Raw genomic sequence first — 52,504 nt, forward strand, 5'->3', positions numbered from 1 at the left:
CGCCGACACCGCGGGCACCGGCACCTCGAGCTGCGCCAGCACGACGGCGGCGCCGGAGACCGCGGCGACCGCATCCTCCGTCGACAGCTCCGCGTTCGCGCCGGCCGCGACGATGATGCTGTTGTCGCCGCCCTCCAGCGCCAGCACGTGCGCGACCCCGGTCGGGGCGGTATCCGAGCGGCGCAGGGCCGAGGTGACCCCGGCGTCGACGAGCGTGCGCTCCAGCAGCCCGGCGCCCTCGTCCGTCCCGACCACACCGCAGAACCGCGTCGGCGCGCCGCTGCGGGCCGCGGCGACCGCCTGGTTCAGACCCTTGCCGCCCGCGAAACGGCCGCCGGCGCGGCCCAGCAGTGTCTCGCCGATGCGCGGGGGGCGCGACACCTCGACCACCAGATCGAGGTTCGCGCTCCCCACGACAGCGACGCCGGACAGCTCGTCAGACACGCGCCATCGACCGGCGGTACGTCGAACCCACGTGCGACTCGGCCAGGGCGGGCGTCGGGGTTCCCATCAGCCGCTCGCGCAGCGACTGCGGCTCGTCGGACGGCTCGGCGATCGCGCCGCGCTCCTTCAGGATCGGCAGCACATGCTCGATGAAGTCCTTCGTGGACGCCGGCGGGATGACCGGGGCGAACAGGAAGCCGTCGAGGTCGGCACCGTCGGCGAGCGCGATCATCCGGTCGGCCACCTGCTCCGGGGTGCCGACGAGCGGGCGGGCGCCGACGCCGTGCGCGTGCCAGTCGCCCAGCACGTCGCCCACGGTCTTGTCGGCGAAGCGCGCGACCTGGGTCTGCGACAGCTCCGTGCTCAGCTCCGACATGGGCGTGCTCGGGTCGTACGACGACAGGTCGAGGCCGGTGAACCAGGCGTAGGAGGCGACCGTGACCTCGGGGTTCTGGGCGTCGGCGACCTCGGCGTACGTGCGACGAGCCTCCTCCTCGGTGCTGCCGACGACGGCGGCGAACGCGGACATGATCTTGACCTCGTGCGCGGCGCGGCCGTTCTTCACGGCCTCCTCGCGGATCGCGGTCGCGTGGCCGCGGAGCTGCTCGACCGAGCCGCTGCCGACGAAGATCGCCTCGCCGTGCTTGCCGCCGAACTCGCGGCCGGCCGGAGACGCGCCCGCCTGGAACAGCACCGGGGTGCCCTGCGGCGAGCGCTGCGTGTTGCCGTAGCCGTGCGAGCGGAAGTACGGGCCGTCGTGCGCGATGCGGTGCACCTTGGCCGGGTCGGCGAAGCGGCCGGACTTGTCGCGCTCGAGCGCCCCCTCCTCCCACGCCTGCTCCCACAGCTTGTACACGACCTGCATGAAGTCGTCGGCCATCAGGTAGCGCTCGTCGTGCCCGACCATCGGCACCCCGAAGCCCTGCACGGCGGTGTCGGCGGTGCCGGTCGTGACGACGTTCCAGCCGATGCGCCCGCCGGACAGGATGTCGAGGCTGGCCATGCGCCGCGCGAACGCGTAGGGCGGCTCCAGCAGCGTCGACCCGGTGGCGACGAGTCCGAGGCGCGTGGTCTGCGGAATGAGAGCCGCGAGGAGCACGGCGGGGTCGAGTCGCGGCAGGTCGAGGCCTTCGATCGAGCAGATGTCGGGACGCTCGCCCGCGACGTCGGCCCACCCCCACGCGTCGGCGAGGAACAGGAAATCGAAGCCCGCGTCCTCCGCCATGCGCGCGGTGTCGCGCCAGTAGTCGAGTCGGTCGAAGAGGTAGCGCCCGTTGTCCGGGTGGCGCCAGGTCGCAGTGCCGGAGTCGTTCGCCTGCGCGTTCTCGAAGAGGCCGAGGCGCAGCTGCTTCACGGGGTGATCGGTCATGGCGGGTGCCTTCCTTGTGGGTGGGTGGTGTCGTCGTGGGGTGTCCGGGCACGCCGGGGGAACCCCGGGGGCGGGGGCGCACCCCCGGGGCGGGTGGGGCCGGGTCAGCCCTTGGCGGTGACCTCGCCGTCGCTCCACCACAGGACGCGCTTGCGCACGACCGCGAGGAGCACGATCAGGAGCACGCCGAGCAGGCAGAGCAGCGCGATGCTGGCCCAGGTGACGGGGAGGTTCGCCTGTGCGGCGGAGGTGGTGACGAGCGAGCCGAGGCCGGCCTGCTGCCCGGCGGCGACGAACTCCGCGACCGCGGCTCCGACCACGGCCAGCGGCAGGGCGATCCGCAGCCCGGCGAAGACGTAGGGCATGCTGCCCGGGAATCGCAGTTCGCGGAAGATCTCCCACCGCGAGGCGTGCAGGGTCTTGAACACGTCGAGCGCCTTCTGGTCGACGTCGCGGAGTCCGGCGAGCGAGTTGACCAGCATCGGGAAGAACACCACCAGCCCGGTCACGATGAACTTCGGCACCATGCCGAAGCCGAACGCGACGACCAGCGCGGGGGCGATCGCGACGATCGGCGTGACCATCACGATGATCACGAGCGGCATGACGGCCCGTTCGATGATCTGGAACTCGGCCATCACCACCGCCAGCAGGAACCCGGCGAGGATGCCGGCCGAGGCGCCGACCACCACTTCGAGCAGCGTCACCAGGAAGTTCGACCAGTACATGCCCGCGTCGTCGACGAGGCTTCCTCCGATCGCCTCCAGCGTGGGCAGCACATAGGGGTTGGTCCATGCGACGATCTGCCACAGCAGCGCCGCGATCACGAAGGTGATGAGGGTGGGCAGCCACGATCCCCAGCGCAGCCACGACGGGACGCCGCGGCGGGGGGTCTCGCGCAGGCGCGCGGTGGCGAGGGTGGCGGTGGTGTCTCTCATGGTCAGCTCAGACATGGGCCTTCTCCGTCTGCGCGCGCAGCGCACCGCGCACGACTGCTTCCAGGTCGCGGAACTCGTCGGTGGCGTACGCCTCCTCGGTGCGGGGCCGCGGCAGGTTCACGTCGATCACCTCGGCGATGCGCCCGGGGTGGGCGGCCATCACCACGATCCGGTCCGAGAGCATGATGGCCTCGGGCACGGAGTGCGTGACGAACATGACGGCCTTGCGGTTGGACTGCCAGAAGTCCAGCAGGGCGATGCGCTGCAGATCGCGGTTCATCTCGTCGAGGGCCGAGAACGGTTCGTCCATCAGCATGATCGCCGGGTCGAACACGAAGGCCCTGGCGATCGCGGCGCGCTGCTGCATGCCGCCGGACAGCTGCCCGGGGTACTTCTTCAGGGCATGCCCGAGGCCGAAGGTCGACAGCAGGTCCGCGGGGTCGCGGAGGGCGCGGTCGCCGTTCGCCCCGCGGTTGATCCGCACGGGGAGCTCGACGTTCTCGCGCACGGTCTTCCACGGAAGCAGGGCGGGCGACTGCGGCACGAGGCCGATCTTCTTGTCGCGGGATGCCGCGGTGACGCTCTCGCCGTCGATGGTCACGGTGCCCGAGTCGGCGTCGAGGAGCCCGGCGACGACCTTGAGCAGCGTCGACTTGCCGCAGCCGCTCGGGCCGATCACCGACACGAACTCGCCCATGCCGATCGTGAGGCTCACGTCGTCGAGCACGGTGACCTTGGCTCCGTCGACCCCGAACGACTTCGAGACGTTGCGCACTTCGACGCCGGCGCCCGTGGCCGCGGTCATCACTTCGCCGTCCAGATGAGCTCGTCGCCGTCGTAGAGGTCGGCCACCAGGTCGGGGTCCATCATGTCGGCGATCGCGGGCAGGTTCTTCACGTCGCCGTACTCCTGCACGATCTCGTACTCGGGCTCCCACATGGCCTCGGTCTGCACGCCGGGGTTGCCGCCCGCGCTCTCACGCACCCAGGCCGACTCGACTTCCCACGTGCGGGCGAGCTGGTCGCGCGGGAACGCGGCGCCCTGGCCGTTCTCCTCCGCCAGCTCGGCGAGCATGTCGATGCACTCGTCGGACTCGTCGAGGCAGAACTGCAGTGCCTTGAGGCTCGCGCGCAGGAAGTCGGCGGCGACCTCGCGGTGCTCGTCGAGGAAACGCGAGTTCACCTCCATCACGTTGTAGGTGCCCTCGACGCCGAGGTCGGACGGCAGGAACTCGCTGAACGGGAGGTCCTGCGCCTTGAGGGTCTGCGGCTGGTTGGAGGCGTAGCCGACGATCGCGTCGACCTGCTCGCGCACGACCACGGTGGGGTCGTAGTTGGTCATCTTCACCATCTCGACCTTCGACACGTCGACGCCGGCCTCGTCGAGCATGGCCGAGGCGATGGGCGTGAGGTTGATGAAGTAGCCGAGCGAGCCGCCCTCGAGGTCGGTGAGGTCCTCGAGCTTCTCGTTGCCGAAGATCGAGAACGGCGGGGTCGTGCCGTAGGTCGCGACGGCCGTGAGGTTCTTGCTGTTGGCGGCGGCGAGCATCACGTCGGACGCGGAGCCGAGGGCGGTGAACTGCGCCTGACCGGAGGCGACGAGCTGCTGTCCGTTCGCGCCGGAGGCGTTGATCTCGACATCGAGGCAGAGGTCGTCGAAGTAGCCGAGCTCCTTCGCGAGGAACACGTCGAGCTGCCCGGCGCTGGCGGAGTAGCCGTAGCCGGAGATGTAGGTGATGGTGCCGGCGTCCTGGTTGCGCTGGCAGGCGTCGGATCCGTCTGCGCTCGTGGGGGCGGTATCGCCGCCCGGCGTCTGCGCGGAGCATGCTCCGAGCGTCAGCGTGGCGGCGAGAACGCACGTCAGGGTGGCAGTGGTGCGGAATCGGGTTTCCGCAGAGGAAGTAGCCATGAGGGTCCCTTCTCGGCCGTTCGTCATTGATGGCTCGATGAAAGTAACATAGTCAATCTTGACTAAGCAAGATCAAACTAAGTTCGCCCTGCACGATCGGGCGACGGGCGCACGACTCTCCCGACCGTCGCGTCGTGCACGCGGAACACCGTCGTGCATACGGGGCACGAACGGGCGGAGGTGGGGCCGGGGTCGGGCGGGGTCAGGCAGGGAGGGAGCGGAGCGGCCAGGCGGGCCACCAGCCGTCGTCGAGCCCGCGCAGCAGGGCGGCCGCGCGCTCTCGCGCCTCGGCGGGCATCTCCGGCGCAGGACCGGAGCTGCTCTCCCGCCGCTCGCCGTCCGGCGACCGGATCTCCGTGTACAGCCACGCACGGCGACCCACGGGGTACTTCTCCCGGAAGCCCCCGGCGGCGACCGACAGGACGATCCGCTCCAGTTCGTCCGCCGCGGTCTCGGCGGTCTCGTCGCAGGCATCGCAGATGCACGACGGCACGATCGCGTGGAAGTGGGCACCCGCATCGATGCGGACGGAGGGAACGCCCGGCGTGATCGTGATCTGCGCACCGCGCGCCGGTTCGAGCACGACGTGCTCGGTTCCGCCCTCCCCCCTTTCTCGCCGCACCTCGACCTCGTACTCGCGACGGAGGTGCTCGATGAGCGCGTCGACCACGAGGGACAGCGGTGCGAAGCGCTCCGGGTGGGATTCCCGGGAGTACGACTCCTCCGGCGCGATGCCGTCGGGCCAGCGGTGCCCGTAGGGGGTTCCCTCGCCGCGGTCGTCGTGGAAGGTCAGGATCGGGAGAGCAGGCCGGACATACGCGCGCGCCGGGACGACGACGACCGCGGGAGCCGAATCCTCCGCGGACAGCGCCCTCATCTCCGCATCATCGATGTCGTCCTGCTCCCACGGAGCGAGCATCTGCAGGAACGCATCCCGCTGGCCGGGCTGCTGCACCATCCCCTGCACGAGACCGGCGACCGGGATCGAGAGGGTGTTGGTCCCGATCTCCGGCTCACTCGTCATCCGCCATGTCGCGGCCGGGTGCACGACCGCGATGACGTTCCCCACGAACCGCGCCGCCCCCGCGGCCAGCGTCTCGCTCTCGAGGACCTCAGGATGACCGGCGACGAAGTCCCACGTCGCCCCGAGATCGACGGCGAGCAGCGCGGGGTCGACCTCGTGGCCCCGCGCGAACTCGGCGAAAGGCTCGAAGCCGTCGACGAACCGGACCGGCCCCGGAGCATCCGCCTGCGGGGGCATCCACAGGACCGCGGCGGCACCCGCCTCGGGCATCGGGCCGAGGGGACCGGGGAAGACAGCACTGCTCATCGACCGAGCGTACCGAGCGGGGTCACCGCGGCGCGTGGGCCTCCAGGAACTCGTACACGTCGGTGGTGTCCACGCCGGGGAAGGCGCCGGTGGGAAGGGTCGCCAGCAGCGTGCGCGGGGTCTTCACGTTGGGCCACGACTGTTCGCGCCACCGCTCCTCCAGCTCCGCGGGGGCACGGCGGCAGCACACCTCGACCGAGTGCTTCGAGACGCCGCGGTGCGGGGTGTCGCGGCCCACGAACCACTTCGTGTCGTCGAACCGCACCCCCACGCTCACGGAGTGCAGCCCCTCGCTCGACGCCTCGACCCGGGCCGTGCACCAATAGGTCCCGTTGCCCGTGTCCGTGTACTGGTAGTACGGGTTGAAGCGGTCGTCCTCGTCGAACACGACCCGCGAGGTCCACCGTCGACAGCACAACTGTCCCTCGATCGCGCCCAGCCGATCGGTCGGGAAGTTCACGTCGTCGTTCTCGTACGCCTTGGTGATGGTGCCCGACTCGTGCACCTTGAGGAAGTGCACCGGGATGTCGAGGTGCCGTGTCGCGAGGTTGGTGAAGCGGTGCGCGGCCGTCTCGTACGACACGGAGTAGGCGTCGCGGAGGTCCTCGATCGAAATCGCGCGCCGCTGCTTCGCGTCCTTGAGCGTCGGCACGACGTGAGCCTCCGGGATGAGGAGGGCGCCCGTGAGGTAGTTCGTCTCGACGCGCTGCCGCAGGAACTCGGCGTAGCTGCGCGGCTCGGCGTGCCCGAGGATCCGGCTCGAGAGCGCCTGCAGCACCGCCGTCCGCGCATCACCCTTGGCCGGGACGCTGCTCGACAGGTAGAGCCGTCCGTGGGCGAGATCGGCGACGCTGCGGGTGGTCTGCGGCAGGTCGGGGGCGTAGTGCAGCGTGAAGCCGAGGTAGGCGGCGATCTCCGAGGCCGTCCGCTGCGTGAGGGGTCCGCCCGGGTGCCCCACCGCGGCGAGGATCTCCGACGCCTTGGCCTCCAGGTCGGCGAAGTGGTTGTCCTGCCTCCGCATCAGGTGCCGCAGCTCCACGTTCGCCCGCCGCGCCTCCTCCGGCGTGGCCGCCCGCTCGTCCCGCAGCCGGTCGATCTCGCCGTGGAGCGCGAGCATCGCCTTCAGCGCGTCGGTCGGCACGGTCTTCGCGATGCGGAACGGATCGATGCCGAGCGCCCGGAACGTCTGGCCCTTCATCGCCCGCTCCAGCGCGACCTCCAGGCTGCTGCGCTCGTCGAGCGGCTCGCCCTCCAGCAGCGCGTCGATCGTGACCCCGAGCGCTCGCGCGATCGCCTGGAGCTGCGAGAGCTTGGGCTCGCGCTTGCCGGTCTCGATCATCGACAGCTGGCTGGGAGCGCGGTCCACCGCCGTCGCGAGCTCTTCGAGGGTCATCCCCTGAGCGGTGCGCAGCTGACGGATCCGTCGCCCGATCGTGAGGGCGTCGGTGTCTTCTGCGGCCTCGGTGCTGGTCATGGCGGGGATTCTGTCACGAAAACAGAAAGAAGGGCAAATTTCTCCTTCGATCGGCCGAGAAGAGCGCCGAAGTTCACACAGAGTGGAACCACGCCACCGGCACCGACGCCGGTTCCATCCGAGGAGACACCATGACGAACACCGCATCGAACCCCACCCCGCGCCCCGCCGGCCTGCGCGCCGGCGACCAGGTTCAGACGGCAGCGGAGCTCCAGGAGATCTGGGACACCGACCCTCGCTGGGACGGCGTCGAGCGCACCTACTCCGCCGACGACGTCATCCGCATCCGCGGCTCGGTCCGCGAGGACGCCACCCTCGCGCACCGCGGCGCCGAGAACCTGTGGAACCTCCTGCACACCGAGGACTACGTCCGCGCGCTCGGCGCCTACACCGGCGGGCAGGCCGTGCAGCAGGTGCGGGCCGGGCTCAAGGCCATCTACCTCTCCGGGTGGCAGGTCGCCGCCGACGGCAACCTCGCCGGGCAGACCTACCCCGACCAGTCGCTCTACCCCGCCAACTCGGTGCCCGCCGTGGTCCGCCGCATCAACAACGCGCTGCTCCGGCAGGACCAGCTCGAGCACGCCGAGGGCGAGATCACGCAGGACTGGCTCGCCCCGATCGTCGCCGACGCGGAGGCCGGATTCGGTGGGCCTCTCAACGCCTACGAGCTCGCGCAGTCGCTCATCCAGGCCGGCGCCGCCGCGATCCACTGGGAGGACCAGCTCGCGAGCGAGAAGAAGTGCGGTCACCTGGGCGGCAAGGTGCTCGTCCCCACGCAGCAGCACATCCGCACGCTGAACGCGGCGCGACTCGCGGCCGACGTCGCCGGGGTGCCGACCGTGATCATCGCCCGCACCGACGCCCTGGCCGCCGACCTGCTCACGAGCGACGTCGACGAGCGCGACCGGGAGTTCACCACCGGCGAGCGCACGACCGAGGGGTTCTACCGCATCCGTCCCGGCATCGAATCGGTCATCAGCCGTGGGCTCGCCTTCGCGCCCTACGCCGACCTGCTGTGGGTCGAGACCGGTGAGCCCGACATCGAGCTCGCCCGGGAGTTCGCCGCGGCGATCCACGCCGAGTTCCCCGGCAAGCTCCTGGCCTACAACTGCTCCCCGAGCTTCAACTGGAAGCGCCACCTGTCGGACGCCGAGATCGCGACGTTCCAGCAGGAGCTGGCCGACCTGGGCTACAAGTTCCAGTTCATCACGCTGGCGGGCTTCCACGCCCTGAACCACTCCATGTTCGACCTCGCCCGCGGCTACGCCGAGCGCGCCATGAGCGCCTACGTCGAGCTGCAGGAGGCCGAGTTCGCCGCCGAGGCCGACGGCTACACCGCCACCAAGCACCAGCGCGAGGCGGGCACCGGCTACTTCGACGTGATCTCCACCGCGCTCAACCCCGACAGCGCGACCCTGGCCCTCGCCGGCTCCACCGAGGCCGCCCAGTTCCACTGATCCCCACCTCTGCAAAGGATCCGCATCATGACCACTCCCACCGCTCCCCCGACCACCGCCCCGATCCCGACGACCCGGCAGGGACCTGCGATCGAGGTCACCGGACCGATCCGCGACCGCTACGACGAGATCCTCACCCCCGCGGCGATCGCCTTCCTCACCGAGCTGCACCACCGCTTCGCCTCTCGCCGCCACGACCGCCTGGCCGACCGCCTGCGCCGCCGCTTCGAGATCGGCAACGGCCACGACCCGCGCTTCCGCGACGACACCGCGCACATCCGCGCCGACGCCGACTGGCGCGTCGCGGGTGCCGGGCCCGGGCTGGAGGACCGCCGCGTCGAGATCACCGGGCCCACCGACCCGAAGATGACCATCAACGCCCTCAACTCTGGCGCCCGCGTCTGGCTCGCCGACCAGGAGGACGCCACGAGCCCCACCTGGAAGAACGTGATCGAGGGGCAGCTGTCGCTGCGCGACGCCATCCGCGGCGAGCTGTCCTTCACCTCCCCCGAGGGCAAGGAGTACCGCGTCACCGCCGAGCGCACGCCCACGATCGTGATGCGCCCGCGCGGCTGGCACCTGCCCGAGAAGCACATCGGGTTCATCGACCGCGCCGGCCGCCGCACCTCGGCCTCCGGCTCGCTGGTCGACTTCGGCCTCTACTTCCTGCACAACGCGCAGGCGCTGATCGACGGCGGCCGCGGGCCGTACTTCTACCTCGCCAAGCTCGAGTCCAGCGAGGAGGCGAAGCTGTGGGACGACGTGTTCTCCTTCAGTGAGGAGTACGTCGGGATCCCGCACGGCACCATCCGCGCGACCGTGCTGATCGAGACGCTGCCCGCCGCGTTCGAGATGGACGAGATCCTGTACGAGCTGCGCGACCATTGCGCGGGCCTCAACGCCGGTCGCTGGGACTACATCTTCTCCATCATCAAGAACTACCGCGGGCGCGGAGCCCGGTTCGTGTTGCCGGACCGCAGCGAGGTGACGATGACGGTCCCGTTCATGCGGGCGTACACCGAGCTGCTGGTGCAGACGTGCCACAAGCGCGGGGCCTTCGCGATCGGCGGCATGAGCGCCTTCATCCCCAACCGCCGCGATCCCGAGGTCACGGCGCGCGCGGTGGAGAAGGTGTCGGCCGACAAGAAGCGCGAGGCCGGCGACGGCTTCGACGGCACCTGGGTCGCCCACCCCGACCTCATCCCCACGGCGCAGGCCGAGTTCGACGCGGTGCTCGGCGACCGTCCGAACCAGGTCGACCGGCAGCGCCCCGAGGTGCACGTCACTCCCGAGGACCTGCTCGACCTGCACATCGGGCGGCCGATCACCGCACAGGGCGTGCGCGACAACGTGTCGGTCGCGATCCGCTACCTGGAGGCGTGGCTGCGCGGGCTCGGAGCGGTGGCGATCGACAACCTCATGGAAGACGCGGCGACCGCCGAGATCAGCCGGTCGCAGGTGTGGCAGTGGATCCACCAGGACCGCACGACGCAGGACGGCACCCCGATCACGGCCGAGTACGTGAAGGGGCTGATCGCGGAGGTGCTGGACGGGGTGGACCGCCGCGACGGGGACCGCTTCGACGACGCGGCCGAGGTCTTCCGCGAGGTCGCCCTGCAGGAGGAGTTCCCCGCGTTCCTCACCCTCGGCGCGTACAGCCGCTTCCTGATCGACGAGGACTGAGCGCGGGACACGGGTGCCGCGGGTCGAGAGGCCCGCGGCACCGGTGCGTCCGCCGCGGCCCCGGGCGTCCGGTGCGGGCGTAGCCTGGACCCATGAGCGACGTGTGGACCGGCATCGCCGAGGAGTTCCTGCACCTGTATCCGCGCGGCCGCCGGCTGTTCGCGGTCGCGGGAGCCGATACCGAGCGGTCGCGCCTCGCCGCCGATGCGCTCGCCACCGCGCTCACCGCCGCGGACCAGACGGTGGAGCGCGTGCACCTCACCGCGGTGGACGAGACGGCGCTGCGTGCCCTCATCATCACACCGTTCCGCACCGGCAGTGCGGACGGCACCATCCTGCTCGTCTCCGGTCCGGCCGCGGTGGTGTCGCCCACGGCGCGTGGCCTGTGGAACTCCGTGCTCTGGCAGCTCGCCGGGGAGGAGCCGCCGCACACGGCCGCGAACGCCCTGGTCGACCTCACGGATCCCGCGCACCCCGCCCGCCGCTTCGCGGACTACTGCGCGGTGCCGTCGTCCTTCGAGACCTGAGTCCCCGGTTCGTACGGCGGGGATCAGACTTCGCCGGGTTCCGCGTCGAGGCGTCACACCGTTCGAGGCACTCGTGCTGGGCTACGGCAACCTCGACGACGCACTGGTGGAGGAGGCCGCAGCACGGCTCGCCCTGGTCCTCCGCTCCGTGCGCTCCTGACCCCCGATCAGTGGAACGGCGCGGCCACGGAGTTGCGGTGGTAGTCGAACACGATGCTCGTGCGGGTCGAGGCGACGCTGCTCTGCGCCGACAGGTGCTCCAGGACGAACTCGCGCATCTCCGACGAGTCCGCGACCGCGATGTGCAGCAGGAAGTCGTCGTCGCCGCCCAGGAAGAACACCTGGATCACCTGCGGCAGGGCGCGCACCCGGTCGGCGAACTCCATGATGCTCTCGCGCCGGGCGCTCGGGCGCAGGCTCACGCCGATGATCGCCTGGAGTCCCGCGCCCAGCTGCCGCTCGTCGACGCTGGCGTGGAAGCCGGTGATCACGCCGCGGTCGACGAGGGCGCGCAACCGGGCGTGCGCGGTGGAGGGCGCGACGCCGAGGCGCGCCGCGAGCTCGGCGTTGGTCATGCGGCCGTCGACGGTGAGCAGCTGCACGATGCGGGCATCGGTCTGGTCGAGCGCCGGTGCCCGAACGCTGTTCGGCTCGGGGGCGGAAGACGTGGTGGCCATACGAAGCATTATTCAGGATTCTCGCGATGGCCGAATTGCCTTCATCAAATCTGTCCCTTCCTCGACGTTTCTGCGATTCTGGTCTGCGCCTACGCACCCCGAGACCAGGAGGATCGATGAAGATCGGCGTCCCGACCGAGATCAAGAACAACGAGAACCGCGTCGCCCTCACTCCCGCGGGCGCGGATCGCCTGGTGCACGAGGGCCACCGCGTGCTCGTGCAGTCGGGGGCCGGCATCGGCTCCAGCATCGCCGACGACGACTACCGCGCGGCGGGCGCCGAGATCGTCGACTCCGCCGAAGAGGCCTGGGGCGAGGCCGACCTGCTCATCAAGGTCAAGGAACCCGTCGCCGCGGAGTACGGCTTCCTGCGCGACGATCTCACCCTGTTCACCTACCTGCACCTGGCCGCCGACCGCCCGCTCACCGACGCCCTCGTGGCCGCGGGGACCACGGCCGTCGCGTACGAGACGGTGCAGCTGCCCGACCGATCGCTTCCCCTCCTCGTCCCCATGAGCGAGATCGCCGGACGCCTCTCGGTCACCATGGGCTCGTACTCGCTGCTGCGGTCGCAGGGCGGCCGCGGCATGCTGCTGGGCGGGATCGCCGGGACACCGCGCGCCAAGACGGTCGTCATCGGCGGCGGCGTGGCCGGAGAGCACGCGGCAGCCAACGCGCTCGGCCTCGGCTCGAAGGTCACGGTGGTCGACATCTCCCTGCCGCGCCTGCGCGAGCTCGAGCACCGGTACGGCGGCGCGCTCGAGACCCGCGCGTCGAGCCGCTACGACATCGCCGAGGAGCTCGCCACGGCCGACCTCGTGATCGGCTCGGTGCTGATCCCCGGGGCGGCCGCGCCGAAGCTCGTGACCGACGACATGGTCGCCGGGATGAAGAAGGGCTCGGTGCTGGTCGACATCGCGATCGACCAGGGCGGCTGCTTCGAGGGCTCGCGGCCCACCACGCACGACGACCCCACCTTCGCGGTGCACGACTCCATCTACTACTGCGTCGCGAACATGCCGGGAGCGGTTCCCACGACGGCGACCCGCTCCCTCACCAACGCCACGCTGCCCTACGTGTCCGCGATCGCGGGCAAGGGCTGGGAGCGCGCGGCCGCCGAGGACGCGGCGCTGGCGAAGGGGCTCAACGTCCAGGGCGGACGCATCACGCTCGAGGCCGTCGCCCGCGCCCACGGCCTCGCGGACTGACCTTCCCGACCCGAAAGAACCGCGGATCTTGGCCGGTCTCCACATGTCGACCGCCGTGGCGACGCGAGTACGCTCGTAACCGTGACCGAACGCGCTCCTCTCTCCCGCAAACTGTCCGCCATCGCCGAGTCCGCGACGCTCAAGGTCGATGCCAAGGCGAAGGCCCTCAAGGCCGAGGGCAAGCCCGTCATCTCGTATGCGGCGGGCGAGCCCGACTTCGCGACGCCGCAGTTCATCGTCGACGCCGCCGCCGAGGCCCTCGCCGACCCGGCCAGCTACCGCTACACCCCGGCCCCCGGACTGCCCGCACTGCGCGAGGCCATCGCCGCCAAGACGCTCCGCGACTCGGGACTCGAGGTGTCGCCCAGCCAGGTCATCGTCACCAACGGTGGCAAGCAGTCGGTGTACCAGGCCTTCCAGGCCGTCGTGAACCCGGGCGACGAGGTGCTGCTGCCCGCCCCGTACTGGACCACGTACCCCGAGGCCATCCGACTCGCTGACGGCACGCCGGTCGAGGTGTTCGCGGGCGCCGACCAGGAGTACAAGGTCACGGTCGAGCAGCTGGAGGCGGCGCGCACCGAGCGCACCACCGTGCTCGTGTTCGTGTCGCCGTCGAACCCCACCGGCTCGGTGTACACGGCCGAGGAGACGAAGGCCATCGGCGAGTGGGCCGTCGAGCACGGCATCTGGATCATCAGCGACGAGATCTACCAGAACCTCACCTACGAGGGCGTGAAGGCCACGTCGATCGTGGAGGCCGTGCCCGAGGCCGCGAACCAGACGATCCTCGTCAACGGCGTCGCCAAGACGTACGCCATGACCGGGTGGCGGGTCGGCTGGATGGTGGGCCCGGCCGACGCGATCAAGATCGCCGGCAACCTGCAGTCGCACCTCACCAGCAACGTGAACAACGTGGCGCAGAAGGCGGCGATCGCGGCGCTCAACGGCCCGCAGACCGAGGCCGAGCAGTTCCGCGAGGCGTTCGACCGGCGTCGTCGCCTCATCGTGTCGGAGCTGTCGAAGATCGACGGCCTCGTGGTGCCCAACCCGCTCGGCGCGTTCTACGTGTACCCCGATGTGCAGGGCCTGCTCGGTCGCACGTGGGGCGGGGTGACCCCGACCACGTCGCTGGAGCTCGCCGACCTCATCCTCGACCAGGCCGAGGTCGCCGTGGTGCCCGGCGAGGCGTTCGGCCCGTCCGGCTACATCCGCATGTCGTACGCGCTCGGCGACGAGCAGCTCCTCGAGGGCGTGCAGCGCCTGCAGCGACTGTTCTCCTGACCGACACCCCGAGACCCGCCCCGCCGCCCCCGGCCGGGCGGGTCTCGTCGTCTGTCCCGGTGCTGCGGGCGGGTCAGTCCTCGGGGTGGAAGCCGATGAGCCAACGGATGCCGTAGCGGTCGACGAGCGTTCCGTCGTGGTCGCCCCACGGCCGCCGCTGCAGCGCATCGATCACGCGCCCGCCGGCGGCGAGCTCACCGAACCAGCGCGTCAGGGTCGCCGCATCCGCCGTTCCGAGGAGCGACAGGAACATGCCGCTCATCTGCACCGCGTCGTCGTCGGCGCCCGCATCCGCTCCGGCGAGCTCGACCGGGCCGCCGCTGAGCTGCCCGTGCGCGACGGCGTCACCAGGACCGTCGTGGCGACCGGCCTGCGCGTAGTCCATCAGCTGCAACTCACCCCCGAACACGTCGCGGTAGTGGCCGAGAGCTTCGGCGGCGGTGCCGGGGAACAGCAGGTACGGGATCAGTCCACTCATGCGGCGAGTGTACGACGCGGGTCGGACGCCCTAGAGGTCGACGCCGAGCAGCACCGGCTCCGGCTGCAGCACCAGCCCGAACTCGGCGTGCACGCGGCTCTGGATGAACCGCGCCAGCTCCGCGACCTCCGCCGCGGTCGCCCCACCGCGGTTGGTGAGGGCGAGGGCGTGCTTGGTGGAGACCGAGGCGCGCGACCGCGGGAGCTTGAAGCCCTTGCGGATACCCGCATGTTCGATCAGCCAGGCCGCGCTCACCTTCACGTCGGGCGCCTCGGCCCTGGTCGGCGGCACGTACCCGTCGTACGACGCGAGCGGGATGACCGTCACGGCGTCGAGGTCGGGGGCCACCGGCCAGCGCGGGCACTCCGGGGGCAGCGTGCGCGCCTGCGCAGCCGTCACGATCGCGTTCTGGAAGAAGGAGCCGACGCCGTGCGTGTCGGGGTCGTGCTCGTCGAGCAGCATGCCCTTCGACCCGCGGGTCGCCAGGATGCGCTCCCGCACCCAGGTCAGCGGCACCGGCGCGTCGTCGGTCAGCCCGAGCGCGCGACGCAGCTGCTCACCGCGCACCACCCGCTCCCCCGCGACCAGCAGGTCGACCGTCACCGACAGGATCACGGCGCGGCGCTGCGGCTCGCTGCCGTGGTGATGCTTGAGCACCGAGGTGCGGAAGCCCAGCCCGAGCTCCGCCGCGGGCACGGTCGAGATCTCACCCGTGGACTCGTCGATCAGCTCGACCTCGACCAGCGTCTCCTGGATCTCCTGGCCGTAGGCGCCGATGTTCTGCACGGGAGACGCACCGACGGTCCCCGGGATGCCGCTCATTGCCTCTAGGCCCGCGTACCCGTGCTCGACCGCGTAGGCGACGAGGTCATCCCAGCCGTGGCCCGCCTGCACGCGCAGCCGGATACGACCCGCATGCGGCGAGTGGAGCTCCTCGATCCCGGTCGTGCGGACGCGGATGACGGTGCCGTCGAACGGTTCGTCTCCCACGAAGAGGTTGGAGCCGCCGCCCAGCACCAGCCACGGGTCGCCCCGCTCCCAGGTCTCGCGGAGCGCCTCGACGAGACCCTCGGTCGTGGTGGCGTCGAACATGCGCTCGGGGGCGCCGCCGGTGCGCAGCGTCGTGAGCTCGGCCAGCCGCAGGGGTTCGACCTCTCTCATCGGACGGCGACGCGCAGCTGCGCCTTGACGAGCACGCTCGTGTCGTCGAACGTGACCTTCAGGTCGATCCGCGCGGTGTCGTCGTCGACCGCGCCGACCGTCGCCGCCACATGGATGTCGGCACCGTCCACCGGGTCGACCACGACGGGCTTGGTGAAGCGCACGCCGTAGTCGACGATGCGGGTGGCGGGGTCGAGGGCGGCCACGACCACCGACGAGGCGATGCCCATCGTGAGCATGCCGTGCGCGAGCACGCCGGGGAGCCCGACCGATGCGGCCACGTCGTCGCGGTAGTGGATGGGGTTGAAGTCTCCGGAGGCACCGGCGTAGCGCACCAGGGACTCGCGGGTGAGGTGCACGGTGCGCTCGGCGACCACGTCTCCGACGGTGAAGCCCATCAGGCGTCCTCTCCCTCTTCCGCGCCGACGAGCAGCACGGTGGTGGCGGTGACCACGTGCGCACCCTCGTCATCGACGATCTCGGTCTCGCTCGTGATCATGGCGTTGCCGCCCATCATGCGGATGCCGGTGACCCGCAGCTGTGCGGTGAGCTCGTCGCCCGCCACGATCGGCCGCGAGTAGCGGAACCGCTGCTCCGCGTGGACCGTGCGCGACAGCTCGATCCCGGCGTTCTCGTCGCCCAGCAGCTGCTGGAGCGTGAGGTCCTGGATCACCATCGCGAAGGTCGGCGGGGCGACCACGTCGGCGTAGCCGGCTGCGCGGGCCGCCTCGACGTCGGTGTGCTGCGGGGCGTCGGCGAAGACGGCGCGCGCGAACTCGCGCACCTTCTCCCTGCCGACCAGATAGGGGGCGGTCGGCGGGAACTCCCGGCCGATCAGATCTTGGTTGACTGCCACCCCTCGATCCTACCGAGGGGGTGGACACCGGACGCCCTCGCGACCGTCAGTCCTTCGATCGCGCCACCATGTTCAACGTCATCCGGCTGGGGACGACCTTCACCCGGGAGGTGTGCACGATCTCGCCGGAGCGGTCGAGAGCACGCTTGCGGATGACGATGAGCGGATCGTGCTCGGGGCGCGCGAGCCACTCCGCTGTCTGCGCGTTCGTGAACCCCACGTCGATCTCGCGGTACATCTCCGAGAACTCCACGCCGTAGACGTCGCGGAGCACCTGGTAGGTGGAGGTGTCGTCGCGGATGTGCCGGTCGAATTCGGGGAAGCGGGTGAGGGAGTACCGGCTGTCGTCGATGGACAGCGGGATGTCGTCGAGGGCGAAGACGCGCACGAGACGGAACACCGGGTCACCCACCTGCACGCCGAGACGGCGCGCGCGCTTCTCGTCGGCGGGGACGGTCTCGGCGCGCATGATGCGACGGGACTTGACGCCGTCGGCGACGACCGTGTCGGCGAATCCGCCCAGCGTCATGGCTCCGATCACTTCGCGGCGCGGCGCCACGAACGTGCCGCGGCCCTGCTGCCGTCGCACGATGCCGAGGCTCTCCAGATCGGCGACCGCGCGACGCACCGTGATGCGACTGACGCCGAAGCGTTCGCACAGCTCCGGCTCGGACGGCAACCGCTCCCCTTCGCCGTAGGTGCCCGCGTCGATCTCGCGCAGGAGCAGCCCGCGGACCTGCTCGTGCAGCGGCGTCGAGCCCACCCCCGGCGACAGCTGAGTCACGTCGAAGCCCTCCTCTCCGGCGCCGGATAGTGGCGCAGCATCTGCGCTCGCGCGTCGTCCCCGGCATGCACAGGGTATCCGAAGGCACCGCGCAGGGTGCAGGCGAGCGCCCCGCTCGTCGCGGCGACGTCGAGGCAGTCGCCGAGGTCGGCGCCGGCGGCCCGCGCCGCGAGGAACCCGGTGAGGAACGCGTCGCCCGCGCCGAGGGCGTCGACCGCGGTGACCGGGCGGATGCCGGTGCGATGCACGGACTGCGCGTCGAAGGCGAGGGATCCGCGGGCGCCCAGGGTGACCACGGCCGACCCGATGCCGCAGCGCACGGCGTAGCGGCCCAGTTCCTCGACCTCGGCATCGGAGAGTCCGCCCCCGGAGAAGAAGCCGACGTCGACGTGCGGTGCCGTGCTGCGGATCACCTCGGGTGACGCGTCGTCGGAGTAGTCGAACGACACCCGCGTCCCGCGCTCGGCGATGGCGGGCAGCTCCGGCTCCAGCGACGAGTACACCGACGTGTGCACGCGGGCGAAGCGGGCGAGATACTCGTGGTCGACCTCGCTCAGCCGCAGCCGCAGCTCGGATTGCACCCCGCCGCGGTTGGAGGCCACGAAGCGCCGGTCGCCGTCGTCGTCGAGGGCGACGAACGCCATCCCGTTGGCGCCGTGCACACGACGGACCCGGGTGGCGTCGACGCCGATCTCGTCGAGCACGCCGCGCACGTGGTCGGCGAACCGGTCGTCGCCCATGATGCCCACGAACGCGGCGCTCCCCCCGAAGAACAGCCGGCTGTAGGCGGCTACGTTCAGGGCGTTGCCCCCGGGATAGGCGAGGTCCTCGTGCAGGTAGCAGTCGAGAACGTTGTCACCCACGCCGACGAGCGAGGGCGGGGGCACCGCGGCGAGCGCGGTGCGGAGGTCATCCGCGTCCATGGTCATCCCTTCACGCTCCCCGCCGCGACGCCCGCCACGAAGTAGCGCTGCAGTGCGAGGAACAGCACCACGATCGGGAGGGCGGCGATCGTCAGTCCTGCCAGCAGCACCCCCCATTCGGTCGACAGCGAGTCCCGGAACGACATCAGTCCGGCGGGAATGGTGCGCAGCGCATCGGCGTCGATGTAGACGATCGCGAAGAGGAACTCGTTCCAGGCGAAGTAGCCCGTCAGCACGGCGGCCGTGGTGAGCACCGAGGCGCTCAGCGGCAGGTAGACGTGGCGGAAGACGCCGAACGAGCGGCAGCCGTCGATGGTCGCGGCGTCCTCCAGCTCGCGCGGGATCCCGAGGAACACCGACCGGATGAGGAGGATCGCCATCGGCAGCCGGAACGCCACGTAGGGCAGGATCATCGCCCAGGAGGTGTTCAGCAGGCCCATCGCGTCCAGCAGCCGGTACAGCGGGATCAGGCTCACCTGCGGTGCGACGACCAGGCCGCCCATGGCGACGATCAGCACGATGTTCGCGATCCGGCTCGACAGTCGCACCATGCCGTACGCGCACAGTGCCGCGATCGCCACCGTGGCCACCGTGGAGACGATCGTGACGACGACCGAGTTCACGAAGTAGTCGGAGATGCCGCGGTCCCAGGCGGCCGCGTAGTTCTGCACGAGCCAGACCGACGGCAGTCCCCAGGGGTCGGTGAAGATCTCGGACGACGACTTGAACGACGAGATGACCATCCACAGCAGCGGGTAGGCGATCACGACGGCGTAGATCACGAGGACGAGGTGGACGGGGACCTGGCGGAGACGTTCCGCCGGACGGAGCCGGGTGCCGCTCATCTCAGTCCCTCCCGCTTCGGAACGACACCATCTGCACGACCGACAGCACGAGGGTGATCACGAAGATCAGGCTGGCGATGGCCGAGGCGTAGCCCATCTGGTTCTGGAAGAAGCCCTGGTTGTACATGTAGGTCGCCAGCACCTGGGTGGTGTTGCCCGGGCCTCCCTTGGTGAGGATGTAGGGCTCGTTGAAGACCGTGAAGGCCCCAGAGACGGTGAGGATCATGGCGACGAAGATCATCTCCTTGGCCTGCGGCACGGTGATGCTGAAGAACTGGCGGATGCGGCCGGCGCCGTCGAGCGAAGCCGCCTCGTAGTACTCCTCGGGGATCTGCTGCAGCGCCACGACGTAGAGCATGCAGACGTAGCCGATGCTCTGCCACTGCGAGACGCCGATGACCGCCCCCATGGCCGTGTCGACGTCGGCGAGCCACGCGGTCTGCAGGCCGCCGAGCCCGACGGCTTCCAGCAGGGCGTTGAGCAGTCCGCCACGGGCGTTGTAGACGAACGTGAACAGCAGCGCGATCACCGTCATGGAGATGACGGCGGGGAGGAAGTAGACGCTCCGCAGGAACGCGCCCATGCGCGGTCCCAGCAGCCGGGTGAGCCAGGCCGCGATCACGAGAGCGCCCAGCACCTGGCACACGATCGACACGACCGCGTACAGGATGTTGTTGCCCAGAGCGGTCGCGATCACGGGGTCCGACAGCAGGCGGGCGAAGTTGTCGAGGCCGACGAAGCGCATCTCACCGGCGCCGGCGCTGAAGGAGAAGAAGCCGAAGGCCGCGTTGGCGACCAGCGGGTAGTACACGAACACCCCGATCAGGATGATCGCGGGAAGCACGTAGAGCAGGTTCGACCAGGCTCGGGATCGTGTTCTCATCACGGTGTCTCTTCCGAAGTGGGAGGGGCCGCCGACGGCGGGCGACGGCGGCCCCGAGGCGGATCAGGAGGCGTCGCGCACCCGCGTCGCCGCCTCCTGCACGGCGGCCATGACACCCTCCGGGGTCTGCTGGCCGCTGAGCATCAGCTGCGTCTCGGACAGGTACGCCTGCACGATCTGCGGATCGTAGGCGTTGTCGAGCCAGGTGGTCATCGCCGAGGCGTCGACGATCCCCTGCGCGAGCTCCTGGGAGATCTCGGGCACGTCCGCCTCCTCCACGGCACCCTTCACCGGGCTCAGCTCCCCCGCCCGCTCGGCGTAGGCGATGCCGCTCTGCTTGCTGAGCAGGAACTCCAGGAAGCGCTGCGCCTCCTCCGGGTGCTTCGTGGTCTTCGAGATCGCGAAGCCCTCCGGTGCCCCCGTCAACTCCTCCGGGTCGCCCTTGCCTCCCTCGACGGCCGGGAAGTTGAACGTGCCGTACTCGAACTGCGCGTCGCCGAAGTACCCCACCTCGGCGCTCTGCATGTACATGATGGGCGCCTCCCCCGCGATCCACGCGTTGCGCGCGATCTCGTGCCCGACGGCGGTGAGGTCGTCGTTCATGTACTCCGCCAGCTCCTGGAACCTCTCCAGAGCGGTCACGTACCCGGGGTCGGTGAACTCGCCGGTGGCGGGGTCCTGATCCGCGGCGAAGACCTCCGGGTCGACCACGCGCTGGTTGAGCGTGCCCACGTAGTGCGCGATCGTCCACTGCTCCTGCGCGCCGTACTCGATGGGGGTCATCCCCGCGTCCTGGATCTCCTCCAGCACGTCGATGAACTCGTCCCACGTCGTCGGCGGCTCGAGCCCCAGCTCCTCGAAGACGTCCTTGTTGTAGAAGAACAGCTTCGACTGCATCCCCACAGGCAGACCGTAGGAGGTGCCGTCGACCTCGAAGGCCTCGAGCTGGCTCGGGTAGAAGCTGTCACGGAACGCGGTGTCCTCTTCGAGCCACGGCCCCAGGTCGAGCAGCGCGTCGTTGGCGACGAGCTCATCGACGAACGATCCGCTCCACGTGAAGAGCACGTCCGGGGCGTTCGCGGAGCCGGCGACGACCTTGACCTTGTCCTTGTAGGCGTCGTTGAGCACGCTCTCGACGGAGACGGTGATGTCGGGGTTCTCCTTCTCGAACTCCGCCACCATGTCGCTGTAGTACGAGTTCTTCGGCTCGTTCGGCCAGCGGTGGAAGAAGCTGATCTCCACCTGGCCGTCCGCGGCCTCGCTCTCGCCTCCGGCGCACGAGGCCAGGGGGACGACGAGGGCGACGGCGGCCGCAGCCGCCACGCCGATCCGGGTTGACGTTCGCATCATTGCGATCCTTTCGTTCCTAGTACTCCATGCGCCACATGTAGCGGCGCACGCTGAGGGGGTGACCACGGTGGTCGGCGAGCGCGTCCGCGTAGGCGCGCAGCACGATGTTGAAGAGCAGGTGGGCGAAGACGCCACGGACCTCGGGGGCGACGACGTCCAGGCCGAACTCCTGCGCGTCGAGCACCAGCACCCGCTTCGAGTGCTTCGTGACGAAGTCGACGGCCCGCTGCTCCACGGCGCGGGTCTCGTCGAGGCCGAGCAGCGCGATGAAGGGCACGTCCTCCTCGGTGATCTCGAACGGGCCGTGGAAGTACTCGCCGGCGTGGATCGCGGCGGAGTGCACCCACTGCATCTCCTGCAGCAGGCAGATGGCGAAGGAGTAGGCCGAGCCGAAGTTGGATCCCGCGGCCATGGTGTAGATGAGGGGCTCGCGGCGGGAGGCGTAGCCCCAGGCATCGGCGGCGGCGGCGTGCGCCTCGCGGGCTGCGGGAACGAGCGAGGGCAACTGGGCCACGGCGTCGTCGACGGCGGTCGCGATACCCGCCTGCTCGCGGTCGTCGAGGATGCCGGCGGCGAGGCGCAGGAGGAGCGCCGGCCCGACGTGGGCCTCGCTCTTGCCCTCGCCGTGCTGGTAGGCCACGACATGCTCCGCGGCCTCGGCCAACGGGGAGGCGGGGTCGAACGTGAAGGCGACGGTGAGGGCGCCGCGCTCGCGGGCGTGACGGGCGGCTTCGACCGTCTCCGGGGTGGTGCCCGAGTGCGAGCAGAGGAGGACGAGGGTGTCCGCGTCGACGCGGGACGAGGCGCGCGAGGTGAACTCGGCGGCGTTCAGCGCGGTCGCCTCGAGCCGGACGGCCTTCGTTCCGAAGAGGTACTCGACGGGCTGCATGACGGCGTAGGAGCCGCCGCAGGCGGTGAGCACGACGCGCGAGATGGTGTCCCGGGTCGCGATCGCCTGGCGAGCCGCAGCGAGCTGGTTCTCGATGGCGGCGGAGTCGACGAACAGAGCGGTGGCAGACAAGATGGTCCCTTCTGATGACCGGTAGCAAACATCATGACTTGTTATATGACGTCATGTGATGACTGACGTTAGCGAGAGACCGGTCGGCTTGTAAAGAGGTCTGCGGAAAATGGGTCGCAGAAAACCTCCCGGCGACGAAGGACCCTGTCGGCGCGGGTCAGGAGCCGGCGAGCGGAAAGCGCGGAATCAGGCGCGACGACGGCCGCGGACGGCCTTGATCGCCATCTGCACCGCGATCACCACGAGGTACGCGGCGAACAGGATGTTGCCCACGGAGGGGTTGACGATCGTCGCGAGCCACGCGCCGAGCGCGGTCGTCGTGCACGCCGAGACACCGATGAGCGCGGCGGCGAGCAGGTCGACGTTCCGGTTGCGGAGGTTGCCGACGGTGCCGGAGATCGCGGTCGGGATCATCATCAGCAGCGACGTGCCCTTGGCGACCAGGTCGCTGGTGCCGAACGCGAGCATGAGCACCGGCACCACGATCACACCGCCGCCGACGCCGATGAGTCCGGCGAGGATGCCGGTGCCCACGCCGACGCCGACCAGGGCGATACCGGTGAGCCAGGTCAGCTCGAACACGGCGTCCCGCGAGGGGATCACCAGGAACAGGCTCACGATCACCACGACCAGGAAGCCCACGAAGCCCCAGCGCAGCGCGGTCTGCGAGATGCGCGGGAGCAGGCGCGTGCCGATCTGCGCGCCCACCACGGCGCCCGCGGCGAGGATCAGGGCCGGGATCCATGCCACCGATCCGGTGGTGGCGTACGAGATGACACCGACGCTGGCGGTCGGCACGATCGCGGCCAGCGAGGTGCCGGCCGCGAGCCGCTGGTCGAAGTGCAGCAGGAGCACCAGGAGCGGGACGATGACCGTGCCGCCGCCGACGCCGAACAGGCCGGAGAGGAGACCGGCGAGCAGGCCGATGCCGATGAATGCCGTGTAGGCGCGAGGCCCGCGTCTCAGGGCCTGCGCGTCAGTCACCGGACCAGCCTACTCCCGGCCCCTCCCCTGCTCGAACCCGCGGCTCTCACACCTCGGAGTCGGCCTTCACCGGCACCGCGATCGACGCCGTGAGCGCCTGCTCGTACCGCCGCTGCCGACGCCGCAGCCACAGTCCGCCCGCGATCAGCAGCGCGAGCACGGCGTAGGCGACGGCCGCGAACGGCTGCGCGACGAGCGTCGTCAGGTCGCCCTGGCTCAACTGAAGTGCGCGACGCAGCTGCTCCTCGCCCATCGGCCCGAGGATCATGCCCACCACGAGCGGTGCCACGGGGAACCCGTACCGGCGGAGGAAGTACCCCAGCACACCGATGATGAGCAGGATCAGGATGTCGACGACCGCGAAGTTCAGCGCATAGGCACCGAATGCGGCGAACAGCAGGATGCCCGCGTAGAGGTACGGCCGAGGGATCTGCAGCAGCTTCACCCACATGCCCACGAGCGGCAGGTTGAGCACGAGCAGGATGACGTTGCCGATGTACAGGCTCGCCACCAGCGCCCACACCAGGTCGGACTGTCCCGTGAACAGCAGCGGGCCCGGCTGCAGGCCGTACGTCTGGAACGCGGTCAGGATGATCGCCGCGGTCGCGGTGGTCGGCAGGCCGAGCGTCAGCAGCGGCACGAGCACTCCGGCCGCTGCCGCGTTGTTCGCCGACTCCGGCCCGGCCACCCCCTCGATGGCGCCACGCCCGAACTCGTCCTTGCGGCGGGAGAGCTTCCGCTCCGTCGCGTACGACAGGAAGGTCGCGACATCGGCACCGCCCGCCGGGATCGTCCCGATCGGGAACCCGATGGCGGTGCCGCGCAGCCACGGCTTCCACGACCGCCGCCAGTCGTCCTTCGTCATCCAGCTCCGCCACCCGCGCGCCACCGGGATCACGTCGACCGCGCCGTGGCGCAGACGGGCGGCGACGTAGAGCGTCTCCCCCACGGCGAACAGGCCCACCGCCACCAGCACCACGTCGATGCCGTCCGCGAGCGGCAGCAGGCCGAGCGTGTAGCGCTGCTGCCCGGACAGCCAGTCGGTGCCGACCAGCCCGAGGAACAGCCCGACGCCGAGCGACAGCAGGCCCCGCGGCACCGAGGAGCCCATGAGCGCGCCGACCGTGACGAACGCGACGACGATCAGCGCCACGTAGTCCGCCGGTCCGAGGTTCACGGCGAACTGCGCCAGCACCGGCGCCAGCAGCGTGAGGCCGATCGTCGCGAGCGTGCCGGCGACGAACGAGCCGATCGCCGCGGTCGCGAGGGCCGCGGCGCCCCGGCCGAGCTTGGCCATCCTGTTGCCCTCGATCGCGGTGACGATCGAGGCGGACTCCCCGGGAGTGTTGAGGAGGATGCTCGTGGTCGATCCGCCGTACATGCCGCCGTAGTAGATGCCGGCGAAGGTGATCAGGGCCGCGGCCGGCTCCAGCGTGTAGGTGAGCGGCAGGAGGAGGGCCACCGTCATGGCGGGGCCGATACCCGGGAGCACGCCCACTGCCGTGCCGATCAGCACACCGAAGAACGCGAACACGAGGTACTGGGGCTGCAGCGCGGTCGCGAAGCCCTCCAGGAGCAGGGTCCAGCTGTCCATCAGAGCATCCTCCCCAGCCAGCCGAGCGCCGGCCCCCAGGGGAGCGACAGCCCGAGCAGTCCGCCGAACACGATCTGCACCACGAGCGCGATGGCCGCACCGACCAGCAGGGCCACCCACCATCGGCGTGCTCCGAGCGCCCAGGCGACACCGCCGAACAGCAGCGCCGCGGCGGGCGCCCACCCGAGCGGCTCGATCAGCAGCAGGTGCGCCACCACGAGCGCCACGATCTTCACGAGCGCGAGCCAGTCCGTCGGGAGCGCCTGGTCGATGTCCTCGCCGTCCTCCGGGACGCCGCGGTGACCGCGGAGGATGCTCACGACCACGGCCACCGCCGACCCGAGCAGCAGCACCGACACGAACAGGGGGAACACGGTCGGACCCACCTGGGCCCCGGCAGGGACGTGGATGGAGAACACGCCGACGAGGGCGAACACACCGAGCGCGACCATGAGGAGGGCGAAGACGAGCTCGCCCCGCGGCAGGGACCCGAGCGAGCCCACCGACCGGCGTGTGCCGGTCTGCAGGCCCGAGGGTCCGGGAGACCCGGTCGACATGTCAGCCGACCAGCCCGATGTTCTGCAGCGTCGTGGTGACCTCGCCGATGTTGCCGGTGAGGAACTCGTCGAACTCCGCACCGGTGAGGAACGCGTCGGCCCACCCGCGGGTCTCCAGCTCGTCCTTCCAGCCGTCCGACTCCTCCAGCTCGGACACGATGCGCTCCAGCTCCGCGCGCTCGGCGTCGTCGATGCCCCCCGGAGCGATCACGCCGCGCCAGTTGGTGAGCACCACGTCGTAGCCGGCGTCGGTGATGGTGTCCACGTCGGGCAGCTGCGCGACGGGCTCGTCGGACGACACCGCGAGCGCCTTCATCGTCCCCGCCTCGATGTGCTGCAGGAACTCGCCGACGCCCGAGATGCCCGCGGCGACCTTGCCGCCGAGGATCAGCGAAGTCGCCTCGCCGCCACCGGAGTTGGGCGTGTAGTTGAGCTTCTCCGCGATCTCCCCGCCGTCCAGGCCCGCCTCCTCCAGCAGGAGCCCGGCCAGGATGTGGTCGGCCCCGCCCGCCGAACCGCCGGTGATGGTCACGGCCTGTCCGCGGTCGACGACGTCCTCCACCAGGTCCTCGAGCGTGTCGTACTCCGACTCCGCGGGCACGACCACCACGAGCGGCTCGTCGGTGAGGCGGGCGATCGGCGTCATGTCCTCGATGCGGACCGCGGACGCGTTGGTCTCGACCGCTCCGACCATGACCAGTCCCATCACCATGAGCGTCGCCGGGTCCTTCTCGTTGGCGAGCTGCGCGAGGCCGACGGTCCCCCCGGCGCCTCCGACGTTCGTGACCGGGGCGGAGCCGACGATCTCCTCCTCCGTGAGCAGCTGCGACATCGCGCGGCCGGTCTGGTCCCACCCGCCGCCAGGGTCGGCGGGGACCACGATGTTCAGGTCGGTGATGGCGACGGCTTCGCCGTCTCCGTCCGAGCCTCCGGCGTCTCCGCCTCCCGACGAGCACGCGGTGAGAGCGAGGGCGGTGGCGGCGACCGCGGCGGTCAGGGTGGCGATGCGGACGTACTTCATGGCGCTCCTCCTTGAGCGTTCGAGTGCAATCCGTCCACCATCGAGGTGTGGATGCGGCCGCTCAAGCTTCCGAAACCATTGGTCGCGTTCCGTAAGTATTGGTCGCGAACGCCGGTCCGCGCGGCTCGCGCCCTGGTTCGACAGCCGGGAGAATGAGCGGGTGGCCTCGAAGATGACGCTCCGGATGCAGCTGCTCGCACTGCAGGCGCTGATCGTGTTCCTGGTGACCCTCGCCACCGGGATCGCCGCCGGGGCGTTCCAGGAGAACGCACTCCGCGAGGCCTACAAGGATCGCATGCAGGCGGTCGCGCAGTCCGTGGCCGCGCTGCCCGTGGTGCTTGACGCGTTCGACGACGACGATCCCTCCGCGGCGATCCAGCCGGTCGCGGAGGTGATCAGGGAGGCGTCCGACCTCGCGTACGTGGTGGTCGCCAACGACGAGGGCATCCGGTACTCGCACCCGAACCCGGAGCGCATCGGCGAACGGGTCTCGACCGATCCGTCGATCCCGCTCGGCGGCGATATCTACGTGGGCACGCAGACCGGCACGCTGGGCACCTCCTGGCGCGTGAAGGTGCCGATCCGGGATGAGGATGGCGTCGTGATCGGCACGGCATCGGTGGGCATCCTGGAGTCGGAGCTCAGTGAGGAGTTCACCGCCAACCTGGTGTGGCTGATCTCCGCCATGCTCGCCGCTGCCGTGCTGGGCGTGTTCGGAGCGGCATGGGTGACCTCGGTGATCCGGCGCCGCATCTACCGCTTGGAGCCCCATCAGATCGCGGCACTCGTGAAGAACCAGGAGACGACGCTGCACGGGCTGAGCGAGGGCGTGGTCACGGTCGACGGTTCCGGGCGCATCACGCTCGCGAACGACGCGGCCGCCCGTTTCCTCGGTCGTGATGCGGGCGACCTCGACGGTGCCGTGGCGGCCGACGTCCTTGGCGAGGAGCTCACGACGGTGCTGCGTGAGGGCGAGGCCGCGGGCCGCCCGGTGATCGTGGGGTCGCACGTGCTCGTCGCCCGCAGCACCGCGAGCCGCGACGACGACGCCGACCGTGGCGCGACCCTGCTGCTGCGCGACCACACCGAGTTGCACGACGTGGTGCAGCGCGTCGAGGCGGCAGACGCCATCATCGCGTTCCGCGAGCGGTTCGGCCTGCCGAAGGGCCTGAGCGCGGAGACGCTCCACCGCGTGTCCACGGCACTCGCCGCCCGTCCGGACGCCTCAGCGGCGGAGCTGGGCGCCGACCTCGACATCTCCCGCGTGAGCGCCCGCCGCTACCTGGAGCATCTGGCCGCCACCGGGCAGGCGGTGCGCTCGCTCGACTACAGCACGAAGGGCCGACCGGGGGCGCGGTACCGCAGCACCGACGGCCGCTGACGACCCCCGGTGACGACGAAGCCCGCCACCCCAGTGGGGCGGCGGGCTTCGTGGCGTTCGAGTGTTACTCGGACTTCTTCTCGACAGCGTCCTCGGCGGCGGCCTCAGCGGCCTCGCCCTCGGCCTGCGACTCGGCGCCGGCCTCGGCAGCGGTGTCCTCGGCCGGGGTCTCCTCGGCCGGAGCCTCGGTGGTCTCCTCGGCGGCGGGGGTCTCCTCGGCGGCGGGCTTCTCGGCCTTCGGCGCGGCAGCAGCCTTCTTGGTCGACTTCGCCTTCGGGGTGACGGGCTCGAGAACGAGCTCGATCACGGCCATCGGAGCGTTGTCGCCCTTACGGTTGCCGACCTTGGTGATGCGCGTGTAGCCACCCTCGCGGTCCGCGACGAGCGGAGCGATCTCGTTGAACAGGACGTGCACGACTTCCTTGTCACCGATGACCGACAGCACGCGACGGCGTGCGTGCAGGTCTCCGCGCTTGGCGAAGGTGATCAGGCGCTCGGCGAGCGGACGCAGGCGCTTGGCCTTGGTCTCGGTCGTCTTGATCGACTTGTGGGTGTACAGCGCGGCAGCCAGGTTGGCAAGCAGCAGGCGCTCGTGGGCGGGGCCGCCTCCGAGGCGGGGACCCTTCGTGGGCTTGGGCATAATCGTCTAACTCCTGGTCAGGAAAGGTCGGGTATCAGAAGGACTCGTCTTCGCTGCCGCCGTAGAAGTGGGCGCCGTCGAAACCGGGCACCGAATCCTTGAGCGACAGACCGAGCGAGATGAGCTTGTCGCGCACCTCGTCGACCGACTTCTGGCCGAAATTGCGGATGTTCATGAGCTGCGTCTCCGAGAGGGCGACGAGCTCCGAAACGGTGTTGATGCCCTCACGCTTAAGGCAGTTGTACGAGCGGACCGACAGGTCGAGGTCCTCGATCGGCATCGACAGCTCGTTGGAGTTCACAGCCTCCACGGGCGCCGGGCCGATCTCGATGCCCTCGGCCTCGACGTTCAGCTCGCGGGCGAGACCGAACAGCTCGGTGAGCGTCTTGGCGGCCGAGGCGACGGCGTCGCGCGGGCTGATCGCCGACTTGGTCTCGACGTCGAGGACGAGCTTGTCGAAGTCGGTGCGCTCACCGGCACGGGTGGCGTCGACGCGGTAGCTGACCTTGAGGACCGGCGAGTAGATCGAGTCGATCGGGATCTGGCCCGCCTCGGCGTACTCGTTGCGGTTCTGCGTCGCCGAGACGTAGCCACGACCGCGCTCGATCGTCAGCTCGAGCTCGAACTTGGCGGTGTCGTTGAGCGTGGCGATGACGAGCTCGGGGTTGTGCACCTCGACACCGGCCGGAGCCGAGATGTCGGCGGCGGTCACTTCACCGGCACCGGTCTTGCGCAGGTAGGCCGTGATGGGCTCGTCGCGCTCGCTGGAGACGACCAGCTGCTTGATGTTGAGGATGATCTCGGTGACATCCTCCTTCACGCCGGGGATGGTGCTGAACTCGTGCAGCACGCCGTCGATACGGACGCTGGTGACAGCGGCGCCGGGGATCGACGACAGCAGGCTGCGGCGCAGCGCGTTGCCGATCGTGTAGCCGAAGCCGGGCTCCAGAGGCTCGATGATGAACCGGCTCCGGTTCTCGACGATCTTTTCCTCGGTCAGTGTGGGACGCTGTGCAATAAGCACTCTGTGTTCCTTTCGATCACATGCCCGCTATATGACATGTGGTGGGGTGAGGTCTTGAGTTGTGGAAGTCGATGCCCGCGCGGGGCGCCGAGCCGCTCGGCTCCGGAGAGACGAGCGGCTCGGTGCACGCATCAGACGCGGCGACGCTTCGGCGGGCGGCAGCCGTTGTGCGCCTGCGGGGTGACGTCCTGGATCGAGCCCACCTCGAGGCCGGCGGCCTGCAGCGAGCGGATCGCGGTCTCGCGGCCGGAGCCCGGACCCTTCACGAAGACGTCGACCTTCTTGACGCCGTGCTCCTGCGCCTGGCGGGCGGCCGACTCGGCGGCCATGCCTGCGGCGTACGGGGTCGACTTGCGGGAGCCCTTGAAGCCCACGCCACCCGACGACGCCCAGCTGATGACAGCGCCGGACGGGTCGGTGATCGAAACGATGGTGTTGTTGAACGTCGACTTGATGTGGGCCTGGCCCAGCGCGATGTTCTTCTTCTCCTTGCGGCGCGGCTTGCGCGCGGCGGCCTTGGGTGCAGCCATGAAAGTGTTCTCCTAGTCCCTGGCCGCTGCTTAGCGGGCCTTCTTCTTGCCGGCGACGGTGCGCTTCGGGCCCTTGCGGGTACGGGCGTTGGTCTTGGTGCGCTGGCCGCGGACCGGGAGGCCACGACGGTGGCGCAGGCCCTCGTAGGAGCCGATCTCGACCTTGCGGCGGATGTCTGCGGCGACCTCGCGGCGAAGGTCACCCTCCACCTTGTAGTTGCCTTCGATGTAGTCGCGGAGGGCGACGAGCTGGTCGTCGCTGAGGTCCTTCACGCGGATGCTCTCGTCGATGTCGGTCGCCTTGAGGATCTCGACCGAGCGGGTACGGCCGACGCCGTAGATGTAGGTAAGGGCGATCACCACGCGCTTGTCGCGCGGGATGTCAACGCCGGCAAGACGTGCCATGCGGTTCTCCTGGGTGTTGTGGAGGTGTGGAGCAGGATCGGTGCCCGGGCCTCCGCCCCGAGGTGTCCCCCGCTGTCGCGGGTTCTGATCCTGCCGTGTCGTATTGAGTTATGAGATTGCGAGAGCGGTGCTCACGCAGCGGTGGGCACTCAGCCCTGGCGCTGCTTGTGACGCGGGTTGCTCTTGCAGATCACCATGACGCGGCCGTGGCGACGGATCACCTTGCAGTGGTCGCAGATCGGCTTGACGCTGGGGTTGACCTTCATGTTGTTTCCTGTTCGCTGTCTTCACCGGGCAGGCGGCATGCCTGGGGTGTTACTTCTCGACCGATCAGCGGTAGCGGTAGACGATGCGGCCGCGGGTCAGATCGTAGGGGCTGAGCTCCACGACGACACGATCCTCGGGGATGATGCGGATGTAGTTCTGCCGCATCTTTCCGGAGATCGTCGCCAGGACCTTGTGTCCGTTGGTGAGCTCAACGCGGAACATCGCGTTGGGCAGAGCCTCGGAGATCACGCCTTCGATCTCGATGACACCGTCTTTCTTAGCCATAGCCTCGCTGACGCTTCTGCAGACCGGTCGATCTGCGGTGGATGGGTGGGGGTGGCGCCTGGCCGATCGGACACGCCGAACGCATGGCACAAGGCACCAAAGATCTATGTTATCCGACGATGCCCCGTCCGGCAACTTGGCCGGACGGGGCATCGGGGCGGATCACACTCAGCTCAGGAGGTCGGTGAGCTTCTTCATGTCGGCCTGATTCTGCAGGTCGAGCCGCTCGCCGTTGATCTCCACGGTCGGGGTGCCCTTGATGTCGTTCTGCTTCGCCTGGGCGGCGCCGAACTTGCGATAGGTCTCGTCGGTGATGCACGAGACGACGTCGTCGTCCGCACCCACCTGCTTCGCGAACTCGGCCAGCTGGTCGGTGGTCAGACCCGCGGTGTTCTCCGTCGGCTGGTTCTCGAACAGCACCTTCGCGTAGTCGAAGTAGAGGTCGGCGTCGGACTCCGCGACGCAGAACGCCGCCCCGGCCGAACGCGACGAGTACTCGGTGCCCTGCGAGAAGCGGTCGAGGATCGCGATGGGGTGGTTCACGAGCGTGATCTCCCCGCTCGCCGCCTTCTCCTCCAGCTGCGCACCGAACTGGTCCTCGAAGGCCTTGCACGCCGGGCACTGGAAGTCGAGGAACACCGCGACGGTGTCCTTGCCGTCGCCCTTGCTGATCGAACCGGCCTCGGGGTCGAAGTTCTTGCTGGCGCTCGGCACGGCTCCCGGCGACGTGGCCTGGTTGTTGAGGAACACCACGAGTCCACCGATCGCGACCAGGACCACGACGACGGCGATGGAGATGCCGATCGCGAACCAGTTGGTGTTGCTCTTCGCCGCTGCCATTACTTTCCGATCTCTCGAGGCTCGACCCCGAACGGGGCGAGTCCGGCTCTTCCGCCATCGGGCGCGGTGAGCACCCATACGCCACCATCATGTCGGGCGACGCTATGTTCCCAATGTGAGCCGTCAGTGCCGTCGACCGTGGTCACGGTCCAGTCGTCGTCCTCGATGAACGTGGCCTCGCCGCCGGCGGTGACCATCGGCTCGATCGCCAGCACGAGCCCGGGCTTCACGTCGGCGCCGCGGTCGGGCGTGCGGTAGTTGAAGACGCTCGGGGCCTCGTGCATCTTGCGGCCGATCCCGTGGCCGACGTACTCGCGGAGGATGCCGTACGGCTCCCCCGACACCACCGACGGCCCTTGCGCCTCGATGTAGTCCTGGATCGCGGCGCCGATCTCGTCGATCGAGGTCGCGGTGGCCATCGCGGCGATGCCCGCCCACATCGCCCCCTCGGTCACGCGCGAGAGCTCCTCGCGACGGGCCACGAGCTCCGGACGCTCCGCGTCGGGGACGACGACCGTGATCGCGCTGTCGCCGTTCCATCCCTCGTACTGGGCGCCGCAGTCCACCGACACGATGTCGCCGGGCTCGAGCACGCGCTCCCCCGGGATGCCGTGGACCACCTGCTCGTTCACCGACACGCAGATCGTGTGGTGATAGCCGCGCACGAGCTGGAAGTTCGACTCGGCCCCGCGCTGGCGGATCGCGCGGTGGGCTGCGGCGTCGAGCTCGATGGTCTTCACGCCCGCCCTGATGAGGGGACGGACGGCATCGAGTGCCGCGGCCGTGATCAGCCCGGGCTCGACCATGGCGCGCAACTGCGCCGGGGTCTTGTAGATCGAGCGGCGGAACATCTCAGGCTGCGGAGGCCGCGGAGCGCAGACCCCTCGCGGAGAGTGCTGCAGCGATGCGCTCGGTGATCTCCTCGAGCGAGCCGACGCCGTCGATGCGGTCGACGATCCCGCGCGCGCTGTAGACCTCGATGATCGGGGCCGTCTCGTTCTCGTAGATGTCCAGGCGGTGTGCGATGGCCTCGTCCGTGTCGTCCGAACGCCCCTGCTCCGCGGCACGGAGCGCGAGACGCGCGATGCTCTCCTCGCGCGGGACGTCGAGCAGGATCACGGCGTCGAGCGCCTCCCCCCGGCCCTCCAGGAACGCGTCGAGGTGCTCGACCTGAGCCGTGTTCCGGGGGTAGCCGTCGAGCAGGAAGCCGTTCGCGGCATCCTCCTGGCTCAGCCGGTCGCGCACGATCTCGCTCGTCAGCTCGTCCGGCACGAGGTCGCCCTTGTCGAGGATGGCCGTGACCTGCTGGCCGAGTGCCGTCCCCTCCTTGATGTTCGCGCGGAAGATGTCTCCGGTCGAGACGACCGGGATGCCGTAGGACTCGGCGATGCGCACACCCTGCGTGCCCTTGCCGGAACCCTGCGGACCGACGATGAGAAGACGTGCGGATGCTGTCATCGGAGAAGCCCTTCGTAGTGTCGCTGCTGCAGCTGGGCGTCGATCTGCTTGACCGTCTCCAGTCCGACGCCGACGATGATGAGGATCGACGCGCCACCGAACGGGAAGTTCTGGTTGGCACCGACCGTGGCGAGGGCGATCAGCGGGATCAGCGCGATCAGACCCAGGTAGAGCGAGCCGGGCAGCGTGATGCGGGTGAGCACGTAGTCGAGGTACTCGGCCGTCGGGCGACCCGCGCGGATGCCGGGGATGAAGCCGCCGTACTTCTTCATGTTGTCGGCGACCTCGACCGGGTTGAACGTGATCGCGACGTAGAAGTAGGTGAACCCGATGATCAGCAGGAAGTAGGCGATCATGTAGATCGGGCTGTTGCCGCTCGTGAAGTTCGCCGTGACCCAGCTCACCCAGGCGGGCGGCGTCGAGCCGTCCTGCGGGGTGTTGAACTGCGCGATCAGCGCGGGGATGTACAGCAGCGACGACGCGAAGATCACGGGGATCACACCCGCCATGTTCACCTTGATCGGGATGTACGTGTTCGTGCCGCCGTACGTGCGCCGGCCCACCATCCGCTTGGCGTACTGCACCGGGATGCGGCGCTGCGACTGTTCGACGAACACCACCAGGCCCATCACGATGATGCCGACCACGAGCACGAGCAGGAAGATCTCGAAGCCCTTCGTCTGCCAGATGATGCTCATGGCGCCCGGGAAGGTGGCGGCGATCGAGGTGAAGATCAGCAGCGACATGCCGTTGCCGATGCCGCGCTCGGTCACGAGCTCCGCGAACCACATGATGAGGCCGGTACCGGCGGTCATCGCCATGATGATGAGCAGCTGCGCCCACCACACGTCGTTCGTGAGCAGCTGCTGGCAGGCCGCGATGTCGGTCGCGCCGAACAGCTGACCGCTGCGGGCGACCGTGACGAGCGTCGTCGACTGCAGCAGCGCGAGCGCGATCGTGAGGTACCGCGTGTACTGGGTCAGCTTCGCCTGTCCGGCCTGACCCTCCTTGTGCAGCGCCTCGAAGTGCGGGATGACGACGCGGAGGAGCTGCGTGATGATCGTCGCGGTGATGTACGGCATCACGCCGAGGGCGAAGATCGACAGCTGCAGCAGCGCGCCGCCGGAGAAGAGGTTGACCAGTCCGAGCAGGCCCTCGGTGCCGGTGTTGGCCGCGAGGCACTCCTCGACGTTCGGGAAGTTCACGAACGGCGCGGGGACGTTCGAGCCGAGTCGGTAGATCGCGATGATGGCGAGCGTGAAACCGATCTTCCGACGCAGGTCGGGCGTGCGGAAGATCCGCGCGATGGCGCTAAACAAGGACGTTCCTCCTGAAAAGGTTGCCGATCCCTGAAGGACGGCTGAAAGACCAGGGTAACTCACTCCGAGGTCTGCGATTGCGGCGTCGCCGCCTGCCCGCCTGCCGAATCAGAAGAGGGGCCGGAGAATCTCCGACCCCTCTTCTGCGGTGGTTACTTGACGGATCCGCCCGCAGCCACGATCTTCTGCTCGGCGGAACCCGAGACCTTGTCGACCGCGACGGTGAGCTTCACGGCGATGTCGCCGTTGCCGAGAACCTTGACCTTCTCGTTCTTGCGGACCGCACCCTTGGCCACCAGGTCGCTGACGGTCACGTCGCCGCCCTGGGGGTAGAGCTCCGCGAGCTTCTCCAGGTTGACGACCTGGTACTCGACGCGGAACGGGTTCTTGAACCCGCGCAGCTTCGGGGTGCGCATGTGCAGCGGCATCTGCCCACCCTCGAAGCCGACGCGCACGGTGTTGCGGGCCTTCGTGCCCTTCGTGCCGCGACCGGCGGTCTTGCCCTTCGAGCCCTCACCGCGACCCACACGGGTCTTGGCGGTGTTGGCGCCGGGGACAGGACGCAGGTGGTGCACCTTGAGCACGCCGGGGCGGGACGCAGGAGCGTCCTTCTTCGGCGCGGCCTTCTTCGCAACCGGCTTCGCGGCGGCGTCGGCCTTCGCGTCGGAGGCGGCCGTCTTGGCCGGCGCCTTCTTCGCAGCGGGCTTCTTCTCAGCAGCAGCCTTGGGAGCGGCAGCCTTCTTCGGGGCCTTCTCGGCCTCGACGGCGGCGTCGTTCTTCTCAGCCATTAGTCGATCTCCTCAACCTTGACGAGGTGGGCGACGGTCTTGACGTAGCCGCGCGTCTGCGCGTCGTCGGGGCGGACGGTGCTGTCACCGATCCGCTTGAGACCGAGGCTGCGCAGCGTGTCGCGCTGGTTCTGCTTCTCGCTCACCTTGGACTTGATCTGCGTGACCTTGAGTCGCGCGGCCATCAGGCACCTACCTTCTGTGCGGCGATGGCCTCGGCCTCGGCGCGGACGAGACGCGCCGGGGCGACCTGGTCGAACTCGAGACCACGACGTGCGGCGACGGCGCGGGGCTCCTCGAGCTCCTTCAGGGCGGTGACCGTCGCGTGCACGATGTTGATCGTGTTCGACGAGCCGAGCGACTTGGACAGCACGTCGTGGATACCAGCGCACTCGAGCACGGCGCGGACCGGACCACCGGCGATCACACCGGTACCGGCAGCGGCCGGACGCAGCAGCACGACACCGGCGGCCGACTCACCCTGCACGGGGTGCGGGATGGTGCTGCCGACGCGGGGCACGCGGAAGAAGTTGCGCTTGGCCTCTTCGACACCCTTCGAGATCGCCAGGGGGACCTCGCGGGCCTTGCCGTAGCCGACGCCCACCAGACCGTTGCCGTCACCGACGACCACGAGAGCGGTGAAGCTGAAGCGACGACCACCCTTCACGACCTTCGAGACGCGGTTGATGGTGACGACGCGCTCCAGGAACTGGTTGTCGCCGCGGTCGCGCGAGTTGCGGTCGCGGCCGCCCTGGTTGCGGTCACGTCCGCCGCGGCGGCCGTCCCGCTGGTCACGAGTCGGCTCAGCCTGCGTGGTGCCGGCGGCCGTCTCGGAAGTGGCAGCTGCCGCTTCGGTCACTTCGTTCTCCTTGTTGTCACTCACAGTGCCAGACCCCCTTCACGGGCGCCGTCGGCGATGGCGGCGACACGACCCGCGTAGCGGTTGCCGCCACGGTCGAACACAGCCTCGGAAACGCCGGCAGCCTTCGCACGCTCGGCGAGCAGCTCGCCGACCTTGCGAGCCTTGGCGGTCTTGTCGCCCTCGAGCGAGCGCAGGTCGGTCTCGAGCGTCGATGCCGACGCGACCGTGTGACCCTTGCTGTCGTCGACGAGCTGCACGAAGACGTGACGCGCCGAACGGTTGACGACGAGACGCGGACGCGCCTCGGTGCCCACGATCTTCTTGCGAAGACGGGCGTGACGACGCGCGCGGGCGTCGGACTTCGACTTCACAGCCATGGTTACTTACCAGCCTTTCCGGCCTTGCGACGCACGACCTCGCCGGCGTAGCGCACACCCTTGCCCTTGTACGGCTCGGGCTTGCGGATCTTGCGGATGTTCGCAGCCGCCTCACCGACGGCCTGCTTGTCGATCCCGCTGACGGTGAGCTTGTTCGTGCCCTCGACCGTGAGCGTGATGCCGGCGGGCGGGTCGATCAGGACCGGGTGCGAGAAGCCGAGGGCGAACTCGACCGAGCTGCCCTTCTGCTGCACGCGGTAACCGGTGCCGACGACCTCGAGACCCTTGGAGTAGCCCTGGGTCACGCCGATGATGTTGTTGTTGATGAGCGTGCGGGTCAGGCCGTGAAGCGACCGGGACTCGCGCTCGTCGTCGGGGCGGGTGACGAGAACCTGGTTCTCCTCGACCGACACCTCGATGGGGCTGGCCACCGTGAGGGTGAGCTCACCCTTGGGGCCCTTCACCGCGACCTCACGGCCGTCGACCGAAACGGTCACGCCCGCGGGAACGTCGATGGGAAGTCGTCCAATACGCGACATTTCGGATTACCACACGTAGGCGAGAACTTCTCCGCCCACGCCCTTCTGCTCAGCCTGGCGGTCCGTGAGGAGACCGGAGGAGGTGGACAGGATGGCCACGCCGAGGCCGCCGAGGACCGTGGGGATCTCGGTGGACTTCGCGTACACGCGAAGGCCGGGCTTCGACACGCGCTTGATGCCCGCGATGGAGCGCTCGCGGTTCGGGCCGTACTTCAGCGTCAGCGTGAGGTTCTTGCCCACGCGCGCGTCGGACGTCTCCCAACCGGCGATGTAGCCCTCCTGCTGGAGGATCTCCGCGATGTGCGTCTTGAGCTTGCTCGACGGCAGGGTCACGGAGTCGTGGTGCGCCGAGTTCGCGTTGCGCAGACGGGTCAGCATGTCTGCGACCGGGTCTGTCATTGTCATGGTTGTCTACTTTCGTTCATGAGGTTCCGGCTGCCGTTACACGACAGACGGCCTGCGATGAGCACGCAATCTTCAATTGTACGTGCACATCGACGGGCTCAGTGACACGAGACCACTGAGCCCGTCGACGGTGTTACGCCTGAGCGTCGTCCGCGCGGAACGGGAAGCCGAGGTGACGCAGAAGCGCGCGGCCCTCGTCGTCCGTCTTCGCCGAGGTCACGACGGTGATGTCGAAGCCCCGGACGCGGTCGATCTTGTCCTGATCGATCTCGTGGAACACGCTCTGCTCCTGGAGACCGAACGTGTAGTTGCCGTTGCCGTCGAACTGCTTGGCCGACAGACCGCGGAAGTCGCGGATGCGGGGCAGAGCGAGCGACACCAGACGGTCCACGAACTCCCACGCGCGGTCACCGCGGAGGGTGACGTGCGCGCCGATGGCCTGTCCCTCACGCAGCTTGAACTGCGCGATCGACTTGCGAGCCTTCGTGACGATCGGCTTCTGACCGGTGATGCGGGTGAGGTCCTCGACCGCACCATCGATCACCTTGCTGTCGCGAGCCGCCTCGCCGACACCGGTGTTCACGACCACCTTGACCAGGCCGGGGATCTGCATGACGTTCGAGTAGCCGAACTCGTCCTGCAGAGCCTTCTTGATCTCGGCGTTGTACTTCGCCTTCAGGCGGGGCTGGATCTTGCCAGCCACCGCAGCGTCGGTCGTTGCCATCAGAGGTCCTTACCGCTCTTCTTCGCGTACCGCACGCGGACGGTGCGCTTGACGCCGTCCTTGGTCTGCTCCTCGACCCGGTGGCCGACCTTGGTCGGCTTCTTGGTCGAGGGGTCGACGAGTGCGACGTTCGAGATGTGGATGGGCGCCTCGACGGTCTCGAGGCCACCCGTCTTGGTGCCACGCTGCGTCTGACCGACGCGGGTGTGCTTGGTGACGTAGTTGACGCCCTCGACGACGACACGGTTCTGCTCGACGAGGATGTCGAGCACCTTGCCCTGCTTGCCGCGGTCGCCACCACGCTCGGGCTTGGCGCCCGAGATGACCTGAACCAGGTCGCCCTTCTTGATCTTCGCCATGATCAGATGACCTCCGGTGCCAGCGAGACGATCTTCATGAACTTCTTGTCGCGAAGCTCACGGCCGACCGGGCCGAAGATACGGGTGCCGCGGGGCTCCCCGTCGTTCTTCAGGATGACGGCGGCGTTCTCGTCGAACTTGATGTAGGAGCCGTCCGGACGACGGACCTCCTTCTTGGTGCGGACGATGACCGCCTTGACGACGTCGCCCTTCTTGACGTTGCCACCGGGGATCGCGTCCTTGACGGTCGCGACGATGGTGTCGCCCAGGCCCGCGTAGCGGCGGCGCGAACCACCGAGAACGCGGATCGTGAGCAGCTCCTTGGCGCCGGTGTTGTCGGCGACCTTGAGTCGGGACTCCTGCTGAATCACTTGGCCTTCTCCAGAATCTCCACCAGGCGCCAGCGCTTCGTGGCGCTCAGCGGGCGGGTCTCGTTGATCAGGACCAGGTCGCCGATGCCGGCGGTGTTCGCCTCATCGTGCGCCTTGACCTTCGACGTGCGGCGGATGACCTTGCCGTAAAGCGGGTGCTTCACGCGGTCCTCCACCTCGACGACGATGGTCTTGTCCATCTTGTCGCTGACGACGTAGCCGCGACGGGCCTTGCGGTACCCGCGGGCGTCCGCGTCGCGCACGTCGTGAGCGGCGTGCTCAACCTCGACGGCAGCTTCCTTCTTGGTGGCCATCACTCAGCCTCTTCCTTCACGGCGTCGTCGGCGGCGTCCGCCTTCTTCGCCTTCGACTTGGTCGCCTTCTTCGCGGGAGCCTCGACCGGAGCGGGCGTCGCACGGATGCCCAGCTCACGCTCGCGGATCACGGTGTACAGGCGCGCGATGTCGCGCTTGACGGCGCGGATGCGGCCGTGGCTCTCCAGCTGGCCGGTGGCCGACTGGAAACGGAGGTTGAACAGCTCCTCCTTGGCCTTACGCAGCTCCTCAACGAGGCGCTGGTCTTCGAACGTGTCGAGCTCTGCCGGAGCGAGCTCCTTGGTGCCGATCGCCATTACGCGTCGCCCTCCTCGCGCTTGATGATGCGTGCCTTGAGCGGCAGCTTGTGGATTGCACGGGTCAGTGCCTCGCGAGCGAGCTGCTCGTCGACACCCGCGACCTCGAAGAGGACGCGGCCCGGCTTGACGTTGGCGACCCACCACTCGGGGGAACCCTTACCGGAACCCATGCGGGTCTCGGCCGGCTTCTTCGTGAGCGGACGGTCCGGGTAGATGTTGATCCACACTTTGCCGCCACGCTTGATGTGACGGGTCATCGCGATACGAGCGGACTCGATCTGACGGTTCGTCACGTACGCGGGCGTGAGGGCCTGGATGCCGAACTCGCCGAAGGAGACCTTCGTGCCGCCGGTGGCCTGACCCGAGCGACCCGGGTGGTGCTGCTTGCGGTACTTGACCTTACGGGGGATGAGCATTATGCCGAAGCTCCTTCTGCAACAGGTGCCTCGTTGCGCGGGGCACGGCGGCGGTCACCACGGTCGTCGCGGCGCGACTTCGGCGCGTTGGCCTGCTCGCGTGCGAGCTCCTTGGCGGTGAGGTCGCCCTTGTAGATCCACACCTTCACGCCGATGCGGCCGAAGGTGGTCTTGGCCTCGTAGAAGCCGTAGTCGATGTTCGCGCGCAGCGTGTGCAGCGGCACACGACCCTCGCGGTAGAACTCCGAGCGGCTCATCTCAGCGCCGCCGAGACGGCCCGAGACCTGGATGCGGATGCCCTTGGCGCCGGCGCGCTGAGCGCCCTGCAGACCCTTGCGCATCGCGCGACGGAACGCCACACGAGCAGAGAGCTGCTCGGCGATGCCCTGCGCGACCAGCTGAGCGTCGGCCTCGGGGTTCTTGACCTCGAGGATGTTCAGCTGGATCTGCTTGCCCGTGAGCTTCTCGAGGTCGCCGCGGATGCGCTCGGCCTCTGCACCACGACGACCGATCACGATGCCCGGACGGGCGGTGTGGATGTCGACGCGGACGCGGTCACGGGTGCGCTCGATCTCGATGTTCGAGACGCCGGCGCGGTCGAGCTGCGTCTGCAGCAGGCGACGGATCTTGATGTCCTCGGCCACGTAGTCGGCGTAACGCTGACCCGGCTTCGTCGAGTCGGAGAACCAGCGCGACACGTGGTCCGTGGTGATGCCGAGGCGGAAGCCGTACGGGTTGACCTTCTGTCCCATTACTTGCTCGCCTTCTTGTTGCTGTCGCCGGCCGCGGCAGGAGCCGCCTCCGGCGTCGAGAGCACGACCGTGATGTGGCTCGTGCGCTTCTTGATCTGGAAAGCGCGACCCTGTGCACGGGGCTGGAAACGCTTGAGCGTCGTGCCCTCGTCCACGTACGCGTTCTTCACGTACAGGTCCTGCTCGTCGAGGTACTCGCCGTCACGATCCGCCTTGACCTGCGCGTTGGCCATGGCCGACGCGACAAGCTTGTAGATCGGCTCACTGGCGCTCTGCTGCGCGAACTTCAAGATCGCGAGAGCTTCCTGGGCCTGCTTGCCCTTGATGAGCGCGACGACACGACGAGCCTTCTGAGGGGTCACGCGGATGTGTCGCACGCGTGCGATGGACTCCACCATTTCTCTCTCCTCTATCGTCCCCGCGTCAGCGGCGACGGCCCTTCTTGTCGTCCTTCTCGTGGCCGCGGAAGGTGCGGGTGGGCGCGAACTCGCCCAGCTTGTGACCGACCATGGTCTCGGACACGAACACGGGGATGTGCTTGCGTCCGTCGTGGACCGCGATCGTGTGACCCAGCATGGCCGGGATGATCATGGACCGACGGGACCAGGTCTTGATGACGTTCTTGGTGCCGGCTTCGTTCTGCACGACCACCTTGCGAAGCAGGTGCTCGTCGACGAAGGGGCCCTTCTTAAGACTGCGAGGCATCTTCTCTTACTCCTACTTGCGCTTCTTGCCGGCGTTGCGACGACGCACGATGTACTTGTCGCTTTCCTTGTTGGCGTGACGGGTGCGACCCTCGGCCTGACCCCACGGGGAGACCGGGTGACGACCACCGGACGTCTTGCCCTCACCACCACCGTGCGGGTGGTCGACCGGGTTCATCGCGACACCACGGACGGTCGGGCGGACGCCCTTCCAGCGCATGCGGCCGGCCTTGCCCCAGTTGATGTTCGACTGCTCGGCGTTGCCGACCTCGCCGATGGTCGCGCGGCAGCGCGCATCGACGTTGCGGATCTCGCCGGAGGGCAGACGCAGCTGGGCGTAGGGGCCGTCCTTCGCCACGAGGCGGACGGATGCACCGGCCGAGCGCGCCATCTTCGCGCCGCCGCCGGGGCGGAGCTCGATGGCGTGGATGACGGTACCCGTGGGGATGTTCTTCAGCGGGAGGTTGTTTCCCGGCTTGATGTCCGCCGCGGGGCCCGACTCGACGATGTCGCCCTGGTTCAGCTTCGCCGGCGCGAGGATGTAGCGCTTCTCGCCGTCGAAGTAGTGCAGGAGCGCGATGCGCGCGGTGCGGTTGGGGTCGTACTCGATGTGAGCGACACGGGCGTTCACGCCGTCCTTGTCATTGCGACGGAAGTCGATGACGCGGTACTGGCGCTTGTGGCCACCACCGATGTGACGGGTCGTGATGCGGCCCTGGTTGTTGCGACCACCGGTCTTCGAGAGCGGGCGCAGCAGCGACTTCTCCGGCGTCGATCGGGTGATCTCGGCGAAGTCAGCCACTGACGAGCCGCGACGGCCCGGGGTCGTGGGCTTGTACTTGCGAATAGCCATGATTGTCCTTATCCCCCGGATCAGCCGATTGCCGTGAAGATGTCGATGGTGCCCGACTTCAGGCTCACGATGGCGCGCTTGGTGTCCTTGCGCTTGCCCGTGCCGAAGCGGGTGCGACGGGCCTTGCCGACGCGGTTGATCGTGTTGACCGACGCGACCTTGACACCGAAGATCTTCTCGATGGCGAGCTTGATCTCGGTCTTCGAAGCGCGCGGGTCGACGAGGAAGGTGTACTTACCCTCGTCGATGAGCCCGTAGCTCTTCTCGGACACGACCGGCTTCAGGATGATGTCGCGCGGGTCCTTGTTCAGGGCCGTCTGGAGAACAGATGCCTGCTCGCTCATGCGGAGACCTCCTGGTTGGCGCCGGACTTGGAGGCGATGAAGCCCTCGAGCGCGGCCTGGGTGAAGACGATGTCGTCGGAGACGAGAACGTCGTAGGCGTTGAGCTGGTCGAACGACAGCAGGTGCACGTTGCCGAGGTTGCGCAGGCTCTTGAGCGCGAGCTCGTCGCCGCGCTCGATGACCACGAGCACGTTCTTCGACGTGGCGACCTGGGCGAGGAAGCCCGCGGCGGCCTTGGTCGACGGAGCACCGTCGGTGCCGAACGTGTCGATCGCGTGCAGGCGGTCGCCGCGGAAGCGGTCGCTGAGCGCGCCGAGGAGGGCGGCCGCGATCATCTTCTTGGGCGTGCGCTGCGAGTAGTCACGCGGCTTCGGGCCGTGGACGATGCCACCGCCGGTCATGTGCGGCGCGCGGATCGAGCCCTGACGGGCGTTACCCGTGCCCTTCTGCTTGAAGGGCTTGCGGCCGGCACCCGAGACCTCGCCACGACGCTTGGTCGAGTGCGTGCCCTGGCGAGCCGCCGCGAGCTGCGCGACGACGACCTGGTGGATGAGCGGGATGTTCGTCTTGACGTCGAACAGAGCGGCGGGAAGCTCGACCGAGCCAGCCTTCTTGCCGTCTGCCTTGAGGACGTCGAGCGCGAGAGTGGAGTCAGCCATGATCAGGCACCCTTCACTGCGTTGCGGACGTAGACGATGCGGCCACGAGCACCGGGGACGGCGCCCTTGACGAGCATCAGACCCTTCTCGATGTCGATGGCGTGCACCGTGAGGTTGAGGACGGTCACGCGCTCGCCACCCATACGGCCGGCCATGCGCATGCCCTTGAAGACACGGCTCGGGGTCGACGAGGCGCCGATCGAACCGGGCTTGCGGTGGTTGCGGTGCGCACCGTGCGAGGCGGAGACGCCCTTGAAGTTGTGGCGCTTCATGACACCGGCGGTGCCCTTGCCCTTGCTCGTGCCGACGACGTCGACGAGCTGGCCGGCCTCGAACGTGCCGTCCACCGTGAGCTCCTGGCCCAGCGAGTAGTCGGCGGCGTCGGCCGTGCGGATCTCGGTCACGTGGCGACGCGGCGTGACGCCGGCTGCCTCGAAGTGAGCCGAGAGGGGCTTGTTCACCTTGCGGGGGTCGATCTGGCCGTACGCGATCTGCACGGCGTTGTAGCCGTCCTTCTCGGGCGTACGGATCTGCGTGACCACGTTCGGCGCGAGCTCGATGACGGTGACGGGAACGAGCTTGCCGTTCTCGTTCCACACCTGGGTCATGCCGAGCTTCGTGCCCAGCATGCCCTTGGAAACCTTGGAGTTGATGTCAGCCATGTCGAACCTCAGAGCTTGATCTCGATGTTGACGTCGGCCGGCAGGTCGAGGCGCATCAGCGAGTCGACGGCCTTGGGCGTCGGGTCGACGATGTCGATCAGACGCTTGTGGGTGCGCATCTCGAAGTGCTCGCGGCTGTCCTTGTACTTGTGGGGCGACCGGATGACGCACACGACGTTCTTCTCGGTCGGAAGGGGCACGGGTCCGACGACGGTCGCGCCCGCACGGGTCACGGTGTCGACGATCTTGCGTGCGGACGTGTCGATGACCTCGTGGTCATACGACTTCAGGCGAATGCGGATCTTCTGTCCCGCCATTGTCTGCTCTCTCTCTATAAGCGTCGTACCGTCCTGGACCGGGTGGCCCTGGGGCATTGGACGCACGTCGGCGCGGATTGCGCCTCGGCACGAGAACGGCTCTGCGAACCGATCTGCTGCACCACTGTTCTGCTGTCAGCCGGACGCCCGGAGGCGAACGGATGCCCGACCCTCGCCGCGCACGGCGATGCCCTCGAGATGAAGGTGTCGGGATTGTGTTCTGCTACCCGCGGCCTAGAACCCTGTGCTTCCGAAGAGGCACCGTCTATGCACTGCCCTGGCAGTGATCCGGCGCACGCACAGCGGCGACGGAATATCGAACCTGTCTATTCTGCCACGGGCGATTTCACTTCTGCAAACCCGGGCGTGTCGCGCCTCGTGTCCGCCCTCTTCGGCGGGGGTCTGCAGCTCGTCTCAGGCCCGAGTGGAGCGCGGGGCGAGGCATCCCCATGCCTCGCCCCGCTTGGGGAGGGCGTTCAGTGCGAGGGGGCACACCGAACGCGAGGTGCCCAGCGTGAAGGGACGCCGGACGCCTCGACCGAGGGCACGGCGGAAGACCCGCCGCGCAGGCGGGGAGACGCTCTGGCGCAAAGAGTGCGCGCGTCGCACGATGATCCCCAAGATCGTTTTCCCCAGTGTGAACGCGGTAGAACCGCGTGCTTCAGGAAACCGAACCCCTTCGGTTTCCCCGACCGCAAGATCCCCAGGCGGTCTGCATCATCCTACTCGATCTCTCCGTCAGTTCGCCAGTTCGCGCTCGCGCGTGCCGAGATTCCAGAGCGCCCGGGTACGAGAAGAGCGGCGCCCCTCGGAGGAAGCGCCGCTCGTGAACGATCTCGGGCTACTCGTTGCCGACCGCCTTGTCCGCGCTGTCACGGATCTCGTCGATCTTGTCGGCCGCACCGGGAGCGATCTTCTTAGCGAAGTCGGCGACACCGTCGAGCACCTTGTCGCTGATGTCCTCGGCCTGCTCGCTCTTGACGGCCTCGGCGATCTTGTCCTTGTTCTGCTCGTACAGGTCCTTGCCCTTGTTCACGGCGTCGTCGATACCCATGTGGCTCCCCTTCGGAGGTGTGTGTGTCCGGCCGATGAGACCGGACACACTCATTGTGCATGCCCTCCCCCGCCCGCGGAAGCCCGATTAGAGCGTGGAAAACGACAAAGGGGCCGGACCCGAAGGTCCGACCCCTTTGCGAGGAAGCAGATGCTTACTTGATGATCTTCGTCACCGTACCGGCGCCGACCGTACGACCACCCTCACGGATGGCGAAGCCGAGGCCCTCCTCCATGGCGATCGGCTGGATCAGCTCGACCGTCATGTCGGTGGTGTCGCCGGGCATGACCATCTCGGTGCCCTCGGGCAGCGAGATGACGCCGGTGACGTCCGTGGTGCGGAAGTAGAACTGCGGGCGGTAGTTCGTGTAGAAGGGGTTGTGGCGGCCACCCTCGTCCTTGGACAGGATGTACGCGGTGCCCTCGAAGTCGGTGTGCGGCGTAACCGAACCCGGCTTCACGATGACCTGGCCACGCTCCACGTCCTCGCGCTTGGTGCCGCGGAGGAGCAGACCACAGTTCTCGCCGGCCCAGGCCTCGTCGAGCTGCTTGTGGAACATCTCGATACCGGTGACGGTCGTCTTCTGCGTCGGACGCAGACCCACGATCTCGACCTCGGAGTTGATGGCCAGCGTGCCACGCTCGGCGCGACCCGTGACGACGGTGCCACGACCGGTGATCGTGAAGACGTCCTCGACGGGCATGAGGAAGGGCTTGTCACGGTCACGCTCCGGGTCCGGAACGCTGTCGTCGACAGCCTGCATCAGGTCCAGGATCGCCTGGGTCCACTTCTCGTCGCCCTCGAGAGCCTTGAGAGCGGAGACGCGGACGACAGGAGCGTCCTCGTCGAAGCCCTGGCCGGCGAGCAGCTCGCGGACCTCGAGCTCGACGAGCTCCAGGATCTCCTCGTCGTCGACCGCGTCCGACTTGTTCAGCGCGACCAGCAGGTAGGGAACGCCGACCTGCTTGGCGAGCAGCACGTGCTCGCGCGTCTGGGCCATCGGGCCGTCGGTGGCGGCGACCACGAGGATCGCGCCGTCCATCTGAGCCGCACCCGTGATCATGTTCTTGACGTAGTCGGCGTGGCCGGGAGCGTCGACGTGCGCGTAGTGGCGCTTCGGGGTCTCGTACTCGATGTGCGAGATGTTGATCGTGATACCACGCTGGCGCTCTTCCGGCGCCGAGTCGATGGAAGCGAAGTCACGCTGCACGTTCGTGTCGGACGGGTACTTGTCAGCAAGCACCTTCGAGATCGCTGCGGAGAGCGTGGTCTTGCCGTGGTCGACGTGACCGATCGTTCCGATGTTGACGTGCGGCTTGGTCCGCTCGAACTTGGCCTTAGCCACTGGGTCCTCCTCAGGACGTCGTTGTAGAGGTGCCGGGCACTGGTTTGCGACCGGTTCTCTACGGGTTAGGTTCTCAGTTTAGTAGAGAGGGAATGTGAAGTTGTAGGTGACCTGGGAACAGGACGGCGGGCCCTGTTCCCAGGAAGTGTTACTCGCCCTTGGCCTTCTGGACGATCTCGTCGGCCACCGCGCGCGGGACCTCGGCGTAGCTGTCGAACTCCATGGAGTAGACGGCGCGACCGGAGGTCTTGGAACGCAGGTCGCCGATGTAGCCGAACATCTCGGACAGCGGCACCGCAGCGCGCACGACCTTGACGCCGGCGGCGTCCTCCATCGACTGGATCTGGCCACGACGCGAGTTCAGGTCACCGATGACGTCGCCCATGTACTCCTCGGGAGTACGGACCTCGACGGCCATCAGCGGCTCGAGCAGCACGGGGTTGGCACGACGCGCGGCCTCCTTGAAGCCCATGGAGCCCGCGATCTTGAACGCCATCTCCGAGGAGTCGACGTCGTGTGCCGCACCGTCGACGATGGTCGCCTTGACGCCCACCATCGGGTAGCCCGCCAGGACACCGACGTTCATCGCGTCCTGGAAACCGGCGTCGATCGAGCCGATGTACTCGCGCGGGATGCGGCCACCCGTGACCGCGTTCACGAACTCGTACGTCTTCTCGCCGTCGAGCTCGAGCGGCTCGATGTTGAACTGGATCTTGGCGAACTGACCCGAACCACCGGTCTGCTTCTTGTGCGTGTAGTCGTGCTTCTCGACGGCCTTGCGGATCGTCTCGCGGTACGCCACCTGCGGCTTGCCGACGTTCGCCTCGACGCGGAACTCGCGCTTCATGCGGTCGACGAGGATGTCGAGGTGCAGCTCGCCCATGCCCTTGATGGTCGTCTGACCGGTCTCGGGGTTGAGCTCCGTGCGGAAGGTCGGGTCCTCCTCAGCGAGCTTCTGGATGGCGAGACCCAGCTTCTCCTGGTCGGCCTTGGTCTTCGGCTCGATGGCGACCTCGATCACCGGCTCGGGGAACGTCATCGACTCGAGCACGACCGGCTGCTGCGGGTCGGCCAGGGTGTCACCGGTGGTGGTGTCCTTCAGTCCGATCACGGCGTAGATGTTGCCGGCGGTCAGCTTGTCGACCGGGTTCTCCTTGTTGGCGTGCATCTGGAAGATCTTCCCGATGCGCTCCTTCTTGCCCTTGGTCGAGTTGATGACCTGAGCGCCCGACTCGAGCTCACCCGAGTAGACGCGCACGTACGTCAGGCGACCGAAGAACGGGTGCACGGCGACCTTGAAGGCCAGGGCCGCGAACGGGTCCTTCGCGTCGGGGTGACGCTCGATGATCTTCTCCTCGTCCTTCGGGTCGTGCGCCTCGATGGCGGGCACGTCCAGCGGGGACGGGAGGTAGTCGACGACGGCGTCCAGCATCGGCTGCACGCCGCGGTTCTTGAACGCCGAGCCGCAGAGCACCGGGTAGATCTCGCTGGCGATGACCATCTTGCGGATGGCGCCCTTGATCTCTGCGACCGTCAGCTCCTCGCCGCCGAAGAACTTCTCGAGAAGCTCCTCGTCGGTCTCCGCGACCGTCTCCAGCAGCTGCTGGCGGTACTCCTCAGCCTTGTCCTTGAGGTCGGCCGGGATCTCCTGCACCTCGTACGAGGCGCCCATGGTCACGTCACCCTTGGCGTCGCCGGGCCACACCAGTGCGCGCATCTCCACGAGGTCGATGACGCCGACGAAGTCGTTCTCGGCACCGATCGGGAGCTGCAGCACGAGCGGCTTGGCACCGAGGCGGTTGATGATCGTGTCGACCGTGAAGTAGAAGTCCGCGCCGAGCTTGTCCATCTTGTTGACGAAGCAGATGCGGGGGACGTTGTACTTGTCGGCCTGACGCCACACGGTCTCGGACTGGGGCTCCACGCCCTCCTTGCCGTCGAACACGGCGACCGCACCGTCGAGGACGCGGAGCGAGCGCTCCACCTCGACCGTGAAGTCCACGTGACCGGGGGTGTCGATGATGTTGATCTGGTTCTTGTTCCAGAAGCAGGTCACGGCGGCAGACGTGATCGTGATGCCGCGCTCCTTCTCCTGCTCCATCCAGTCGGTGGTCGAGGCGCCGTCGTGCGTCTCGCCGAGCTTGTGGTTGACGCCCGTGTAGAACAGGATGCGCTCGGTCGTCGTGGTCTTGCCGGCATCGATGTGCGCCATGATGCCGATGTTGCGGACCTTGCTCAGGTCCGTGAGCACGTCTTGTGCCACAGGAGTGTCCTTATCTTTTGGAGCAGTCGTACTGCGAAGAGGGGGTGCCCGTCCCTCGGCGGGTGGCCGAGGGACGGGCCGAGCTGATTACCAGCGGTAGTGAGCGAACGCGCGGTTCGACTCGGCCATCTTGTGGGTGTCCTCGCGGCGCTTGACCGCGGCACCGAGGCCGTTCGACGCGTCCAGGATCTCGTTCTGGAGACGCTCGGTCATCGTCTTCTCACGACGACCCTTCGCGTAGCTCACGAGCCAGCGCAGCGCGAGGGTGTTCGCGCGGTGCGGCTTGACCTCGACCGGAACCTGGTAGGTCGAGCCACCGACGCGGCGGCTGCGGACCTCGAGCGTGGGGCGCACGTTGTCGAGCGCCTTCTTGAGCGTGGCGACGGCGTCCTGACCGTTCTTCGCCTCGACACCGCGGAGGGCGCCGTAGACGATCGACTCGGCCAGCGACTTCTTGCCGTCGACGAGGATCTTGTTCACCAGCGAGGTGACGATCGGTGCGCCGTAGACCGGGTCGTTGACGACGGGGCGCTTCGGGGCGGGACCCTTACGAGGCATCTAACTCAACCCTTCTTCGCGCCGTAGCGGGAACGAGCCTGCTTACGGTTCTTGACGGCCTGGGTGTCCAGGGCGCCACGGACGATCTTGTAACGCACACCGGGGAGGTCCTTCACGCGACCGCCGCGGACGAGCACCAGCGAGTGCTCCTGCAGGTTGTGGCCCTCACCGGGGATGTACGCGGTGACCTCGGTCCCGTTGCGGAGCTTCACACGGGCGACCTTGCGCATCGCCGAGTTCGGCTTCTTCGGGGTGGTGGTGTAGACGCGGGTGCAGACCCCGGCCTGCTGCGGGTTCGACTTGAGCGCCGGCGCCTTGGTCTTCGAGACCTTGGGCGAGCGACCCTTGCGAACCAACTGCTGAATGGTTGGCACGTTCTCTCCTCATAGTGCTGCACGGTGACAGCGTGATGGGTTTCACATCATGACCCACCGGCACGCCGGAACCGGCGAGCTTTTGGTGTGGTGGGTATGCCGTGGGGGCGGACCGGCATGGGGCCGACGCCCAGCGCGCACGTCAGGACGTGCACACACCTGATCAAGTGTAATGCCGCGTAACCAACGCGGTCAAATGAGGGCGACCGGCGCCGCCTCAGCTCACGTCGGGGCCGAACGGGGAGTCGAGCGACTCCGTGAGTTCGGCGAGCATGGCTTCGATCTGCGGTTCGACGTGCTGGGACACCGCCGCCTGAATGGAGACGCGGTGGCGCAGCAGCAGGCCGCAGATCTCGCGGCCGATGAGGTTCGCGTACTCGTCGGCGAGGGCCACTTCCTGCCGTAGCGCGATCTTCGCCTCCTCCGACAGGGGCGGCAGCGGCGGGAGCTCCGCCGCGGAGTCGTCGGCGAGACCGGCGATCGTGAACAGGAACGGTGCGCCGGGAACCGGCTCGGGGTCGAGCGGCAGGCCCTCGAACTCGGGAGCCAGGTCCTCGGTCGGGCGGTAGCTGCGTGCTCTGTTCCTGGCCGCTTGGCTGTCGAGCTCGCGCTGGAGCATCGGAAGGTTGCGGGCCGTGTAGTCCGCGACCGCGTGGTCGACGATCGTCTTGATGCGCGTCGACAGCCCGTGCTGCACCCCGTGGGGTGTGTCGCCCGCGATCCCGGCCGCGGCGAGGATGGGCGAACCGAGACAGCGACGGCACGGCGCGACCCGGCCGCGGTGGGTGGCCGGCTCCCAGCGCGGCACCCAGCGCAGCCACGCCTCGACGGCCTGGTCCACCTGCGTCTCCAGTGAGCGCTCCACGACACCAGCGTACGGCGCGTCACCGCTCCCCGCGCGGATTTGCGGGGGGTCACTCCCCCTCGTCGTGCTCCCAGGGCCATCGCGGACGTTCGCTGCGGGTCCGACGGAGGGCGATACCGCTCCAGCCCGCGATCGCCGCGGCCACCAGGACCACCGCGCTAGCGCCGCCCCGGACGAGGTCTCCCGCGACGGCCGTCGCGATGATGAGGCTCTCTGCGGCAGCCAGCACCGCAATCCACAGCGTCGCGAGATGGACCAGCGCGGTGAGGAGTGCGATCACCAGCGCGGAGCCGAACGACGGACGCCGGCGCCGCAGCGTCGCGCCGAGCGACAGAGCGAACGCGACCACCGCCAGGATCATGCCCACCACACCCGGCACCTGCCCGAGGCCCTCCACCGCGATGATGTCCCGATCCGTCGCCACGCTCAGCGCGCCCAGCCCGAACACCGACAGCGCGAAGAACCCGATGGAGGCGAGCACCACCGCGAGGACAGGCGAAACCCCCGCGGACTCGGGCCCGCGGGGGTTCGGCGTGGTGGCGTGCGTGACTACCTCGCCAGCGTCGGGCCGGCTTCGAGGGTGCGCTCGTACTCGCGCTGCGCCTCGGCGTTCAGCTCCGTCTTGCGGGCGCCGCTGCGGGCCACCCAGGCACCGAACCAGATGGTCAGCTCCCTGGCGAACACGAATGCAGCGATGGCGAGCGGGGCGAGCAGCTGCTCCCCCGCGAGCTCCAGGCCCTGCGAAGCGGTGAGCTTCCAGAACGGCGCCTCGAAGAGCTGTCCGAGGATGTGCCCCGCGTACGCGATGAGCCCGACGATGATGCCGAACACCACCCAGAGGCCCCAGCGGCCGCGGTTGATGATCGCGCCGAGGAGCCAGAAGCCCAGGAAGAACACGACGACGGGCGTCCAGTAGCCCCACGTGAGCAGCGGCGCCAGGAAGGCCTCGCCGATGTTCTCGCCCGTGACGTCTCCGGCGATGGCGCGCAGGCCGACCGCGGTGCCGAGGTAGAGGATGGCGAAGGCGACCGTCGCCAGGAGGCCGATCGCCCCGGCCGTTCCGCGGTTTCCGCGGTCGCGCGGCGGCTCCGGAGCCTGAACGAAGATCGGCTGAGGCTGAGCAGCGGCGGCTGCCCCGACGTACGGCTCCGACGGGACGATGCGCGTGTCGGCGTCGTCGGAGTGCGGGGCGTATGCCGTGTCCGCCATGGACGACTCCTCGTGACGCGGCGACCAGGAGGCCGCACCGGGAGTCGGGAAGGCCGCGGTGGCTTCGGCGTCGGCGCGACGGTCGTCCGCGACGCGGTCATCCGGGCGGTCGCCCGCGAACCGGTCGGCGGGAAGGCGCTCGGCGCCGCGGTCCTCGGCGAGCCGATC

At 68.7% G+C, this 52,504-nt stretch carries 66 protein-coding genes; 6 read left to right on the forward strand and 60 right to left on the reverse strand.

Annotated features, from left to right (window positions below; translation table 11 throughout):
- The 7 genes from DW309_RS15475 to relB all read right to left on the reverse strand — a co-directional run.
- Window positions 1-444, reverse strand: a 444-nt coding sequence (locus DW309_RS15475; RefSeq protein ID WP_240753261.1) for a PfkB family carbohydrate kinase, incomplete at its 3' end; no start/stop codon positions are given.
- A complete protein-coding gene (locus DW309_RS15480; protein ID WP_136036595.1) occupies window positions 437-1,813 on the reverse strand; it encodes an NtaA/DmoA family FMN-dependent monooxygenase in 1,377 nt (458 codons plus the stop codon). The genes DW309_RS15480 and DW309_RS15475, both read right to left, overlap by 8 nt.
- A 104-nt stretch (window positions 1,814-1,917) precedes the next feature.
- Window positions 1,918-2,766 carry an ABC transporter permease gene (locus DW309_RS15485; RefSeq protein ID WP_136029600.1) on the reverse strand — a complete coding sequence of 283 codons (849 nt, stop codon included), beginning with the start codon at window positions 2,764-2,766 and terminating at the stop codon, window positions 1,918-1,920.
- Window positions 2,759-3,556 (reverse strand): ABC transporter ATP-binding protein, encoded by a 798-nt coding sequence (locus DW309_RS15490; protein WP_136045887.1) that lies wholly within the window; start codon window positions 3,554-3,556, stop codon window positions 2,759-2,761. The genes DW309_RS15485 and DW309_RS15490 overlap by 8 nt, the downstream gene beginning before the upstream one ends.
- Window positions 3,556-4,659, reverse strand: coding sequence for an ABC transporter substrate-binding protein (locus DW309_RS15495; RefSeq protein ID WP_240753263.1), 1,104 nt, complete (start codon window positions 4,657-4,659; stop codon window positions 3,556-3,558). Before DW309_RS15495 ends, DW309_RS15490 begins: the two co-directional genes overlap by 1 nt.
- A gap of 202 nt (window positions 4,660-4,861) precedes the next feature.
- Window positions 4,862-5,989 carry a DUF6226 family protein gene (locus DW309_RS15500; RefSeq protein ID WP_136045889.1) on the reverse strand — a complete coding sequence of 376 codons (1,128 nt, stop codon included), beginning with the start codon at window positions 5,987-5,989 and terminating at the stop codon, window positions 4,862-4,864.
- Window positions 5,990-6,011: 22 nt separating this feature from the next.
- Window positions 6,012-7,463, reverse strand: a complete 1,452-nt coding sequence (gene relB / locus DW309_RS15505; RefSeq protein WP_136045890.1) for a type II toxin-antitoxin system RelB family anti-toxin — start codon at window positions 7,461-7,463, stop codon at window positions 6,012-6,014.
- A gap of 131 nt (window positions 7,464-7,594) precedes the next feature.
- On the opposite strand from relB, the gene aceA reads away from it, so the two are divergent.
- From aceA to DW309_RS15520, 3 genes are all read left to right on the forward strand, one after another.
- The gene (gene aceA / locus DW309_RS15510) at window positions 7,595-8,920 is read left to right on the forward strand and encodes an isocitrate lyase (RefSeq protein WP_136029610.1); all 1,326 of its coding nucleotides are present in this window, start codon (window positions 7,595-7,597) and stop codon (window positions 8,918-8,920) included.
- Between the two features lie 27 nt (window positions 8,921-8,947).
- Entirely contained in the window at window positions 8,948-10,603 is a 1,656-nt protein-coding gene (gene aceB / locus DW309_RS15515; RefSeq protein WP_136045891.1) for a malate synthase A, read from the forward strand.
- Window positions 10,604-10,695: 92 nt separating this feature from the next.
- Window positions 10,696-11,130 carry a hypothetical protein gene (locus DW309_RS15520; protein WP_136045892.1) on the forward strand — a complete coding sequence of 145 codons (435 nt, stop codon included), beginning with the start codon at window positions 10,696-10,698 and terminating at the stop codon, window positions 11,128-11,130.
- A gap of 167 nt (window positions 11,131-11,297) precedes the next feature.
- Here DW309_RS15520 and DW309_RS15525 read toward each other — a convergent pair whose 3' ends face one another.
- Window positions 11,298-11,816, reverse strand: a complete 519-nt coding sequence (locus DW309_RS15525) for an Lrp/AsnC family transcriptional regulator (RefSeq protein WP_136045893.1) — start codon at window positions 11,814-11,816, stop codon at window positions 11,298-11,300.
- Between the two features lie 107 nt (window positions 11,817-11,923).
- On the opposite strand from DW309_RS15525, the gene ald reads away from it, so the two are divergent.
- Window positions 11,924-13,015 (forward strand): alanine dehydrogenase, encoded by a 1,092-nt coding sequence (ald, locus tag DW309_RS15530; RefSeq protein ID WP_136028944.1) that lies wholly within the window; start codon window positions 11,924-11,926, stop codon window positions 13,013-13,015.
- An 81-nt stretch (window positions 13,016-13,096) separates the two neighbouring features.
- Window positions 13,097-14,296, forward strand: coding sequence for a pyridoxal phosphate-dependent aminotransferase (locus DW309_RS15535; RefSeq protein WP_136028942.1), 1,200 nt, complete (start codon window positions 13,097-13,099; stop codon window positions 14,294-14,296).
- A gap of 73 nt (window positions 14,297-14,369) precedes the next feature.
- On the opposite strand, the gene DW309_RS15540 is transcribed toward DW309_RS15535, so the two are convergent.
- From DW309_RS15540 to DW309_RS15605, 14 genes are all read right to left on the reverse strand, one after another.
- The gene (locus DW309_RS15540) at window positions 14,370-14,774 is read right to left on the reverse strand and encodes a VOC family protein (protein ID WP_136028939.1); all 405 of its coding nucleotides are present in this window, start codon (window positions 14,772-14,774) and stop codon (window positions 14,370-14,372) included.
- Window positions 14,775-14,804: 30 nt separating this feature from the next.
- Window positions 14,805-15,935, reverse strand: a complete 1,131-nt coding sequence (locus DW309_RS15545) for a UDP-N-acetylmuramate dehydrogenase (protein ID WP_136045894.1) — start codon at window positions 15,933-15,935, stop codon at window positions 14,805-14,807.
- The gene (locus DW309_RS15550) at window positions 15,932-16,333 is read right to left on the reverse strand and encodes a MaoC/PaaZ C-terminal domain-containing protein (RefSeq protein ID WP_136045895.1); all 402 of its coding nucleotides are present in this window, start codon (window positions 16,331-16,333) and stop codon (window positions 15,932-15,934) included. The genes DW309_RS15545 and DW309_RS15550 overlap by 4 nt, the downstream gene beginning before the upstream one ends.
- Window positions 16,333-16,791 carry an FAS1-like dehydratase domain-containing protein gene (locus DW309_RS15555; protein ID WP_136028932.1) on the reverse strand — a complete coding sequence of 153 codons (459 nt, stop codon included), beginning with the start codon at window positions 16,789-16,791 and terminating at the stop codon, window positions 16,333-16,335. Before DW309_RS15555 ends, DW309_RS15550 begins: the two co-directional genes overlap by 1 nt.
- A gap of 46 nt (window positions 16,792-16,837) precedes the next feature.
- The gene (locus DW309_RS15560; protein ID WP_136028931.1) at window positions 16,838-17,575 is read right to left on the reverse strand and encodes a GntR family transcriptional regulator; all 738 of its coding nucleotides are present in this window, start codon (window positions 17,573-17,575) and stop codon (window positions 16,838-16,840) included.
- Entirely contained in the window at window positions 17,572-18,504 is a 933-nt protein-coding gene (locus tag DW309_RS15565) for a PfkB family carbohydrate kinase (protein ID WP_168387301.1), read from the reverse strand. The genes DW309_RS15560 and DW309_RS15565 overlap by 4 nt, the downstream gene beginning before the upstream one ends.
- Entirely contained in the window at window positions 18,501-19,343 is an 843-nt protein-coding gene (locus DW309_RS15570) for a carbohydrate ABC transporter permease (RefSeq protein ID WP_136045897.1), read from the reverse strand. The genes DW309_RS15565 and DW309_RS15570 overlap by 4 nt, the downstream gene beginning before the upstream one ends.
- A gap of 1 nt (window position 19,344) precedes the next feature.
- Window positions 19,345-20,226 (reverse strand): carbohydrate ABC transporter permease, encoded by an 882-nt coding sequence (locus DW309_RS15575; RefSeq protein WP_136028925.1) that lies wholly within the window; start codon window positions 20,224-20,226, stop codon window positions 19,345-19,347.
- Between the two features lie 63 nt (window positions 20,227-20,289).
- Entirely contained in the window at window positions 20,290-21,576 is a 1,287-nt protein-coding gene (locus tag DW309_RS15580; protein ID WP_168387302.1) for an extracellular solute-binding protein, read from the reverse strand.
- 16 nt (window positions 21,577-21,592) lie between these two features.
- Window positions 21,593-22,597: an SIS domain-containing protein gene (locus tag DW309_RS15585; protein WP_136045898.1), complete on the reverse strand. Its 1,005-nt coding sequence runs from the start codon at window positions 22,595-22,597 to the stop codon at window positions 21,593-21,595.
- A 186-nt stretch (window positions 22,598-22,783) separates the two neighbouring features.
- Window positions 22,784-23,581: a sulfite exporter TauE/SafE family protein gene (locus DW309_RS15590; protein ID WP_136028919.1), complete on the reverse strand. Its 798-nt coding sequence runs from the start codon at window positions 23,579-23,581 to the stop codon at window positions 22,784-22,786.
- Window positions 23,582-23,627: 46 nt separating this feature from the next.
- On the reverse strand, window positions 23,628-25,175 hold the full coding sequence (locus tag DW309_RS15595; protein WP_136035981.1) for a tripartite tricarboxylate transporter permease: 1,548 nt from the start codon (window positions 25,173-25,175) through the stop codon (window positions 23,628-23,630).
- On the reverse strand, window positions 25,175-25,732 hold the full coding sequence (locus DW309_RS15600) for a tripartite tricarboxylate transporter TctB family protein (RefSeq protein WP_136028915.1): 558 nt from the start codon (window positions 25,730-25,732) through the stop codon (window positions 25,175-25,177). Before DW309_RS15600 ends, DW309_RS15595 begins: the two co-directional genes overlap by 1 nt.
- Window position 25,733: 1 nt before the next feature.
- Window positions 25,734-26,753 carry a Bug family tripartite tricarboxylate transporter substrate binding protein gene (locus DW309_RS15605; RefSeq protein WP_136045899.1) on the reverse strand — a complete coding sequence of 340 codons (1,020 nt, stop codon included), beginning with the start codon at window positions 26,751-26,753 and terminating at the stop codon, window positions 25,734-25,736.
- Window positions 26,754-26,913: 160 nt separating this feature from the next.
- Between DW309_RS15605 and DW309_RS15610 the strand changes: the two genes are divergently transcribed.
- A complete protein-coding gene (locus DW309_RS15610) occupies window positions 26,914-28,134 on the forward strand; it encodes a PAS domain-containing protein (RefSeq protein ID WP_136045900.1) in 1,221 nt (406 codons plus the stop codon).
- A gap of 64 nt (window positions 28,135-28,198) precedes the next feature.
- On the opposite strand, the gene rplQ is transcribed toward DW309_RS15610, so the two are convergent.
- From rplQ to DW309_RS15800, 38 genes are all read right to left on the reverse strand, one after another.
- On the reverse strand, window positions 28,199-28,774 hold the full coding sequence (rplQ, locus tag DW309_RS15615; protein ID WP_136045901.1) for a 50S ribosomal protein L17: 576 nt from the start codon (window positions 28,772-28,774) through the stop codon (window positions 28,199-28,201).
- Window positions 28,775-28,808: 34 nt separating this feature from the next.
- On the reverse strand, window positions 28,809-29,798 hold the full coding sequence (locus DW309_RS15620; RefSeq protein ID WP_136028906.1) for a DNA-directed RNA polymerase subunit alpha: 990 nt from the start codon (window positions 29,796-29,798) through the stop codon (window positions 28,809-28,811).
- A gap of 131 nt (window positions 29,799-29,929) precedes the next feature.
- Window positions 29,930-30,328, reverse strand: coding sequence for a 30S ribosomal protein S11 (gene rpsK, locus DW309_RS15625; protein ID WP_045249905.1), 399 nt, complete (start codon window positions 30,326-30,328; stop codon window positions 29,930-29,932).
- 30 nt (window positions 30,329-30,358) lie between these two features.
- On the reverse strand, window positions 30,359-30,733 hold the full coding sequence (gene rpsM / locus DW309_RS15630) for a 30S ribosomal protein S13 (protein ID WP_062632862.1): 375 nt from the start codon (window positions 30,731-30,733) through the stop codon (window positions 30,359-30,361).
- A gap of 149 nt (window positions 30,734-30,882) precedes the next feature.
- Window positions 30,883-30,999, reverse strand: a complete 117-nt coding sequence (gene rpmJ, locus DW309_RS15635; protein WP_005050492.1) for a 50S ribosomal protein L36 — start codon at window positions 30,997-30,999, stop codon at window positions 30,883-30,885.
- A gap of 64 nt (window positions 31,000-31,063) precedes the next feature.
- Window positions 31,064-31,285 (reverse strand): translation initiation factor IF-1, encoded by a 222-nt coding sequence (gene infA, locus DW309_RS15640; protein WP_028496510.1) that lies wholly within the window; start codon window positions 31,283-31,285, stop codon window positions 31,064-31,066.
- A 168-nt stretch (window positions 31,286-31,453) separates the two neighbouring features.
- On the reverse strand, window positions 31,454-32,125 hold the full coding sequence (locus DW309_RS15645; protein ID WP_136045902.1) for a DsbA family protein: 672 nt from the start codon (window positions 32,123-32,125) through the stop codon (window positions 31,454-31,456).
- Window positions 32,125-32,976, reverse strand: a complete 852-nt coding sequence (gene map / locus DW309_RS15650) for a type I methionyl aminopeptidase (protein WP_136045903.1) — start codon at window positions 32,974-32,976, stop codon at window positions 32,125-32,127. The genes DW309_RS15645 and map overlap by 1 nt, the downstream gene beginning before the upstream one ends.
- A gap of 1 nt (window position 32,977) precedes the next feature.
- Window positions 32,978-33,583: an adenylate kinase gene (locus DW309_RS15655; protein ID WP_136045904.1), complete on the reverse strand. Its 606-nt coding sequence runs from the start codon at window positions 33,581-33,583 to the stop codon at window positions 32,978-32,980.
- The gene (gene secY, locus DW309_RS15660) at window positions 33,580-34,902 is read right to left on the reverse strand and encodes a preprotein translocase subunit SecY (RefSeq protein ID WP_136028899.1); all 1,323 of its coding nucleotides are present in this window, start codon (window positions 34,900-34,902) and stop codon (window positions 33,580-33,582) included. The genes DW309_RS15655 and secY overlap by 4 nt, the downstream gene beginning before the upstream one ends.
- A gap of 152 nt (window positions 34,903-35,054) precedes the next feature.
- The gene (rplO, locus tag DW309_RS15665; RefSeq protein ID WP_136045905.1) at window positions 35,055-35,690 is read right to left on the reverse strand and encodes a 50S ribosomal protein L15; all 636 of its coding nucleotides are present in this window, start codon (window positions 35,688-35,690) and stop codon (window positions 35,055-35,057) included.
- Window positions 35,690-35,875, reverse strand: a complete 186-nt coding sequence (gene rpmD / locus DW309_RS15670; RefSeq protein ID WP_067121122.1) for a 50S ribosomal protein L30 — start codon at window positions 35,873-35,875, stop codon at window positions 35,690-35,692. The genes rplO and rpmD overlap by 1 nt, the downstream gene beginning before the upstream one ends.
- The gene (rpsE, locus tag DW309_RS15675; RefSeq protein ID WP_200838869.1) at window positions 35,875-36,549 is read right to left on the reverse strand and encodes a 30S ribosomal protein S5; all 675 of its coding nucleotides are present in this window, start codon (window positions 36,547-36,549) and stop codon (window positions 35,875-35,877) included. Before rpsE ends, rpmD begins: the two co-directional genes overlap by 1 nt.
- Window positions 36,550-36,569: 20 nt before the next feature.
- On the reverse strand, window positions 36,570-36,929 hold the full coding sequence (gene rplR, locus DW309_RS15680; RefSeq protein WP_136028894.1) for a 50S ribosomal protein L18: 360 nt from the start codon (window positions 36,927-36,929) through the stop codon (window positions 36,570-36,572).
- A gap of 2 nt (window positions 36,930-36,931) precedes the next feature.
- The gene (gene rplF, locus DW309_RS15685) at window positions 36,932-37,468 is read right to left on the reverse strand and encodes a 50S ribosomal protein L6 (RefSeq protein ID WP_136028892.1); all 537 of its coding nucleotides are present in this window, start codon (window positions 37,466-37,468) and stop codon (window positions 36,932-36,934) included.
- A 6-nt stretch (window positions 37,469-37,474) separates the two neighbouring features.
- Complete coding sequence (gene rpsH, locus DW309_RS15690; protein ID WP_136028890.1) at window positions 37,475-37,873, reverse strand: 30S ribosomal protein S8; 399 nt, start codon at window positions 37,871-37,873, stop codon at window positions 37,475-37,477.
- Between the two features lie 133 nt (window positions 37,874-38,006).
- Window positions 38,007-38,597, reverse strand: a complete 591-nt coding sequence (rplE, locus tag DW309_RS15695) for a 50S ribosomal protein L5 (protein WP_136028887.1) — start codon at window positions 38,595-38,597, stop codon at window positions 38,007-38,009.
- Window positions 38,597-38,956, reverse strand: a complete 360-nt coding sequence (rplX, locus tag DW309_RS15700) for a 50S ribosomal protein L24 (RefSeq protein ID WP_136028885.1) — start codon at window positions 38,954-38,956, stop codon at window positions 38,597-38,599. The genes rplE and rplX overlap by 1 nt, the downstream gene beginning before the upstream one ends.
- A 2-nt stretch (window positions 38,957-38,958) precedes the next feature.
- Entirely contained in the window at window positions 38,959-39,327 is a 369-nt protein-coding gene (gene rplN, locus DW309_RS15705) for a 50S ribosomal protein L14 (RefSeq protein WP_102191664.1), read from the reverse strand.
- A complete protein-coding gene (gene rpsQ / locus DW309_RS15710) occupies window positions 39,324-39,641 on the reverse strand; it encodes a 30S ribosomal protein S17 (protein ID WP_136028883.1) in 318 nt (105 codons plus the stop codon). The genes rplN and rpsQ overlap by 4 nt, the downstream gene beginning before the upstream one ends.
- Window positions 39,641-39,958 carry a 50S ribosomal protein L29 gene (gene rpmC, locus DW309_RS20165; protein ID WP_067121112.1) on the reverse strand — a complete coding sequence of 106 codons (318 nt, stop codon included), beginning with the start codon at window positions 39,956-39,958 and terminating at the stop codon, window positions 39,641-39,643. The genes rpsQ and rpmC overlap by 1 nt, the downstream gene beginning before the upstream one ends.
- Window positions 39,958-40,377 (reverse strand): 50S ribosomal protein L16, encoded by a 420-nt coding sequence (rplP, locus tag DW309_RS15720; protein ID WP_025102402.1) that lies wholly within the window; start codon window positions 40,375-40,377, stop codon window positions 39,958-39,960. The genes rpmC and rplP overlap by 1 nt, the downstream gene beginning before the upstream one ends.
- On the reverse strand, window positions 40,377-41,129 hold the full coding sequence (gene rpsC / locus DW309_RS15725; RefSeq protein WP_025102403.1) for a 30S ribosomal protein S3: 753 nt from the start codon (window positions 41,127-41,129) through the stop codon (window positions 40,377-40,379). Before rpsC ends, rplP begins: the two co-directional genes overlap by 1 nt.
- Complete coding sequence (gene rplV / locus DW309_RS15730) at window positions 41,129-41,527, reverse strand: 50S ribosomal protein L22 (protein WP_025102404.1); 399 nt, start codon at window positions 41,525-41,527, stop codon at window positions 41,129-41,131. Before rplV ends, rpsC begins: the two co-directional genes overlap by 1 nt.
- A 25-nt stretch (window positions 41,528-41,552) precedes the next feature.
- The gene (rpsS, locus tag DW309_RS15735) at window positions 41,553-41,834 is read right to left on the reverse strand and encodes a 30S ribosomal protein S19 (protein WP_017201589.1); all 282 of its coding nucleotides are present in this window, start codon (window positions 41,832-41,834) and stop codon (window positions 41,553-41,555) included.
- A gap of 12 nt (window positions 41,835-41,846) precedes the next feature.
- On the reverse strand, window positions 41,847-42,686 hold the full coding sequence (gene rplB, locus DW309_RS15740; RefSeq protein ID WP_136028879.1) for a 50S ribosomal protein L2: 840 nt from the start codon (window positions 42,684-42,686) through the stop codon (window positions 41,847-41,849).
- Between the two features lie 20 nt (window positions 42,687-42,706).
- Complete coding sequence (gene rplW, locus DW309_RS15745) at window positions 42,707-43,030, reverse strand: 50S ribosomal protein L23 (RefSeq protein ID WP_025102406.1); 324 nt, start codon at window positions 43,028-43,030, stop codon at window positions 42,707-42,709.
- Window positions 43,027-43,689: a 50S ribosomal protein L4 gene (gene rplD / locus DW309_RS15750; RefSeq protein WP_136028877.1), complete on the reverse strand. Its 663-nt coding sequence runs from the start codon at window positions 43,687-43,689 to the stop codon at window positions 43,027-43,029. Before rplD ends, rplW begins: the two co-directional genes overlap by 4 nt.
- Window positions 43,690-43,691: 2 nt before the next feature.
- Window positions 43,692-44,351 (reverse strand): 50S ribosomal protein L3, encoded by a 660-nt coding sequence (gene rplC, locus DW309_RS15755; protein ID WP_136028875.1) that lies wholly within the window; start codon window positions 44,349-44,351, stop codon window positions 43,692-43,694.
- An 8-nt stretch (window positions 44,352-44,359) separates the two neighbouring features.
- Window positions 44,360-44,668 carry a 30S ribosomal protein S10 gene (gene rpsJ / locus DW309_RS15760; RefSeq protein ID WP_017201594.1) on the reverse strand — a complete coding sequence of 103 codons (309 nt, stop codon included), beginning with the start codon at window positions 44,666-44,668 and terminating at the stop codon, window positions 44,360-44,362.
- Between the two features lie 841 nt (window positions 44,669-45,509).
- The gene (locus tag DW309_RS15765; protein ID WP_105723378.1) at window positions 45,510-45,722 is read right to left on the reverse strand and encodes a hypothetical protein; all 213 of its coding nucleotides are present in this window, start codon (window positions 45,720-45,722) and stop codon (window positions 45,510-45,512) included.
- Between the two features lie 154 nt (window positions 45,723-45,876).
- Entirely contained in the window at window positions 45,877-47,067 is a 1,191-nt protein-coding gene (gene tuf / locus DW309_RS15770) for an elongation factor Tu (RefSeq protein WP_136028873.1), read from the reverse strand.
- Window positions 47,068-47,215: 148 nt separating this feature from the next.
- On the reverse strand, window positions 47,216-49,330 hold the full coding sequence (gene fusA, locus DW309_RS15775) for an elongation factor G (RefSeq protein ID WP_136028870.1): 2,115 nt from the start codon (window positions 49,328-49,330) through the stop codon (window positions 47,216-47,218).
- A gap of 87 nt (window positions 49,331-49,417) precedes the next feature.
- Window positions 49,418-49,888, reverse strand: a complete 471-nt coding sequence (gene rpsG, locus DW309_RS15780) for a 30S ribosomal protein S7 (RefSeq protein ID WP_017201608.1) — start codon at window positions 49,886-49,888, stop codon at window positions 49,418-49,420.
- 5 nt (window positions 49,889-49,893) lie between these two features.
- The gene (gene rpsL, locus DW309_RS15785; protein ID WP_013584051.1) at window positions 49,894-50,262 is read right to left on the reverse strand and encodes a 30S ribosomal protein S12; all 369 of its coding nucleotides are present in this window, start codon (window positions 50,260-50,262) and stop codon (window positions 49,894-49,896) included.
- 217 nt (window positions 50,263-50,479) lie between these two features.
- Window positions 50,480-51,127 (reverse strand): spermidine/putrescine ABC transporter substrate-binding protein, encoded by a 648-nt coding sequence (locus tag DW309_RS15790; RefSeq protein ID WP_205812819.1) that lies wholly within the window; start codon window positions 51,125-51,127, stop codon window positions 50,480-50,482.
- Window positions 51,128-51,176: 49 nt separating this feature from the next.
- Window positions 51,177-51,611 (reverse strand): DUF6121 family protein, encoded by a 435-nt coding sequence (locus DW309_RS15795; protein ID WP_206252865.1) that lies wholly within the window; start codon window positions 51,609-51,611, stop codon window positions 51,177-51,179.
- 65 nt (window positions 51,612-51,676) lie between these two features.
- The coding region (locus tag DW309_RS15800; protein ID WP_205812821.1) for an ABC transporter at window positions 51,677-52,504 on the reverse strand (828 nt) is incomplete at its 5' end.

Source organism: Microbacterium sp. K41 (assembly GCF_004794395.1).
Classification (GTDB): domain Bacteria; phylum Actinomycetota; class Actinomycetes; order Actinomycetales; family Microbacteriaceae; genus Microbacterium; species Microbacterium sufflavum.

Bases quoted from the DNA above. Each gene is read 5' to 3' on its own strand.
- DW309_RS15480 (WP_136036595.1), bottom strand. From the start codon at position 1,813: ATGACCGATCACCCCGTGAAGCAGCTGCGCCTCGGCCTCTTCGAGAAC.
- DW309_RS15485 (WP_136029600.1), bottom strand. From the start codon at position 2,766: ATGTCTGAGCTGACCATGAGAGACACCACCGCCACCCTCGCCACCGCG.
- DW309_RS15490 (WP_136045887.1), bottom strand. From the start codon at position 3,556: ATGACCGCGGCCACGGGCGCCGGCGTCGAAGTGCGCAACGTCTCGAAG.
- DW309_RS15495 (WP_240753263.1), bottom strand. From the start codon at position 4,659: ATGGCTACTTCCTCTGCGGAAACCCGATTCCGCACCACTGCCACCCTG.
- DW309_RS15500 (WP_136045889.1), bottom strand. From the start codon at position 5,989: ATGAGCAGTGCTGTCTTCCCCGGTCCCCTCGGCCCGATGCCCGAGGCG.
- relB (WP_136045890.1), bottom strand. From the start codon at position 7,463: ATGACCAGCACCGAGGCCGCAGAAGACACCGACGCCCTCACGATCGGG.
- aceA (WP_136029610.1), top strand. From the start codon at position 7,595: ATGACGAACACCGCATCGAACCCCACCCCGCGCCCCGCCGGCCTGCGC.
- aceB (WP_136045891.1), top strand. From the start codon at position 8,948: ATGACCACTCCCACCGCTCCCCCGACCACCGCCCCGATCCCGACGACC.
- DW309_RS15520 (WP_136045892.1), top strand. From the start codon at position 10,696: ATGAGCGACGTGTGGACCGGCATCGCCGAGGAGTTCCTGCACCTGTAT.
- DW309_RS15525 (WP_136045893.1), bottom strand. From the start codon at position 11,816: ATGCTTCGTATGGCCACCACGTCTTCCGCCCCCGAGCCGAACAGCGTT.
- ald (WP_136028944.1), top strand. From the start codon at position 11,924: ATGAAGATCGGCGTCCCGACCGAGATCAAGAACAACGAGAACCGCGTC.
- DW309_RS15540 (WP_136028939.1), bottom strand. From the start codon at position 14,774: ATGAGTGGACTGATCCCGTACCTGCTGTTCCCCGGCACCGCCGCCGAA.
- DW309_RS15545 (WP_136045894.1), bottom strand. From the start codon at position 15,935: ATGAGAGAGGTCGAACCCCTGCGGCTGGCCGAGCTCACGACGCTGCGC.
- DW309_RS15550 (WP_136045895.1), bottom strand. From the start codon at position 16,333: ATGGGCTTCACCGTCGGAGACGTGGTCGCCGAGCGCACCGTGCACCTC.
- DW309_RS15565 (WP_168387301.1), bottom strand. From the start codon at position 18,504: ATGACCATGGACGCGGATGACCTCCGCACCGCGCTCGCCGCGGTGCCC.
- DW309_RS15570 (WP_136045897.1), bottom strand. From the start codon at position 19,343: ATGAGCGGCACCCGGCTCCGTCCGGCGGAACGTCTCCGCCAGGTCCCC.
- DW309_RS15575 (WP_136028925.1), bottom strand. From the start codon at position 20,226: ATGAGAACACGATCCCGAGCCTGGTCGAACCTGCTCTACGTGCTTCCC.
- DW309_RS15580 (WP_168387302.1), bottom strand. From the start codon at position 21,576: ATGATGCGAACGTCAACCCGGATCGGCGTGGCGGCTGCGGCCGCCGTC.
- DW309_RS15595 (WP_136035981.1), bottom strand. From the start codon at position 25,175: ATGGACAGCTGGACCCTGCTCCTGGAGGGCTTCGCGACCGCGCTGCAG.
- DW309_RS15600 (WP_136028915.1), bottom strand. From the start codon at position 25,732: ATGTCGACCGGGTCTCCCGGACCCTCGGGCCTGCAGACCGGCACACGC.
- DW309_RS15605 (WP_136045899.1), bottom strand. From the start codon at position 26,753: ATGAAGTACGTCCGCATCGCCACCCTGACCGCCGCGGTCGCCGCCACC.
- rplQ (WP_136045901.1), bottom strand. From the start codon at position 28,774: ATGCCCAAGCCCACGAAGGGTCCCCGCCTCGGAGGCGGCCCCGCCCAC.
- rpsK (WP_045249905.1), bottom strand. From the start codon at position 30,328: ATGGCTGCACCCAAGGCCGCCGCGCGCAAGCCGCGCCGCAAGGAGAAG.
- rpsM (WP_062632862.1), bottom strand. From the start codon at position 30,733: ATGGCACGTCTTGCCGGCGTTGACATCCCGCGCGACAAGCGCGTGGTG.
- rpmJ (WP_005050492.1), bottom strand. From the start codon at position 30,999: ATGAAGGTCAACCCCAGCGTCAAGCCGATCTGCGACCACTGCAAGGTG.
- infA (WP_028496510.1), bottom strand. From the start codon at position 31,285: ATGGCTAAGAAAGACGGTGTCATCGAGATCGAAGGCGTGATCTCCGAG.
- DW309_RS15645 (WP_136045902.1), bottom strand. From the start codon at position 32,125: ATGGCAGCGGCGAAGAGCAACACCAACTGGTTCGCGATCGGCATCTCC.
- map (WP_136045903.1), bottom strand. From the start codon at position 32,976: ATGTTCCGCCGCTCGATCTACAAGACCCCGGCGCAGTTGCGCGCCATG.
- DW309_RS15655 (WP_136045904.1), bottom strand. From the start codon at position 33,583: ATGACAGCATCCGCACGTCTTCTCATCGTCGGTCCGCAGGGTTCCGGC.
- rplO (WP_136045905.1), bottom strand. From the start codon at position 35,690: ATGGCTGAGAAGAACGACGCCGCCGTCGAGGCCGAGAAGGCCCCGAAG.
- rpmD (WP_067121122.1), bottom strand. From the start codon at position 35,875: ATGGCCGCGCGACTCAAGGTCACGCAGATCAAGTCCAAGGTGAGCGAG.
- rplR (WP_136028894.1), bottom strand. From the start codon at position 36,929: ATGGCTGTGAAGTCGAAGTCCGACGCCCGCGCGCGTCGTCACGCCCGT.
- rplF (WP_136028892.1), bottom strand. From the start codon at position 37,468: ATGTCGCGTATTGGACGACTTCCCATCGACGTTCCCGCGGGCGTGACC.
- rpsH (WP_136028890.1), bottom strand. From the start codon at position 37,873: ATGACAATGACAGACCCGGTCGCAGACATGCTGACCCGTCTGCGCAAC.
- rplE (WP_136028887.1), bottom strand. From the start codon at position 38,597: ATGGCAACGACCGACGCTGCGGTGGCTGGCAAGATCCAGCCCCGCCTG.
- rplX (WP_136028885.1), bottom strand. From the start codon at position 38,956: ATGGCGAAGATCAAGAAGGGCGACCTGGTTCAGGTCATCTCGGGCGCC.
- rpsQ (WP_136028883.1), bottom strand. From the start codon at position 39,641: ATGGCCACCAAGAAGGAAGCTGCCGTCGAGGTTGAGCACGCCGCTCAC.
- rpmC (WP_067121112.1), bottom strand. From the start codon at position 39,958: ATGGCGATCGGCACCAAGGAGCTCGCTCCGGCAGAGCTCGACACGTTC.
- rplP (WP_025102402.1), bottom strand. From the start codon at position 40,377: ATGCTCATCCCCCGTAAGGTCAAGTACCGCAAGCAGCACCACCCGGGT.
- rpsC (WP_025102403.1), bottom strand. From the start codon at position 41,129: ATGGGACAGAAGGTCAACCCGTACGGCTTCCGCCTCGGCATCACCACG.
- rplV (WP_025102404.1), bottom strand. From the start codon at position 41,527: ATGGTGGAGTCCATCGCACGCGTGCGACACATCCGCGTGACCCCTCAG.
- rpsS (WP_017201589.1), bottom strand. From the start codon at position 41,834: ATGCCTCGCAGTCTTAAGAAGGGCCCCTTCGTCGACGAGCACCTGCTT.
- rplB (WP_136028879.1), bottom strand. From the start codon at position 42,686: ATGGCTATTCGCAAGTACAAGCCCACGACCCCGGGCCGTCGCGGCTCG.
- rplW (WP_025102406.1), bottom strand. From the start codon at position 43,030: ATGAGCGAGCAGGCATCTGTTCTCCAGACGGCCCTGAACAAGGACCCG.
- rplD (WP_136028877.1), bottom strand. From the start codon at position 43,689: ATGGCTGACTCCACTCTCGCGCTCGACGTCCTCAAGGCAGACGGCAAG.
- rplC (WP_136028875.1), bottom strand. From the start codon at position 44,351: ATGGCTGACATCAACTCCAAGGTTTCCAAGGGCATGCTGGGCACGAAG.
- rpsJ (WP_017201594.1), bottom strand. From the start codon at position 44,668: ATGGCGGGACAGAAGATCCGCATTCGCCTGAAGTCGTATGACCACGAG.
- DW309_RS15765 (WP_105723378.1), bottom strand. From the start codon at position 45,722: ATGGGTATCGACGACGCCGTGAACAAGGGCAAGGACCTGTACGAGCAG.
- rpsG (WP_017201608.1), bottom strand. From the start codon at position 49,888: ATGCCTCGTAAGGGTCCCGCCCCGAAGCGCCCCGTCGTCAACGACCCG.